At 60.0% G+C, this 57,671-nt stretch carries 50 protein-coding genes and 1 tRNA gene (2 of these 51 only partly in view); 35 read left to right on the top strand and 16 right to left on the bottom strand.

Going from position 1 to position 57,671, the window contains the following annotated elements:
- Positions 1-1,465, bottom strand: the 5' portion of a protein-coding gene (locus tag QQJ86_RS21845) for a 3-hydroxyacyl-CoA dehydrogenase NAD-binding domain-containing protein (RefSeq protein WP_284323080.1). Its footprint begins 599 nt before the window's first position; 1,465 of the gene's 2,064 nt are visible here — the first part of the coding sequence; its start codon is at positions 1,463-1,465; its stop codon lies off the left edge, out of view.
- 194 nt (positions 1,466-1,659) lie between these two features.
- Here QQJ86_RS21845 and QQJ86_RS21850 point away from each other — a divergent pair, with 194 nt between their 5' ends.
- From QQJ86_RS21850 to recO, 11 genes are all read left to right on the top strand, one after another.
- A complete protein-coding gene (locus QQJ86_RS21850) occupies positions 1,660-2,139 on the top strand; it encodes a hypothetical protein (protein WP_284323081.1) in 480 nt (159 codons plus the stop codon).
- 2 nt (positions 2,140-2,141) lie between these two features.
- Positions 2,142-4,745, top strand: a complete 2,604-nt coding sequence (locus QQJ86_RS21855; protein WP_284323082.1) for a putative bifunctional diguanylate cyclase/phosphodiesterase — start codon at positions 2,142-2,144, stop codon at positions 4,743-4,745.
- A 163-nt stretch (positions 4,746-4,908) separates the two neighbouring features.
- Complete coding sequence (gene rpoE, locus QQJ86_RS21860) at positions 4,909-5,505, top strand: RNA polymerase sigma factor RpoE (RefSeq protein ID WP_284323083.1); 597 nt, start codon at positions 4,909-4,911, stop codon at positions 5,503-5,505.
- Positions 5,502-6,161 (top strand): sigma-E factor negative regulatory protein, encoded by a 660-nt coding sequence (locus tag QQJ86_RS21865; RefSeq protein ID WP_284323084.1) that lies wholly within the window; start codon positions 5,502-5,504, stop codon positions 6,159-6,161. The genes rpoE and QQJ86_RS21865 overlap by 4 nt, the downstream gene beginning before the upstream one ends.
- A 151-nt stretch (positions 6,162-6,312) precedes the next feature.
- Positions 6,313-7,794, top strand: coding sequence for a DegQ family serine endoprotease (locus tag QQJ86_RS21870; protein ID WP_284323085.1), 1,482 nt, complete (start codon positions 6,313-6,315; stop codon positions 7,792-7,794).
- A gap of 181 nt (positions 7,795-7,975) precedes the next feature.
- Positions 7,976-9,766, top strand: coding sequence for a translation elongation factor 4 (lepA, locus tag QQJ86_RS21875; protein ID WP_284323086.1), 1,791 nt, complete (start codon positions 7,976-7,978; stop codon positions 9,764-9,766).
- A 12-nt stretch (positions 9,767-9,778) separates the two neighbouring features.
- Positions 9,779-10,678, top strand: a complete 900-nt coding sequence (gene lepB, locus QQJ86_RS21880) for a signal peptidase I (protein WP_284323087.1) — start codon at positions 9,779-9,781, stop codon at positions 10,676-10,678.
- Between the two features lie 128 nt (positions 10,679-10,806).
- A complete protein-coding gene (locus tag QQJ86_RS21885; RefSeq protein ID WP_284323088.1) occupies positions 10,807-11,193 on the top strand; it encodes a DUF4845 domain-containing protein in 387 nt (128 codons plus the stop codon).
- Between the two features lie 2 nt (positions 11,194-11,195).
- Positions 11,196-11,855, top strand: a complete 660-nt coding sequence (gene rnc / locus QQJ86_RS21890) for a ribonuclease III (RefSeq protein ID WP_284323089.1) — start codon at positions 11,196-11,198, stop codon at positions 11,853-11,855.
- A gap of 123 nt (positions 11,856-11,978) precedes the next feature.
- Positions 11,979-12,914, top strand: coding sequence for a GTPase Era (gene era, locus QQJ86_RS21895; protein WP_284323090.1), 936 nt, complete (start codon positions 11,979-11,981; stop codon positions 12,912-12,914).
- A gap of 68 nt (positions 12,915-12,982) precedes the next feature.
- Positions 12,983-13,693 (top strand): DNA repair protein RecO, encoded by a 711-nt coding sequence (gene recO, locus QQJ86_RS21900; RefSeq protein ID WP_284323091.1) that lies wholly within the window; start codon positions 12,983-12,985, stop codon positions 13,691-13,693.
- A 10-nt stretch (positions 13,694-13,703) separates the two neighbouring features.
- Here recO and QQJ86_RS21905 read toward each other — a convergent pair whose 3' ends face one another.
- Positions 13,704-14,441, bottom strand: a complete 738-nt coding sequence (locus tag QQJ86_RS21905; protein WP_284323092.1) for a response regulator — start codon at positions 14,439-14,441, stop codon at positions 13,704-13,706.
- 48 nt (positions 14,442-14,489) lie between these two features.
- On the opposite strand from QQJ86_RS21905, the gene QQJ86_RS21910 reads away from it, so the two are divergent.
- From QQJ86_RS21910 to QQJ86_RS21940, 7 genes are all read left to right on the top strand, one after another.
- Positions 14,490-16,505 (top strand): translocation/assembly module TamB domain-containing protein, encoded by a 2,016-nt coding sequence (locus QQJ86_RS21910; RefSeq protein WP_284323093.1) that lies wholly within the window; start codon positions 14,490-14,492, stop codon positions 16,503-16,505.
- A gap of 121 nt (positions 16,506-16,626) precedes the next feature.
- The gene (gene rlmD / locus QQJ86_RS21915; RefSeq protein WP_284323094.1) at positions 16,627-17,940 is read left to right on the top strand and encodes a 23S rRNA (uracil(1939)-C(5))-methyltransferase RlmD; all 1,314 of its coding nucleotides are present in this window, start codon (positions 16,627-16,629) and stop codon (positions 17,938-17,940) included.
- A 9-nt stretch (positions 17,941-17,949) separates the two neighbouring features.
- Positions 17,950-18,483, top strand: a complete 534-nt coding sequence (locus QQJ86_RS21920; protein ID WP_284323095.1) for a CYTH domain-containing protein — start codon at positions 17,950-17,952, stop codon at positions 18,481-18,483.
- Positions 18,483-19,484, top strand: a complete 1,002-nt coding sequence (gene nagZ, locus QQJ86_RS21925) for a beta-N-acetylhexosaminidase (protein WP_284323096.1) — start codon at positions 18,483-18,485, stop codon at positions 19,482-19,484. The genes QQJ86_RS21920 and nagZ overlap by 1 nt, the downstream gene beginning before the upstream one ends.
- Positions 19,485-19,495: 11 nt before the next feature.
- Positions 19,496-20,062, top strand: coding sequence for a hypoxanthine-guanine phosphoribosyltransferase (locus tag QQJ86_RS21930; RefSeq protein WP_284323097.1), 567 nt, complete (start codon positions 19,496-19,498; stop codon positions 20,060-20,062).
- 175 nt (positions 20,063-20,237) lie between these two features.
- Positions 20,238-20,987 (top strand): S-methyl-5'-thioinosine phosphorylase, encoded by a 750-nt coding sequence (locus tag QQJ86_RS21935; protein WP_284323098.1) that lies wholly within the window; start codon positions 20,238-20,240, stop codon positions 20,985-20,987.
- A 164-nt stretch (positions 20,988-21,151) separates the two neighbouring features.
- Complete coding sequence (locus QQJ86_RS21940) at positions 21,152-21,358, top strand: cold-shock protein (protein WP_284323099.1); 207 nt, start codon at positions 21,152-21,154, stop codon at positions 21,356-21,358.
- 202 nt (positions 21,359-21,560) lie between these two features.
- Here QQJ86_RS21940 and QQJ86_RS21945 read toward each other — a convergent pair whose 3' ends face one another.
- Positions 21,561-23,333, bottom strand: a complete 1,773-nt coding sequence (locus QQJ86_RS21945; protein ID WP_284323100.1) for an ABC transporter transmembrane domain-containing protein — start codon at positions 23,331-23,333, stop codon at positions 21,561-21,563.
- Between the two features lie 56 nt (positions 23,334-23,389).
- Entirely contained in the window at positions 23,390-23,986 is a 597-nt protein-coding gene (locus QQJ86_RS21950; RefSeq protein ID WP_284323101.1) for an IMPACT family protein, read from the bottom strand.
- 91 nt (positions 23,987-24,077) lie between these two features.
- Here QQJ86_RS21950 and QQJ86_RS21955 point away from each other — a divergent pair, with 91 nt between their 5' ends.
- Positions 24,078-24,836 carry a YdcF family protein gene (locus QQJ86_RS21955; protein ID WP_284323102.1) on the top strand — a complete coding sequence of 253 codons (759 nt, stop codon included), beginning with the start codon at positions 24,078-24,080 and terminating at the stop codon, positions 24,834-24,836.
- Between the two features lie 103 nt (positions 24,837-24,939).
- On the opposite strand, the gene QQJ86_RS21960 is transcribed toward QQJ86_RS21955, so the two are convergent.
- Positions 24,940-25,998: an NAD(P)-dependent alcohol dehydrogenase gene (locus QQJ86_RS21960; protein ID WP_284323103.1), complete on the bottom strand. Its 1,059-nt coding sequence runs from the start codon at positions 25,996-25,998 to the stop codon at positions 24,940-24,942.
- Between the two features lie 183 nt (positions 25,999-26,181).
- Here QQJ86_RS21960 and QQJ86_RS21965 point away from each other — a divergent pair, with 183 nt between their 5' ends.
- Complete coding sequence (locus QQJ86_RS21965) at positions 26,182-27,147, top strand: AraC family transcriptional regulator (protein ID WP_284323104.1); 966 nt, start codon at positions 26,182-26,184, stop codon at positions 27,145-27,147.
- A 111-nt stretch (positions 27,148-27,258) separates the two neighbouring features.
- Here the strand turns inward: QQJ86_RS21965 and QQJ86_RS21970 are convergent, their stop codons facing one another.
- The 4 genes from QQJ86_RS21970 to QQJ86_RS21985 all read right to left on the bottom strand — a co-directional run bounded on the left by QQJ86_RS21970 (position 27,259) and on the right by QQJ86_RS21985 (position 33,216).
- Complete coding sequence (locus QQJ86_RS21970) at positions 27,259-28,689, bottom strand: aldehyde dehydrogenase family protein (RefSeq protein WP_284323105.1); 1,431 nt, start codon at positions 28,687-28,689, stop codon at positions 27,259-27,261.
- 246 nt (positions 28,690-28,935) lie between these two features.
- Positions 28,936-30,612: an acetolactate synthase large subunit gene (locus QQJ86_RS21975; RefSeq protein ID WP_284323106.1), complete on the bottom strand. Its 1,677-nt coding sequence runs from the start codon at positions 30,610-30,612 to the stop codon at positions 28,936-28,938.
- Positions 30,613-30,872: 260 nt separating this feature from the next.
- Positions 30,873-32,240, bottom strand: a complete 1,368-nt coding sequence (gene xseA / locus QQJ86_RS21980; protein WP_284323107.1) for an exodeoxyribonuclease VII large subunit — start codon at positions 32,238-32,240, stop codon at positions 30,873-30,875.
- A gap of 229 nt (positions 32,241-32,469) precedes the next feature.
- Complete coding sequence (locus tag QQJ86_RS21985) at positions 32,470-33,216, bottom strand: hypothetical protein (protein ID WP_284323108.1); 747 nt, start codon at positions 33,214-33,216, stop codon at positions 32,470-32,472.
- A 385-nt stretch (positions 33,217-33,601) separates the two neighbouring features.
- On the opposite strand from QQJ86_RS21985, the gene QQJ86_RS21990 reads away from it, so the two are divergent.
- Together QQJ86_RS21990 and QQJ86_RS21995 are read left to right on the top strand one after the other, a co-directional pair.
- On the top strand, positions 33,602-35,569 hold the full coding sequence (locus tag QQJ86_RS21990) for an acetyl-CoA hydrolase/transferase C-terminal domain-containing protein (protein ID WP_284323109.1): 1,968 nt from the start codon (positions 33,602-33,604) through the stop codon (positions 35,567-35,569).
- A 268-nt stretch (positions 35,570-35,837) separates the two neighbouring features.
- Complete coding sequence (locus tag QQJ86_RS21995) at positions 35,838-36,647, top strand: HD-GYP domain-containing protein (protein WP_284323110.1); 810 nt, start codon at positions 35,838-35,840, stop codon at positions 36,645-36,647.
- Between the two features lie 168 nt (positions 36,648-36,815).
- Here the strand turns inward: QQJ86_RS21995 and aat are convergent, their stop codons facing one another.
- The 3 genes from aat to trxB form a co-directional block, all read right to left on the bottom strand.
- Entirely contained in the window at positions 36,816-37,559 is a 744-nt protein-coding gene (aat, locus tag QQJ86_RS22000) for a leucyl/phenylalanyl-tRNA--protein transferase (protein ID WP_284323111.1), read from the bottom strand.
- A gap of 278 nt (positions 37,560-37,837) precedes the next feature.
- Entirely contained in the window at positions 37,838-38,974 is a 1,137-nt protein-coding gene (locus QQJ86_RS22005; protein WP_284323112.1) for a GNAT family N-acetyltransferase, read from the bottom strand.
- 186 nt (positions 38,975-39,160) lie between these two features.
- Positions 39,161-40,120, bottom strand: coding sequence for a thioredoxin-disulfide reductase (trxB, locus tag QQJ86_RS22010; RefSeq protein ID WP_284323113.1), 960 nt, complete (start codon positions 40,118-40,120; stop codon positions 39,161-39,163).
- A gap of 234 nt (positions 40,121-40,354) precedes the next feature.
- Here trxB and QQJ86_RS22015 point away from each other — a divergent pair, with 234 nt between their 5' ends.
- The 3 genes from QQJ86_RS22015 to QQJ86_RS22025 all read left to right on the top strand — a co-directional run bounded on the left by QQJ86_RS22015 (position 40,355) and on the right by QQJ86_RS22025 (position 44,290).
- Positions 40,355-42,709 carry a DNA translocase FtsK gene (locus tag QQJ86_RS22015; RefSeq protein WP_423372989.1) on the top strand — a complete coding sequence of 785 codons (2,355 nt, stop codon included), beginning with the start codon at positions 40,355-40,357 and terminating at the stop codon, positions 42,707-42,709.
- Between the two features lie 233 nt (positions 42,710-42,942).
- Entirely contained in the window at positions 42,943-43,608 is a 666-nt protein-coding gene (gene lolA, locus QQJ86_RS22020) for an outer membrane lipoprotein periplasmic chaperone LolA (RefSeq protein WP_284323114.1), read from the top strand.
- A gap of 10 nt (positions 43,609-43,618) precedes the next feature.
- Complete coding sequence (locus tag QQJ86_RS22025; RefSeq protein ID WP_284323115.1) at positions 43,619-44,290, top strand: YoaK family protein; 672 nt, start codon at positions 43,619-43,621, stop codon at positions 44,288-44,290.
- A gap of 193 nt (positions 44,291-44,483) precedes the next feature.
- Here the strand turns inward: QQJ86_RS22025 and QQJ86_RS22030 are convergent, their stop codons facing one another.
- Together QQJ86_RS22030 and QQJ86_RS22035 are read right to left on the bottom strand one after the other, a co-directional pair.
- Entirely contained in the window at positions 44,484-45,215 is a 732-nt protein-coding gene (locus tag QQJ86_RS22030; RefSeq protein ID WP_284323116.1) for an acid phosphatase, read from the bottom strand.
- Positions 45,215-47,473, bottom strand: coding sequence for a TonB-dependent receptor (locus QQJ86_RS22035; protein ID WP_284323117.1), 2,259 nt, complete (start codon positions 47,471-47,473; stop codon positions 45,215-45,217). Before QQJ86_RS22035 ends, QQJ86_RS22030 begins: the two co-directional genes overlap by 1 nt.
- A 386-nt stretch (positions 47,474-47,859) precedes the next feature.
- On the opposite strand from QQJ86_RS22035, the gene QQJ86_RS22040 reads away from it, so the two are divergent.
- From QQJ86_RS22040 to QQJ86_RS22085, 10 genes are all read left to right on the top strand, one after another.
- The gene (locus tag QQJ86_RS22040) at positions 47,860-49,218 is read left to right on the top strand and encodes a replication-associated recombination protein A (RefSeq protein WP_423372792.1); all 1,359 of its coding nucleotides are present in this window, start codon (positions 47,860-47,862) and stop codon (positions 49,216-49,218) included.
- Between the two features lie 292 nt (positions 49,219-49,510).
- Positions 49,511-50,086 (top strand): hypothetical protein, encoded by a 576-nt coding sequence (locus QQJ86_RS22045; protein WP_284323118.1) that lies wholly within the window; start codon positions 49,511-49,513, stop codon positions 50,084-50,086.
- A gap of 89 nt (positions 50,087-50,175) precedes the next feature.
- Positions 50,176-51,456 carry a serine--tRNA ligase gene (serS, locus tag QQJ86_RS22050; RefSeq protein WP_284323119.1) on the top strand — a complete coding sequence of 427 codons (1,281 nt, stop codon included), beginning with the start codon at positions 50,176-50,178 and terminating at the stop codon, positions 51,454-51,456.
- Entirely contained in the window at positions 51,453-51,830 is a 378-nt protein-coding gene (locus tag QQJ86_RS22055) for an LrgA (protein ID WP_284323120.1), read from the top strand. Before serS ends, QQJ86_RS22055 begins: the two co-directional genes overlap by 4 nt.
- A 273-nt stretch (positions 51,831-52,103) precedes the next feature.
- Positions 52,104-52,193, top strand: a tRNA-Ser gene (locus QQJ86_RS22060).
- Between the two features lie 384 nt (positions 52,194-52,577).
- Positions 52,578-53,810: an AAA family ATPase gene (locus tag QQJ86_RS22065; protein ID WP_284323121.1), complete on the top strand. Its 1,233-nt coding sequence runs from the start codon at positions 52,578-52,580 to the stop codon at positions 53,808-53,810.
- Between the two features lie 2 nt (positions 53,811-53,812).
- Positions 53,813-54,490 (top strand): hypothetical protein, encoded by a 678-nt coding sequence (locus QQJ86_RS22070; protein WP_284323122.1) that lies wholly within the window; start codon positions 53,813-53,815, stop codon positions 54,488-54,490.
- A gap of 386 nt (positions 54,491-54,876) precedes the next feature.
- A complete protein-coding gene (locus QQJ86_RS22075; protein ID WP_284323123.1) occupies positions 54,877-55,305 on the top strand; it encodes an AHH domain-containing protein in 429 nt (142 codons plus the stop codon).
- Positions 55,306-55,346: 41 nt separating this feature from the next.
- Positions 55,347-55,868, top strand: a complete 522-nt coding sequence (locus QQJ86_RS22080) for a hypothetical protein (RefSeq protein WP_284323124.1) — start codon at positions 55,347-55,349, stop codon at positions 55,866-55,868.
- Between the two features lie 50 nt (positions 55,869-55,918).
- A complete protein-coding gene (locus QQJ86_RS22085; RefSeq protein ID WP_284323125.1) occupies positions 55,919-56,239 on the top strand; it encodes a hypothetical protein in 321 nt (106 codons plus the stop codon).
- A gap of 377 nt (positions 56,240-56,616) precedes the next feature.
- Here the strand turns inward: QQJ86_RS22085 and QQJ86_RS22090 are convergent, their stop codons facing one another.
- Both QQJ86_RS22090 and QQJ86_RS22095 read right to left on the bottom strand, forming a co-directional pair.
- Positions 56,617-57,135, bottom strand: coding sequence for a hypothetical protein (locus QQJ86_RS22090; protein WP_284323126.1), 519 nt, complete (start codon positions 57,133-57,135; stop codon positions 56,617-56,619).
- A gap of 171 nt (positions 57,136-57,306) precedes the next feature.
- Positions 57,307-57,671: the 3' portion of a hypothetical protein gene (locus tag QQJ86_RS22095; protein WP_284323127.1), read on the bottom strand. The gene runs 94 nt beyond the window's last position; the window shows 365 of its 459 coding nt (coding positions 95-459); its start codon lies beyond the right edge, outside the window — the gene reads right to left on this strand; the stop codon is at positions 57,307-57,309.

Below are 57,671 nucleotides of genomic sequence, written 5' to 3' on the forward strand. Positions count from 1 at the left end.
AGCCCGGCGTGCCTTTCACTGCTACCGGCAATTTGCCGATGGCCTTGCAGAAAGCCATCGCACGCTTTTCGATGGCCGGATCGAGCGCATCGTGGCGCACTACTTCCACGAGTGGCATTTGCGCTACGGGGTTGAAGAAATGCAGACCGAGGAAACGCTGCGGTGCCGTCAAGCGCTTGCGCAATTCGTCCAACGGAATGGATGAAGTATTGGTCGCTAGAACGCCATTGCTATGGCTCAGCTGCGGTTCGATCGTTGCGTACAGCGCTTCTTTTGCTTCGGGGTTTTCGAAGATTGCCTCGATCGCAAGATCAGCCTCTGCAACGCCAGTGCCTTCGACATCGGCGCGCAAGCGACGGCGGGTTTCTTCGACTTTTTCTGGCGCTTTCAGTTTTTTCTCGTACAGCGACTGTGCGCGGTCCAGCGCAGGCTGTATGAATTTCATCTCGCGATCTTGCAGCGTCACATCGAAACCCTTGAACGCTGCCCATGCGGCAATATCGCCGCCCATCACGCCGGCGCCGACCACATGGACGTGGCGAATGCCGGCATCGATGCCGCTACCTTGGCCTTTCAGGCGCTCTTGCAAGAAGAAGATGCGAATGAGGTTGCGCGCTGTGGATGTTTCCGCCAGCTTGGCCACCGAGCGCGCTTCGAGTTTCAGGCGTTGCTGGATATTGCTGCCGCCGCGCTTCCATACATCGATCAGCGCGAACGGTGCGGGGTAGTGTTCCTTGCGCACCTTGGCCGCGGTCTGCTTGATCACCATCGGCGCCAGAATTTGACGCGCCAGCCACGCGTTGGTTGCCCAGGCGGTGGCTCGCTGCGCGAACGGACGCGCATGAGGGTGGCGGAGAAGGGCGCGTGCCTCCGCCATCAATTCGTCCGGACGTGCCAGCCGATCGACCACGCCCAGACCCTTGGCCTTGCGGGCGGAAAGGGCCTTGCCCGTCAGCATCACAGGCAGTGCTTCCACAGCGCCGATCAAACGCGGCAGGCGGGCTGACCCACCCCAGCCCGGGTGGATGCCCAGCATGACCTCGGGCAGCCCGATCCGCGTTTTCTCATCGTCGACGGCAATGCGTTGCCGGCAGGCAAGAATCAGTTCGGTACCACCGCCCATGCAGGCGCCGTGAATAGCGGCAACCGTAGGGCAGGGCAGTCGTGCCAGTGCATCGAAAACGCGCTGGCCGTTTTCGATGTTTTCCAGCACCGTGCCTTGTTTGGCGTATTCAACGAATTCTTTGATGTCCGCACCGACCGCAAAGCCGTTCGCCTTGGCCGAATGGACAATCACCCCAGCGGGCTTCTCGATCGCCAGCCGTTCCACGATCTGCCCGAGCTCGTCCAGCAGCTCGCGGGAAATAGCGTTGACGCTGCTGTGAGCGCGATCCAGGGTAAGGGTAACGATGCCACTGTCATCCAGGCTCGTTTTCCAGTGATTGAAGCGCAATCCTTCGAACATGGGGCTTGGGGAGATGGCCGAGAGGCCCTCACCATACCGTCCCGCAGCGATGATTGCGAGACGTACCATTCGGGACGGTATGTATCGGTATGCCGCATGGATCACGCCTTCGCGTTCCGGCTATTGCGCTTCCCGCACGACCGCGTAACGTACGAGACGCGATCACTTCTCTTTTTGGCGGTATGACTTCCCTGATGGCCCCTGCGCCGCTTGCCGGCAGCGACATTTACGAGCGCATCCTGACTGCGCCCGGGGGATTGGTCGTGCTTGAGCACGTGGACAGCAATGCCGTGATCGAACAGTTTCGCGCCCTTGCTCGCCTCAACGGGCAATCGGTCTACCTGTGGCGACCGGAAAACGGCATGGAGAACCTGCGCGAGGCGCATGCCGTCATTCCTGGCTCGCAGCGCCTGGGCAATGCCTTGCGATATATCCAGCAAAGTATTCATTTCGGTGTCTACCTGCTTTCTCCGTTTCCCCTGCCGCTGGTGCCGACGGACAGTACCCTGCTGCGGCAGCTCGCACGTGCACCGGCCGGTCACGTGCGTCGGGTGGTGCTGCTGGACGCACCGGAAACATTAGTTTCGAGCATCGACGACGTCGCCGTGCGGTTGGGCAGCGCGGCGGATACGATCCAGCGCCCACGCCTGCGTGACGGACGATGGCTGCTGTGAGCGTGACGACCTTTCAAGCTGGCATCTTGCTGGTGGCTTCTCAGCGTGAGCTTCGTCGCGAACTGTTCGACGTGCTTGATCGCGAGGGTCACCCGACCATCCACTCCGCGCGCGACACCACTCATGCAGCCATCCTGCTGGAAGGGCGCGAACCGCTTGCGCTGATCGTGGTGGTTTTCGAGGGCGACGGGCGTGCCAGCTCCACCTTGTGCGAACAGTTGCGCTTGCTGCCTCCATGCGCGGACGTGCCCATCATTGCTGTGTTGGTCGATGACGCGACGATCAGGCCGACGCAATTGCCCTCCGCGATTGGAAGCTGGGTGTATGCATCGCAGATTGGCACGGAGCTGATCGCGCGCTGGCAACAACTGCATAGCGGAAAGCGCATGCCTGTTGCAGAGGCCACCACGAGCGCATCGCCGGTGGTTCCTTTGGTTGCGCCATCGGCATCTTCAGCGAGCGACTACCACTACCGCTTCGTGTTCGAAGAAAACGAAGGCGATTGGCTCATCGTTGATCCGGCCGCCGAGCGTGTAGTGGAAGCAAACCCTGCTTACATACGGCATAGCGGCCTGGCCAATAGCCTGCTGGTCGGTACGCCGTTGCCGGAAGTGCTGATCTTTGAATCGGTCAGCCTGGAAAAGGCACTTTTCGATGCGGATCGAAGCTGGCTCCCGTGCCGGCGCAAGTCGATCCGCGGCCACGATACTGGCGAAGCCAACGTGCGTCGCATGCGTCAAAACGGTCGCGACATGGCTGCGTTGCAGTTTCGCAGCGCCAGCGCCAGTGTGCGTCCAGGGGCCGCCTTGGCGGTATTGGCGCGCTTGTTCTCTGGCACTCACGATGAAGCGATCGTGCCGGAAACAGCGCGACTGCTGCTCGACGAAATGGACCTCGATTACATCGCAGTGTGGTCGGCGCGCCCGGAAGAAAGCAGCGTGCCGGTACAGATCGTGCAGCGCTGGCGAGGTGAGGAGCAAGTCTGGCCCGGTCCGCAATTGCAAAGTTCGTTGCGCCTGGTGCTCAGCGGTCGCGCGTTGATACATCCAAACGATGCCCGTCGTCTCGCCGATGTCGATCCGCTGATCGGTCTATTAGGTCTGCGCGGATTCGTCGGCTTGCCCTTGCTCGACGAACGGCGCAGCGTGCTAGGTGCCTTGCTGGCGGGCAGTCGTCATCCCTTCAGTGAACCCAGCATCGTGGAACCGGTGTTGCATTGCACGGCGGCGCATTTCGCGCATATGCTCGAATTGCGGCGCACGCGCGAGCAGGGGCGCGCCGAAGGCCTGCTGGACGCTCTCACCGGTCTACCCAATCGTCTGCTGTTCAATGATCGCCTCGATACGATCATTCGCGAGGCGAATCGCACCGGTGAAACGTTCGCGGTGCTGTTTGTGGACCTGGACCGCTTCAAGTTCATCAACGACACGCTCGGTCATGCCGTGGGCGACCAAGTGCTGGTTGCTGTGACGCAACGGTTGCGCAGCAGCGTGCGCGCTTCCGATACGGTGGCGCGTTATGCGGGTGACGAATTCACGATCGTGTTGCGTCACATAGTGAAGACCGATGACGTGTTGCGCGTGGCGGAAAAAATCGTGCAGCTGATGGATGCGCCACTGCATCTGGAAGACGGCCCGGAATTGCAAGTGACGGCATCCATCGGTGTCAGCTTCTTCCCGGAAGATGCGCTCGACGCCGAAACGCTGCTCAAACATGCGGACGAAGCGATGTATGCGGCCAAGAGCGCGGGCCGCAACAATTATCGCGTCTATGACGTCAGCCCAGCGCAGGAACAACAGAACGCTGCGCTGAAAGCACGGCTGCGTCATGCCGAAGGCAACGGAGAGTTGCGTGTTTTCTATCAGCCGCAAGTCAATGCGCAAACAGAGGACATCGTCGGCATGGAAGCGCTGCTGCGTTGGGAGCACCCGGAGCTGGGCAACATCGGCCCCGGTTTCTTCATTCCGCTGGCAGAGGAAACCGGGCTGATCGTATCGATCGGCGAATGGGTGCTGCGCACGGCCTGTAAACAAGCCAAAGAATGGGAAGATCGGTTCGGTCTGCGCCTGCGGCTGGGCGTGAATCTCTCCGCGGTACAGCTCATGCAGCCGGACTTGCCGGAGATAGTGGCTGCAGTACTGGAGGAAACGGAACTCGATCCCGGACTACTGGAACTGGAAGTCACCGAAAGCATCAGCATCAAAGCCGCGCCCAACCTGATGGAGAACATGCAGCGGCTGCACAAGCTGGGTTGCCACATCGCCATCGACGATTTCGGTACCGGCGCTGCTTCCCTGGATTATCTGCGCAAGCTGCCCGCCGATCGCATCAAGATCGATCAAAGCTTCGTGCGCAATATTGGTGTCGATCCGGACGATGAGGCGATCGTGCGCGCTACGATTGAAATGGCGCATCGTCTCAAGCGCGGGGTGGTGGCCGAAGGCGTGGAAATCGAGCAGCACCTGCAGTTCCTGCGCGCCAACCACTGCGATGAACTGCAAGGTTACTTGTTCTGCCGGCCCTTGCCGCACCCCACCTTCGAGCGCCTGCTGGGCGAACGTGAGCGGCTCTTGTCCGGACAGGGCCTGTCGGCTGTCACAGCGTAAAACTCTACGCTGGCTTGAGCCACGTACGGATGTCCCCAACTTTAGAATGCCGATAGACTCGACGTTCGCCTGCTGAACTTGCAGGCTCGCAGCCGGTCAGAGCAGCTCATCCATCCGACGGGGAAAGTCCCGGCATGGTCCAGTGACGAAGGAGACGGCCCGGATGGGCGACAACGAACTCGATAGTGCGCTGGTTGAGCGTGTACAAAACGGAGACAAGCGCGCCTTCGATCTGTTGGTGCGCAAATATCAGAACAAGGTCATCAGCCTCATTTCCCGCTACGTACACAACGCAGCCGAATGCGAGGACGTGGCCCAGGAGGCTTTCGTCAGGGCGTGGCGGGCGATCGGCTCGTTCCGCGGCGAGAGTGCTTTCTATACTTGGATGTACAAAATTGCCGTGAACACGGCCAAGAATCACTTGGTGGCCATGGGCCGGCGGCCGCCGACCGACGACATTGCGATCGAAGATGCGGTCTATGTGCCTGGTGCTGACCGCATGCAGGAAAGCGCCACCCCCGAACGCGAATTAATGCGACAAGAAATTGAACAAACGGTATTCGCCACTGTCCAAGCCTTGCCCGAGGAGCTGCGGACAGCCATCACCCTGCGTGAAGTGGAAGGCCTCAGCTACGAAGAGATTGCCGAGGCCATGGGCTGCCCGATCGGTACGGTGCGTTCGCGCATCTTCCGGGCACGTGAGGCGATCGATGAAAAGTTGCGGCCACTTCTCTCAGACCGCGAGGATCGAATGTCATGACTGAAGCCAATATGGAAAATCTTTCCGCAGCCATGGACGGTGAGTTGTCCAGGGAAGAACTGCGCTTCTTGTTGCGCAGGCTCGACCACGATGCGTCGCTGCAGCAGACCTGGGCGCGCTATCACGTGGCGGGCGATGGTCTTCGCCGTCAACTGCCGCTTGTGGCGAGCACCGGTTTCGCAAGTCGCGTGATGATCGCGATCGAAGGCGAACAGGTGACCGGCAAAGCCCCCAGGCGCGATTGGTTGCGGTTGTCATTGGGCGGTGCGATTGCTGCCAGCGTGGCAGTGGCAGCGCTGATGGTTTCGCAGCCGACTGCTCCCGATTCCGAACGTCCGGCCCGTCTTGCTGCTAACAGTGGCACGGCATCGCCGGGTGTTCGCACCAGCGCATCACTCGCCGCTGCCAATGCTGTGCATGCGAGCAACGATTCGCTGGCGGCCGTGCCGTCCTATTTGAGCCCTTATTCGGCCTCGGCATTGAGCCAGCGTGCTTCCGTAACGCTTGGCGAGCCGTCGGATAATCCGCTGTTCCAGCGCTATTCCAGCCAGACATACTCCATTCATGGCTACAAAGCGCTGAACAACCAAGACGGCAGCTACCTGCTGTTGATCGATACGCCACAGGCCCGGCCCGCGGCGCAAGGCGCCCGTTAAGTAGCAGTCTCCGGAAGCGGTGGGCTTGGCCCGCCGTTTCCTGCGCCAGCCGCCGAGGCTTCCCGCTTTCTTCATTATTGTCTCCCCTCTTTCGTTCCGACTTGCGAGTTCTGGCGCGTGAGATGGGGCGTCTAGAACTTGAGGAGGAGTCATGAGTCATTCCCGTCTCGTCAGGAGTCGTCTTTTCAGTGGCCTGCTCGGCTGCGCCTTAGGGGTGGGCGCTATGGCGCCCAGCGCCATGGCCTGGGCGCAGGCTGCTCCAACCGTTGGGGGGCTGCCGGATTTCACAGGCATCGTCGAAAAGAACGCTCCGGCCGTGGTGCACGTGGAAGCCAAGTATTCTGGTCGCACGCCGAAGAGTGCCGGTGGCGCACCCATGCAGGGAATCGATCCGGGACAAGCGGAAATCTTCCGCCGTTTCTTCGGCATGCCCATGATGCCGTCCCCGGAAGAACAGAAACATACGTCGCTGGGATCGGGTTTCATCATCTCCAGTGACGGCTACATCCTCACCAACAATCATGTAGTCGATCACGCGGACGTCGTGACCGTGCGCTTGCAGGATCGCCGTACGTTGACCGCAAAGGTGGTGGGTACTGATCCCACCTATGACATCGCGTTGCTGAAAGTCGATACGGGTGGCAGCCTGCCGACTGTGACTATCGGCGACTCTCGCTTGCTCAAGCCCGGCCAGTGGGTGCTTGCCATCGGTTCGCCATTCGGCTTTGACTACACCGTGACGCAGGGCATCGTGAGTGCAGTGGGTCGCAGCCTCGGTGCAGGCGATCAGCCCAGTACCTCGTTCATCCAGACCGATGTGCCGATCAACCGCGGCAATTCCGGCGGCCCGCTGTTCAACCTGCAAGGGCAGGTGGTGGGCGTGAATTCGCAGATCTATTCGGACACCGGCGGCTACCAGGGCGTTGCGTTCTCGATTCCGATCGATCTGGCGATGAGCGTGGTCGATCAGCTCAAAACCAGGGGCTATGTCACGCGCGGCATGCTGGGCGTGGAGATCAAGCCGGTCGATGAGGACATGGTGAAGGCCCTCAAACTCGATAGCGCGAAGGGCGCTATCGTGGTCAATGTGTCGCCGGACAGCGCCGCGCAGAAGGCGGGCCTGCAATCGGGTGACGTGATCCTTTCTTACAATGATCACGACATCGTTCAAGGAACCGACCTGCCGCCTTTGGTCTCGATGACCAAGCCGGGTTCGACTGTGCCGATCAAGATCCTGCGCGATGGCAAGGAAAAAACCGTCGAAGCTACCATCGGCACCATGCCGCGCGACCAGAACGGCCGCTCCGCACTGGGCAAGGCGGCGCCGAGCAGTGGTTCCGATGCATTTGGCTTGAGCGTGGAAAACGTGGACGCCGCTGCGCGCAGTCAGCTTGGACTGAAGGCAGGCGAGGGCGTGGCCATTGCGAACGTCACCGGCCCGGTGGCCGCCCAGGCCGGTTTGCAGCCGGGTGATGTGATTCTGATGGTCAACCAGAAGAAGGTAAGCAGCGTCGAAGCTTTCCGCGCCGCCACTGCCGGTGTGAAGCCGGGCGACACCGTGTTGCTGCTGGTGCGTCGGGGCGATGCCAACAATTTCATCGCGCTGACCGTTCCCAGCGAGAAGGATCAGTAATCAAGCCTCAAGAAGACCCGCCCGCGTGGCGGGTCTTCATTTATGGGGCCTAGGAGCCAGCCGCACCGCGATGTCATGGGCTGGCGTTCTCAAACCATGCGATAATGACCGGCTAATATCGCCATCCCGGCGATAGCCGGCCTTTCGCATCGCGCGAGGTCGTGAAGCTGACAGCGTGCCCATGGAACTGATCCGCAATTTCTCCATCATCGCCCACATCGATCACGGCAAATCGACACTTGCCGACCGCATCATTCAGATCTGCGGCGGACTTGCCGAGCGCGAGATGGAAGCCCAGGTGCTGGATAGCAACCCGATCGAACGCGAGCGCGGCATCACCATCAAGGCGCAGTCCGTGTCGTTGCCGTATAAGGCGCGGGACGGCAAGACCTACCAACTCAATTTCATCGACACCCCCGGCCATGTCGACTTCTCCTATGAAGTAAGCCGCTCGCTTGCTGCCTGCGAAGGCGCATTGCTGGTGGTGGATGCGGCACAGGGCGTGGAGGCGCAGTCGGTCGCCAATTGCTACACCGCAGTGGAGCAGGGGCTGGAAGTGGTGCCCGTACTCAATAAGATCGATCTACCCACCGCTGACCCTGAAAAAGTGAAGGGCGAGATCGAGGCCGTGATTGGCATCGATGCCACCGACGCCGTCGCCGTCAGCGCCAAGACCGGCCAGAACGTGGTGGAGGTGCTTGAGGCCATCGTCGCGCGCATTCCGCCGCCGAAGCCGCGCGATACCGATCGCCTGCAGGCATTGATCATCGACTCCTGGTTCGACAACTACCTCGGCGTGGTGTCGCTGGTCCGCGTCATGCAGGGCGAGATCAAGCCCGGTGACAAGCTGCTGGTGATGTCCACCGGCCGCGCGCACGAAGTAAGTGAAGTGGGCGTGTTCACGCCCAAGCGCAAGAAGCTGGATAAGCTCGCCGCTGGCGAAGTGGGCTGGATCACCGCCTCCATCAAGGACGTGCATGGTGCACCGGTGGGCGATACCTTGACCCTGGCCGGCAAACCCGCTTCGCATCCGCTGCCCGGCTTCCAGACCATGCAGCCGCGCGTGTTCGCGGGTCTGTTCCCGGTTGCCGCCGACGATTACCCCGCACTACGCGAAGCGTTGGACAAGCTGCGCCTCAACGATGCGGCGCTGTTCTTCGAGCCCGAAAGCTCCGAAGCGATGGGCTTCGGTTTCCGTTGCGGCTTCCTCGGCATGCTGCACATGGAAATCGTGCAGGAACGCCTGGAGCGCGAATACGACCTGAACCTCATCACCACCGCACCCACGGTGGTATACGAAGTGCTCAAGAGCGACGGCACGGTGCTCAAGCTCGACAATCCCGCACATCTGCCGCCTTCGACGCAGATTGAGGAAATCCGCGAACCGATCATTGTCGCGAACATCCTCACGCCGCCGGATTACATCGGTAACATCATCACGCTGTGCGAAGAGAAGCGCGGTGTGCAACGTTCCATCCAATATCTCGCCACACAGGTGCAGATCAGCTACGAGCTGCCACTGGCCGAAGTGGTGCTGGATTTCTTCGACAAGCTCAAGTCCGTGTCGCGCGGCTACGCGTCCATGGACTACCACCTGGAGCGTTTCGACGCCGGTCCGTTTGTGCGCACTGACGTGCTCATCAACGGCGATCGTGTGGACGCGCTCAGTCTGATCGTGCACCGCAGCCAGGCCGATCGCCGCGGCCGTGACCTGGTTGAGCGCATGAAGGATCTAATTCCGCGCCAGCAGTTCGATGTGGCGATCCAGGCTGCCGTGGGTGCGCAAGTCATTGCGCGTTCGACGGTGAAGGCACTGCGCAAGAACGTGCTCGCCAAGTGCTACGGTGGCGACGTCAGCCGTAAGAAGAAGCTGCTGGAAAAGCAGAAAGAAGGCAAAAAGCGCATGAAGCAGGTCGGTCGGGTCGAGATTCCGCAGGAAGCCTTCCTCGCCGTGCTCAAAGTGGACAAATAGCGGAGCCAACGCATGGATTTTGATTTTTCGGCCATTCTGCTCGCCCTCACCGTACTGTTCGGTGTGGTGTGGGGTCTCGATCGACTGCTTCTCTACAAGCGGCGCAAGGCGCGCTTCGACGCGGCAGGCGAGGAATATCGCGATCCAGCAGCCGTCGATTGGGCTCGCTCGCTGTTTCCCGTGATCTTCGTAGTGCTGCTGCTGCGTTCCTTCGTCGCCGAACCGTTCCGCATTCCCTCCGGTTCGATGATGCCGACGCTGGACGTGGGCGACTTCATCCTGGTCAATAAATTTGCCTACGGTCTGCGCCTGCCGGCTTTCAACAACAAAGTGGTCAGCTTCGGCGAGCCCAAGCGCGGTGACGTGGTGGTGTTTCGTTTTCCTGGCTACATCTGCCAGGACGACAGCGGCAAGACAGTGCGCAGCGGCGACATCACCTGTGCTGATCCGCATGCACCCGTCGCCAGCCAGAACTGGATCAAGCGCGTAGTCGGCCTGCCGGGTGACACCATCGAAGTGCATGACAGCCAGATCGCGATCAACGGCAAGCCGGTGGTCGATACCCAGATCGGCCCGTTCAAGGGCAACCCCCTGCGGCAGGAAGACAACGAACTGCTGTACTACAACGCCACGATCTGGAGCGAGCAACTTGGCCCCGTCAATCACCTGATTGCACGCATGCCGGGGCGTGGTCCGACGCCGCCGATTCCCAATAGCCGCGTGCCGTCGGTCGTTCCGGCGAACTGCTACATCGTGATGGGCGATGACCGCGAGAACAGCGAAGACAGTCGCTGGTGGAGCTGCATGCCGGAGGAAAACCTGGTTGGCAAGGCCTTCATGATCTGGTTCAGCTGGAAGGGTATGAGCACCGGCAACGTGGATTTCCATCGCATCGGTACGGTTATCCATTGATGCTGCGCATACGGTCGCTGGCGGAATCGTGAACGTGTCGCTGGCGATGCGTGCGCGGACCGGGCAAAGTACGCACATGGGGTTTAGCTTCGGAACAGGGGCCGCGCCAGCGGCATAGCGAGGGGACAATGAAATCGAAACAGTCGGGCATCACGTTGATTGGCTTTATCGTGGTGTTGGCCGTGGCCGGTTTCTTCGCCTTCATGGCGATGAAGTTAGTGCCGGCTTATACCGAATACGCGGGCGTGGTCAAAGCCATGAACCAGATCGCCACCCAAGGCGTAGAAGGCCAGACGCTGGATCAGGTTCGCCGCGATCTACTGTTCAAACTCGGCTTCCAATACGTGGACGACGCGACGATCAGCCCCAAGGACATCACCATGGGGCAAGGCCCCAAGGGCAACGAGCTGCGTGTCAGCTATGACAAAGACATACCTTTCATGTACAACATCGACTTCCTGATCCATTTCGAAAAGAGCGTGCCCGTGGCGGGTAATGTCGCTCCACCGCAATAACAGTGGAATTGCCTTATAACTTTCGCGATCCCTCGCTGGCCGCACTTGCTCTGACGCACCGCAGCGCGGGCAAACCCAACAATGAGCGCATGGAGTTTCTCGGCGACGCCCTGCTCGGGGCCATCGTCGCCGAGATGCTCTACGAGACGCACCCCAAAGCTGCCGAAGGCGAAATGTCCCGCCTGCGCGCGCAGTTGGTGAACGGGCAGGCGCTGGCCACGGTGGCGCGAGAACTCGAACTGGGTGATAGCCTGAAGCTCGGTTCCGGCGAGCTCAAGAGTGGCGGCTTCCGGCGCGATTCCATTCTGGCCGACGCGTTCGAAGCATTGGTGGCGGCGGTTTATCTGGACGGTGGTTTCGAGGCCTGCAGGACCGTGGTGCGTACCTTGTTCACCGACCGCGTCGCCGCCTTGCCGCACTCGTCCAAAGACGCAAAGACCCGGCTGCAGGAATGGTTGCAGGCACAAGGCCAGCCCTTACCACATTACGAGCTGGTGTCCACCGAAGGTGAGGAACACGCCCGCGTTTTCGAAGTGAACTGTGTGATTGCCGAGCCGATGGCCGTGACTGCCGCGGGCCGTGGCAGCAGCCGGCGGCTTGCCGAGCAGGATGCCGCCGAAGTGGTTTTGGCCCGCCTTGTCGGCGTCCAGGAAGGGTCGTGATTCACGCGACCTGGCCGCACCGTTTCAATACCTGACTTTTTTGCATGGCGATGCCACCCGAGGTGGCGTTCGCGAGCGAGCGGCGCCATGCTTATACCCGACTACGAAGAGTACCCTCGTACCATGAACGACGAACGCGACGACAACGTCGAGAACGAACTGCCGCATTCGGACTTCCGCTGCGGCTTCGTGGCACTGACCGGCCGGCCGAATGTCGGCAAGTCGACCTTGCTCAATGCATTGATCGGCTTTCGCCTGTCGATCGTCAGCCCGCGTCCGCAGACGACGCGCCATCGCATTCTCGGCATTGCTACCAGCGGAGCCGGGCAAGTTCTCTATGTGGATACGCCGGGTCTGCATCGCGGCGCTAAGCGGGCCATGAACCGCAGCCTCAACCGCGCCGTACATTCCGCATTGAGCGAAGTGGAACTGGCTGTGCAAGTGATTGAAGCCGGGCGTTGGACAGACGAAGACGAAGCGCTCTACGAGGCACTGGCCGAGCAACGCATTCCGCGTCTGCTGGTGATCAATAAAGTCGACCTCAGCAAAGACAAGGCGACGCTGTTGCCGTTCGTGGCCGAACTCTGCGAAAAGCACAGTTTCGAAGCCGTGCATTACGTCAGCGCACTGAAGAGCAAGGGCCTGGACGTGCTCGCGCAAGACATCCTGTCGCGCCTGCCAGTGCGCGCGCCGGTGTTCGGTGAAGACGAGATCACCGATCGCAGCGAACGATTTCTCGCTGCGGAGATGGTGCGCGAGCAACTGATGCTGCGCCTCAATCAGGAGCTGCCATATGCCACCACGGTGGAGATCGAGCAGTTCAATGATCGCCCCGACGGCGTAGCGGAAATCCATGCCGTGATCTGGGTGGAACGCGATGGCCAGAAAGCTATCGTCATCGGTCAAGGTGGCGAACAGCTCAAAGCCATCGGCAGCGCCGCGCGCCGTCATATGGAGCGGATGTTCGATCGCAAGGTCTTCCTGCGGCTGTGGGTGAAGGTGCGTGAGGGCTGGGCGGATGACGAATCGATGTTGAAGCAGTTTGGGTATACCGATTAGTGCGATTGATCCCATACCGACTCTCTTCTGTAACCAGGAGAGGGCGCTAATAGCACGCTCATAAACCCATGCTCATCGAGCAACAGCCCGCGTACGTCCTGCACTCGCGCCCCTACCGCGAAACCTCGCTGCTGCTCGAATGTCTGACACGCGATCACGGACGCCTGGGCGTCGTTGCGCGTGGCGTACGCAGCCAGCGAGGCCGATTGCAGCGCTCGCAATTGGAGCCATTCCAGCCGTTGGTGTTGGATCTGCAAATGCGTGGTGAATTGGCGACTTTGCGGATCGCTGAGTCCACGGCGGTACCGTTACGGCTGCAAGGCGATGCGGGCTTGGCAGGCTTGTATGTCAACGAACTGGTGGTGCGACTCACGGAACGTCAGGACCCGCATCCGGAGCTTTTCCACGCTTACGCGCAGACACTTGCGCGCCTGGCCGCGGGTGAATCCCTCGCGTGGCATTTACGACGTTTCGAACGCGATCTGTTAGCTGCACTTGGTTATGCCTTGCAGCTCGATGCAGATGCGGATACCGGCGAACCTTTGCAGCCGGAAGTGCTGTATGCGTATCGCCCGGAGCACGGTGCTGTGCGATGCAACCCCAACGAGCCGCATGCCTTGTGCGGCGATGATCTGCTTGCGCTGTGTGACGATCGCATGCCCGATGCACAAGGGCTGCATGCGTTGCGCGGCATGATGCGCGAACTGATCCGCTTTCATCTCGGTGGCGTTGAACTGCGTGCATGGCGCGTTTTGCGCGGAGCGCTTACGCGCCGTTAGCCGTATCGGTTCAGACCGGCGATAACGCTTCGATAGTCTGTTGTACCGAACGCCGAAAAGCTGCCAACGGCAACATCGCCCCGCGATGCTCCAGCTTCAAATGCTGTTGCAGCGAAACGATGTTTTCCGACAGCGAAGCCGCACCACAGAACCCGCACGATGAACGCAGCTTGTGCAAGCGCGCTTCCAGCGCCTTGGCATCTGTGTTCAGATCGTCCAGCTCTTCGCAGATGTTCATCAGTTCCTGCCGGAACAGGCCGCGTAGTGCCTGTACCACCGCCGGGGTGCCACTGGTGTTCAAGGCTAGACCGTCGTCCAGCACCGGCAGATTGCGGCGGCCGGATGTGGCCAAGGCGAGTATGTCGCGTAGATCCTGCAGCGTGCATGGCTTGGGCAGCACAGCGTGGAAACCAGCCGCGAGTAGTGTCTGCTGAGCCTCGGCATCCAATTCAGCGCTGCTGGCGACAGCTGGGCTACTTACCGAGCGCGCGTTCTGGTCGTTGCGAAGATAGGTCAGGATTTCGACCGCGCCACCGCCTGGCATCCGGCAATCCAGCACCAGCAAGTCGAAAGGTTCGTCGTGGGTCAGCGTCTGCGCTTCGCCGCCTGAGGTGGCGAGCGCAACGCGCGCGCCGAACTGGCGAAAAGCGTCGCCGAGAAAGCAGCGCGTAGGTGCATCGTCATCGGCCACCAGCACATAAGGCTCGGTAGCGGAAGTGGGCAAGGTGTTGTCTAGCGGGTACGGCATGGTCCTGTGTCCGTATCGTTCAGCTTAGTTTGGCAGAATGATCTCTCCATGTTGTCCTTCCGCCGCCCGCTCGTCGTCTGTGCTTTCTGGACCCTGCTGTGGGCCGCGCCCTCGTGGGCGAGTACTGTCGTGACTGCCAAGCGGATCGACGTGCCAGGGGTAACGCTGCAAGACGTGCGGGCGCAACTCGATCCTGGCGCCACCCAGGATACCGTGCAGATTACCCTGCGTGCAGGCAAGGCGGATATTCCCGGACTCGGCTGGCGCAAAGTCGGCATGACGGTCAGCGGCAACCTGCGCCGCGATGTCCAGCTGCGCTGGGTCTTCGATGGCACCGTGCAGCTCAGCGGCGCACCCGGTGGCGCGTTCGGCAACGGTACGATCAACTGGGTGGTCGATACGTCCGCCAACACGATGGAGGTCGATGCCAGTCAGGGGGCGGCGCACATCAGCGCTGCGTTTCCACTCGATCAGACAACCCATGCGCAGATCAATCTGCGTAACCTGCCAGCAGGTTGGCTGCAAGGCCTGCTGGCAACCGTCTGGCCTGCGCACGTGGCGGGTGGGAAACTCGATGCGGATCTCGCCCTGGATGTACGTGATCAGGGGTTTCAATCTTCCGGCGACATCACCTTTGCCGACCTCAAATACGCAACGCCCGCCGGCAACGTCGCCGGCCAGGGTCTGAATGGGCACGCGCGTTTCTCGCTGGACGCCACCGCGCGTCCGGCACAGTTGTCCTTGAATGGCAGCCTTCACGGCGGCGATCTGCAAATGGGGCCGGTGCTCGCGAAACTTCCATCGCACGAAGTGGTGCTGGATCTCGGCGCCAGCTCCGAGCGGGGCGGCCTCGCCATCAACCATCTGCGCATGGATGATGCGGATGCACTGCAACTGGAAGGCGCGCTGGCGATCGATGCCAAGGGCAATCTGCAGAAACTTCGGCTGGACCATTTCCAAGCCCATTTTCCCACCGCCTACGATCGCTATGGCCAGCCGTGGCTGGACAATCTGATCGAATCGCATCCGCAGATCACCGGGCAACTTGAAGGGCATGTCGACTATGCCGGCGAAAGCTTGAGAAGCTTGGCCTTCCATACAGATGGGCTGGATGTGACCGATGGCACGGGGCAGCTGCAGGCAAACGGGCTGCGCGGCGATCTTGATTGGGCGGCGCAAGGCGAAAAATCGCCCACGACGGTGGCCTGGAATCAATTGACCGTGCATCAGTTTGCATGGAGTGCCATGCAATCGCGCTGGCGCAGTCGCGACGGCATGCTCAGTCTGCAAGCGCCGCTGGAGCTGCCAGTGTGGAAAGGGCAAACCAGAGTGACCAAGTTCGAATGGCGGCCGGCCGCGGCAAAGGCCGAGCGCATTGATTTGGCGGCTAACGTGGAAGGGGTGGACTTGAGTGCCGTCAACCAGGCGCTCGGCTGGACACCGTTTCCAGGCACGCTGGACGGCACTATTTCCGCAGTACGTTGGATAGGCGATCGCTATGCGCTGCAGGGCGCATTGACCGCCAAGGCCTTCGGCGGCACCGCCGCCATCGATCACATCACCGTGCAGCAGCCCTTGAGTACCACACCTATGCTGGGTGGCGATCTAACCCTGCATCAGATCGACCTCGCGCCGTTGTCCGATACTTTCAATTTCGGTGCCATGAGCGGGCACATGGACGGCAGCATTGATGGGCTGCAACTCGTCGGCGGCACGGCGGTGGCTTTCAAGGCATCTCTACTGGCCCAAACTGGCGGGCGCATCAGTCTGCGCGCCGCCAACAACCTTTCTGTCGTTACCGGTGGCAGCCCCGCAAGCGGCCTGCAGGGCGCGGTGATGAAGCTGTTCAAGGCCGCCAGCTACAAGCGCATGGGCCTCGACGTCAGCCTGCAGAACGGTGTTTGCTCCTTGAGCGGACTGGATGGCGATGCCAACGGCTACTCGATCGTCGAAGGCTCCGGCTTGCCGTATATGCACGTCACCGGCACTCAGAACCGGATCGAATGGCCGCTGCTGGTCCGGCGCCTCAAGACGGCTACGCAGGGCGCTGTCGCCGACCGCTAAGAGCCCTGGGTCACGGCTGGTATCATTGGCGGCCAACCGGGCCGGTCTGGCCTATCCTTCCTTTTGTATGCGTTTACCCGGGTCGCCTGCGATCCAGGGATGCTGTTTTCCAAGAGTGCCGATGAAAGAATTCGAAGCCCCCATTACCGATCTGAGTCACGACGGCCGGGGCGTGGCCCGCATCGACGGCAAGACGGTGTTCGTCACCGGTGCTTTGCTCGGCGAGCAGGTGCGTCTGCGTATCCGCAAACGCCATCGCAACTTCGACGAAGCGGAAACCGTTGAAATCCTCACGCGGTCGCCGCACCGGGTTGAGCCGCGCTGCAGCCATTTCGGACAATGCGGCGGCTGTTCGCTGCAGCATCTGGATGCCGCCTCGCAGATCGAAGCAAAGCAGCGCGTCCTGGTCGACAACTTCGCGCGCATCGGCAAGGTGGAACCGGAAAGCTGGCTGCCGCCGCTCACCGACGAAGCCTGGGGCTATCGCCGCAAAGGTCGCCTGTCGGTGCGCGCGGTGGCGAAGAAGGGCCGTGTGCTGGTTGGTTTTCGCGAAGAGAGCAATCCGCGTTTCGTTGCCGACATCACGCATTGCGATGTCGTGCATCCGGCGCTCGGGCCGAAGATCGGTCTGCTGGGCGAGCTGGTAGGCAGCATGGATGCCGCGGCCGATATTGCGCAGATCGAATTCGCGGCTGGGGACGACACCATCGCGCTGGTGTTTCGTCATCTCAAGCCGCTGACCGAAGGCGATCGGGCCAAGTTGGTGGCATTTGCTCAGCAACATGGTTTTGCCATCTATCTGCAACCCGGTGGCGTCAGCAGCGTGCATCCGCTATGGCCGGAACATCCGCGCCTGGCTTTCCGCGTTCCTGCAGGTGAAGGCGTGGAGGATGTGGAACTCGAATTCCAGCCGTTGGATTTCGTGCAAATCAACGCCGGATTGAATCGCCGCATGATGCTGCGCACGATGGAATTGCTCGATCCGCAACCGCAGGATCGCGTGCTGGACCTGTTCTGCGGGCTTGGCAATTTCACGCTGCCATTGGCGCGTCGCGTGGCTGAAGTCACCGGTGTGGAAGGCGAGCATGGTTTGGTAGCACGCGCGGCGGACAATGCTTCGCGCAATGGCCTTGCCAACGCACGTTTCCAAGTCGCCAACTTGTTTGAGGATCAGCGCGGCACCGACTGGGCGCGCAAGCCTTGGGACAAGCTGCTGCTCGATCCGCCGCGTGCCGGTGCGGACAAGGTGCTGGAATATCTGCCGCACAAGGAAACGCGCCGTATCGTTTACGTTTCCTGTCATCCTGCTTCGTTGGCGCGCGATGCTGGCATCCTCGTCCATCAGCATGGCTTTCGCCTGAAGTCGGCCGGCGTGATGGACATGTTCCCGCACACTGCGCATGTGGAATCCATTGCGCTGTTCGAACGTAGGTAAGATGCTCGAATGGCTATCGAAATCGAACGCAAATTCCTGCTCGCCAATGACGACTGGCGCGCTGAAGTGACGTCCAGCATGCGCATCGCGCAAGGTTACCTGGTGGACGTGCGCGCACTGCGCGAAGGCACGGCGCGCGCGTCCGTGCGCGTGCGCATCAGCGGCGAGCGGGCCTGGCTCAACATCAAATCGGTAGAGCTTGGCGTGGCACGCGCCGAATACGAATTGCCGTTGGCGCTTGATGACGCGCAATCCATGCTGGCAACGCTGTGCAACGGTGCGCTTGAAAAAATTCGCCACCATGTCGAAATCGACGGTTGGTTGTTCGAGATCGACGAATTCCTCGGTGCCAACAGCGGCTTGTTTGTCGCGGAAGTGGAGTTGCCTGCAAAGGATGCATCATTTCCGCGCCCGGCTTGGTTGGGGCGCGAAGTGAGCCACCTGGCGCGCTACTACAACGTCAACCTGCTTGAGCATCCTTTCTCCGACTGGAGCGACGACGAGCGCATCGCCTCGGACGTCGTGGCAGGGGAGAGCGTTTGATGCTGCTGATCGGCATCGCCGGCACCGAGCTGCTGTCGCACGAACACGCGTGGCTCACTGCGCCCGGTGTGGCCGGCGTGATTCTGTTTGCGCGCAACTACAAAAGTCGCGAGCAATTGCTCGCATTGACCGAATCCATCCGTTCGATGGCGGGTGAAGATTTCCTGCTCGCAGTCGATCAGGAAGGCGGTCCTGTGCAACGCTTCCGCGAAGACTTCACGCGCTTGCCGGCGCTGGCGAAAATCGGTGTGGTTTACGACCGCGATCCGATCGAAGCCATCGAGCTCGCGCAGGAACACGCCTGGGTGATGGCGAGCGAGCTGCGCGCCAGCGGCGTTGATTTCAGTTTCGCTCCCGTGGCCGATCTGGCGCGCGGCAATGCTGCGATCGGTACGCGTGCGTTCCATGCCGATCCAGATATCGCCGGCGAGCTGATCCACGCCTATGTGCGCGGCATCCATCTGGGCGGTATGGCGGCGGTGCTCAAGCATTTCCCCGGTCATGGCTCGGTGGCCGTCGATACGCACAAGGCGCAGGCGATTGATCCGCGTTCGCTGGATGACATTCGCCGTGACGATCTGCGTCCATTCCTGGAAGGTTTCTCGGCCCATGCCGAGGCCGTGATGATGGCGCATGTGGTGTACCCGGCCGTGGACGATCAGCCTGCCGGCTATTCGCGCCGCTGGATCCAGGACATCTTGCGCAGCGAACTCGGCTTTCAAGGCGCGGTGATCAGCGACGACATCAGCATGGCGGCCGCCGGCGTGGCCGGCGGGGTGGCCGAACGCGTGCACGCGCATCTGCAAGCGGGCTGCGATCTGGTATTGGCCTGTTTCCCCGACGTCGTGGAAGAAGCCATCGCTGCCATGCCCACGCCTTCCGGAGCCAGCATGCAACGCATCGCCGCTTTGCGTGGCGCAGTCGGCTCGACCTGGGCCAGCCTGCTGGACAATCCGCAACGCGATCAATTCGTCGCGCGCGTTACCGCATTGGATCACTAAGGATTTTCGTCATGAGCACATCCTCATCCACCCAGGCCGTCCCTTCCCTGGCGGAAGCATTGACTCGCTCCGACATTCTGTTCAAGCGGGAAGACCTGGACACCGTCATCGCACACTTGGGGCGCGCCGTCGATGCAGCACTCGATGGCGAACGCGCCGTGTTTCTCACCGTGATGAACGGCGCGCTGATGTTCGGCGCACAGCTTGCTTTGTCGATTCGCACCGATCTTGAATTCGACTACGTGCACGCGACACGCTATCGCGGCGCAACCAGCGGCAAAGAGCTGCATTGGCTGCGCGCACCTTCCGCGTCCTTGCAGGGGCGCACCGTGTTGCTGGTGGATGACATTCTGGACGAAGGGCACACCCTCAAGGCGGTGCGCGACGACTGCCTGCTGCGTGGCGCCAAGCGCGTACTGGTCGCCACACTTTGCCGCAAACAGCACGGCCGTTGCGTGGAAGGCATTGAAAGCGATTTCAACGGCGTGGATCTTCCCGACCGTTACGTCTTCGGCTATGGCATGGACTATTACGAGCAAGGCCGTAATCTGCCTGCCATTTACGCGTTGAAAGAATAACCTCGTACTTTTTGGGGCCGTCATTCCCGCGAAAGCAGGTACGCGGGGAGGGCACATGGATGTGCCCGGCTTTGAGGAGCGAGGAATCCATTTTTCAATTACCACCAAAGAGCAACATGGATTCCCGCTTTCGCGGGAATGACGGCTCTGAGGTATTCGCTACAGGAAAAGCGTGATGTCACACCCCATCGACCTCGCCGTGATCGGCGGCAGTGGCTTGTATCAGTTTCCAGGTCTGGAAAATGCCACGCGTCAAAGCGTCGAAACGCCGTATGGCCCGGCGTCCGGCGACGTCGTGATAGGCGATTTCGCCGGCCGGCGCATCGCCTTTCTCGCCCGTCATGGCGAAAGCCACACCTTGCCCCCGCACCGGGTGAACTACCGTGCAAACGTGTGGGCTTTGCATCATCTCGGCGCGCGCCGGGTGATTGGGGTAAATGCCGTTGGCGGTATTCGGCACGACATGGGGCCGCGCGCCATCGTCGTACCGGATCAGATCATCGATTACACGCACGGGCGCTACACGAGTTTTTGCGACGTCGAAGGTGCCGAGGTCAAACACATCGATTTCAGCGAACCCTATACAGCTTCCTTGCGTATCGCCTTGATCAATGCGGGAAAAAAGGCGGGCGTAGCGGTGATAGATGGCGGCTGCTACGGCGCCACCCAGGGACCGCGACTGGAAACCCGTGCGGAAATCGCGCGCATGAAACGCGACGGCTGTGATCTGGTTGGCATGACCGGCATGCCCGAAGCCACATTGGCGCGCGAACTTGAACTGGAATACGCCTGCCTTGCATTGGTTGCCAACTTCGCCGCCGGTTGTGGCGACGAGGCTGAAATCAGCATCGAGGAAATCTTTGCGCACCTGGCGGCGGCGACTGCGGAGGTACCCCCCATCCTTGCGGAATTGCTCAAAAGCTAAGCAACGGGCTGGCCCGGAAATACCCTACCAATCGCACTGCATATTGCGCTTTATATAAAAACATGCAGATACTTTCTCTGTGCCAGGGGCGGCGGACCTAGGGGTAGAGGTGGTTCTCGCAGAGACTTGGTGCATCCAGTCCTTAGATTCAGAGGTTCACGCAAATGCGTTTCGGTACGGTCAAGTGGTTCAACGATGCCAAGGGTTTCGGCTTCATCGCGCCCGAGGACGGTGGGGAGGACGTGTTTGTCCACTTCTCAGCGATTAACTCCAAGGGCTTCCGCAGCCTGCAAGAAGGTCAGCGCGTGAAGTTCGAAGTCACCACGGGTCCGAAAGGTGCCCAGGCTTCCGGTGTTGAAATCGCAAGTTGAGCAAGCCATCGTTGTGACCGCGATTCAAAAAGAAAACCCCGCCTCGGCGGGGTTTTCTTTTTAGACGAGGAAAAATTTTAGATCGATGCAAAGGTGCGTAATCGTTATCGCCTTTTGCTTGCGTGGAGAATGCGATAACTGCCTAAGTAAGCCCCTCGCCCGGAGGGAGAGGGGCATGTTTTCAGAGCCTGATCACGACGAGTCACGCGACAAACTGCAGCCGCGCAAGCTCTGCGTAAAGACCGCCTTCCGCCAACAGACTTTCGTGCGTACCCTGCGCCACGATGCGTCCGCCATCCATCACCACAATGCGATCCGCGCGCTGCACGGTGGCAAGGCGATGGGCGATCACCAGGGTGGTACGGCCTTTCTCCAAACGCTCCAGTGCCTGCTGGATCGCCGCTTCCGATTGAGCGTCCAGTGACGACGTCGCTTCGTCCAAGAGCAACAACGGAGCGTTGCGCAAGATCGCGCGTGCAATGGCGATGCGCTGGCGTTGACCGCCAGAAAGGCGTACGCCACGCTCGCCCAGTTCCGCTTCGTAACCATCCGGCAGCATCTGGATGAAATCGTGCGCCTCGGCCGCGCGGGTGGCTGCACGTACTTCCTCGTCACTGGCGTCTTGGCGGCCGAAGCGAACGTTGTTGGCCGCGGTGCCGCCGAAGATCACCGTCTCCTGGGGTACCAGCGCAATCGCACCACGCAATTCGGGCAGCGTCATGGCGCGCAGATCGATGCCGTCGAAACGGATATGCCCTCGCTGGGGATCGTAGAAACGCAACAGCAAGGCGAACACCGTGCTCTTGCCCGCGCCCGAAGGCCCGACCAGCGCCACCGTTTCGCCTGGCCGGATATCCAGATTGAAACCATGCAGGGCCGGTGCATCCGGGCGGGTGGGGTAGTGGAATTCGACATCCTCAAAACGCAGCGCGCCGCGCACCGGTCGCGGCAAGGCTTGCGGATGCAGCGGATCGGCGATGCTGGCTTCCTCGCCGAACAACTCGCCGATGCGTTCCATCGCACCGGCCGCGCGCAGCACGTCGCCCCACACATCCGAAAGACCCATCATCGAGCCGCCGGAAAGCATGGCGTACACCACGAACTGCGCCAGCACACCGGCTTCCAGACTACCGGCCAGCACATCGCGTGCGCCCACCCATAGCACCAACGTGATCGCACCGAAGAACAGCACGATCACCGCTGCAGTAAGTATCGTGCGCATACCAATGCGGCTGCGCGCAGTAGCCAGCGCGCGTGCAATGGCGCTGCCGTAGCGATCGCTTTCGATGCCCTCGCGTGCATACGCTTTGACGGCCGGCGCCGCGTTGAGCGTTTCGTTGGCGACCGCTGCCGCGTCGGCAAGCCGGTCCTGGCTGGCGCGCGAAAGCTTTTGCACGCGGCGCCCGAAAATCAGTATCGGCAATACCACGGCGGGAATCACCAGTGCGGTCAATCCGGCCAGTCGCGGACTGGTCCAGATCATTGCGACGGTCGCACCCACCAACATCACTGCACTGCGCAACGCCACCGAGATGCCCGAACCCACCAACGCCTGCACCACTTCCGTGTCGGTGCCCAAGCGCGAAATCAGTTCACCCACCCGATTGCGTTCGAAAAAGCCGACATCCAGGCGAATCACGTGCGCATACAATTTCGAGCGCAGCGCGGCGAGCGTGCGCTCGCCCAGCAACGTAATGCAGTAGAAGCGCGCGGCGGTGGCAAACGCCATCACCAAGGCCACGGCAAACAGGCCCAGAAAGCTGCTGTTGATCGCCGTGGTGCTGGAGTTGCGAAAGCCGTGATCGATCATGTGCCGCACTGCCATCGGCAGTACCAGCGTGGCGCTGGAAGAAATGGCCAGAAACACCAGCCATCCCAGCGCCAACACGCGATGCGGCTTCATGAACGGCCATAGCAGCCGGAGGGAACCGATACGGCGAGGGGGCTTGGGATCGTTCGCAGAAGTCGTGCTCATGGAGCCTCGCCGCAGTCAGGACCGATTCGACATGGGGCTTTCGCCAGGCGATTCAATCATTCCAGCGAATATGCCTCACGGCGCCCGCGGCTGATATCCACGATGCGTGCCTTGGCTTCAGCCGCCCGATCGGCAGGAAGGCGCAGATGCAGCGTTACGCCTTCGGCATCGAAGGCCTCCTGTTCGACCTCTGCGCCGAGTTCCTTCAGCCTGGCCTTCATCAGGGTGAGCTCGGCGAAATCGCAATGAAGGCCCAGTCGAGCCATCGCCACGATGGGTGTGCGCTCGGCAAGGCGCAGGCACTCGGCGGCGGTACCGCCGTAGGCGCGCGCCAAGCCGCCAGCGCCGAGCTTGATACCGCCGAACCAGCGCGTAACCACCACCACGACACCGTCGATGCCCTGACCCTCAATGGCCTGCAGGATGGGCCGGCCGGCGGTGCCGCCGGGTTCCCCGTCGTCGTTGAAGCGATAATCCTGGCCGATGCGGTACGCCCAGCAGTTATGCGTGGCCGAGGCGTCGCTGACGTGCTGCACAAACGCCAATGCCTGCTGCGGGGTATCCACGGGCGCAGCCTGGGCGAGGAAGCGGCTTTTGCGAATATCTTCGCTGTGTTGGAAAGGGGCGGTCAGGGTGTGCAACATCGAGCTCATGCTGCAGAGGGTAGGCGAAATCGCTGACTGCAGTCATATCGTGTATGACGACTTACACTACGCTGCCCGCTTTTGATGGGAATGGATGCGCATGCTGCTTCTGTTGTTTCTGCTTTGCGTGATGGGCTATCTGGTCAGCCGTTTTCGCCGCGGCCGTGGCGGCTGGCTGTTTTATGGACTCGCGTTCGTTCTATTCGTGGCCAGCGCCTGTGGGCCGCTGCCAGCCTGGTTGCTCACCCACCTGCAGGCGCCTTATGCGACCCGGCCTGCAGTGACCTGGGCACCGCGCAACGCAATCGTGGTGCTGGGTGTGGGCACATCGCGCGTAGCATTCACCGGGCAGGTCAACCCCACGGTCTTCGCGGGAGGGCGGCTTGCGGAAGGTTATACGCTGTATCGCGCGTGCAAGCAGAGCGGTAACGATTGCAAAGTGATCGTCACTGGCGGTGATCCGTTCCGTAATGGTGTAACGGAAGCAGCTGCGTATGGCGACGTGTTGCTCGGCATGGGCGTGGAGCGTAACGACCTCATGCTCGAAACGCGCAGCATGAATACCTGGCAGAACGCGCAATTCGTGCAGCCCATGCTCACGGCGTACATGCCTCAGCGCGTGGTGCTGGTGACATCCGCCGTGCATATGCGCAGGGCGCAGAAGTATTTCGAGCACTTCGGTATCGATGCGCTACCGGTGCGTGCCGACTACGAGGACGCGCGACTGACGCTGTTCCCGATGGGTTGGAACATGTCGCTGACGGAAGCTGCGTTGCACGAATACGTGGGTGTGTTGACGTATTACATGTACAACGCGTTTGGCTGGAATGCGCCGCCGAGTCGATACGGCGCGCCTTGATTCGTAAGTTGGGGTGCAAACCCCAACATGGTGATGTTAGTTCTCGCGAGGTTGGCCCCTCACCCCAACCCTCTCCCCGAAGGGGAGAGGGGGAAAGGCAACATCACGCGCTCTTCAACGAAGCGATATCAATCACAAAGCGATAGCGCACATCGCTGCTGAGCATCCGCCCGTAAGCCGTGTTGATGTCCTGGATGTTGATCATCTCCACATCCGCACCAATGCCATGCTTCGCACAGAAATCCAGCATCTCCTGCGTTTCCGCTATGCCGCCGATCAACGAACCGGCCAGCGAGCGTCGGCCGAAGATCAATCCACCCGCATGCACCGGCGGGTTAACTGGTTCCACTAAGCCTACCAATACGTGTACGCCATCCAACTTCAGCGTGGCGAGGTAGGGATTGAGGTCGTGCTGATGCGGCACGGTATCCAGAATGAAATCGAAGTGGCCGGCGACGGCTTCCATCTGCTTCGGATCGGTGGACAGCACCACGTGATCGGCGCCCAGTCGGCGCGCTTCCTCTTCCTTGCCGGGCGAGCGGGTAAACAGCGTGACATCCGCGCCCAGCGCCTTGGCGAACTTTAGGCCCATGTGGCCCAGGCCACCGAGCCCGACGATAGCCACCTTGTGACCTTCGCCGATGTTCCAGTGGCGCAGCGGCGACCACGTGGTGATGCCGGCGCACAGCAGCGGCGCGGCAGCTTTCGGATCGACGCCATCGGGCACGCTTAGCACGAACGTGTCGGATACCACGATGCGCTCGGAGTAGCCGCCGTAGGTCGTGAGCCCGTCGCGTCGGTCGACGCTGTTGTAGGTGAAGGTGGGCATTTCGTTGCAGTACTGCTCCAGGCCTTGCGCACAGGCGTCACAGTGCTGGCAGGAGTCGACCATGCAACCTACACCCACCATGTCGCCGACCTTGAAGCGAGTCACCTCGGTGCCCACCGAAGCCACGCGGCCGATGATCTCGTGGCCGGGTACCAGCGGATACCGGCTGCCGCCCCATTCGTTGCGTGCTTGGTGGATGTCGGAATGGCAGACGCCGCAATACAGGATGTCGATCACCACATCGTCCGGTCGCGGGTCGCGGCGTTCGAACTGGTGCGGGGCGAGGGGCGTAGTAGCGGACTGCGCGGCGTAGCCGCGAATGCTGAGGGCCATGCGGTTCTCCAGAAGAAAGGGGGAGAGGAACATCGAGACGGCAAAGTATGCGCAGTGCAGCAAAAGTCCGGTAGCCGAATCCTGCTGGATGCTTGCACGATCCTGCAAAATACCTTGTCAGGTACTCGCCTTGATCTGTAGGAACAGGCAATCTTCAGTTGTTTTTGACAGCCGACTCTCCGCATGAACACTCAGCTCAAGCCGATCGGGATGCCCACCCGCCTCGAGCAAGATTACGAGGAATTGACAGCCATCGTTGAACGATACGCTCAGGCCGAAGGCGTTACTGCCACGGCGTGGCCGGCTTTGTCGTTCTTCAGGGCGGATGCCCCCAGCGATCGTACCTGCGCCATGTACGAGCCCTGCCTGGGCTTGCTGCTCCAAGGCAACAAGGACGTCCTGGTCGGGGAGGAGCGCTTCGAACAGGAATACGGTCATTACCTGATCAATTCCATCGATGTGCCGGTCACTGCCCAGGTGGTACGTGCCTCCCCGCAGGAGCCGTGCCTGTGCATCACCTTGCGGCTTGACCCCGTGCGCATCGGTGAGTGGCTGTCCGAGGTCAAGTTGTCCAAACCTCCCGTGGCCACGGCGCGCGGCTTGGCCTTGAGCACGGTCAATTCGGATGTACTCGACCCCTTGCTGCGCTTGGTGCGCCTGCTCGATTCGCCTGACGATCTGTTGTTGCTGGCGCCGCTGATCGAACGGGAACTGATCTACCGGCTGCTCACCGGTGAGCAGGGCGCACGTCTTGCGCAGATCGTGACCGCAGGCGGGCAGGGGCAACAGATTGCGCGGGCGATCCAATGGCTCCGCCAGCACTACAACAAGCCGCTGCGCATCGCCGAGCTGGCCAGCATGGTGAACATGAGCCCATCGTCGCTGCATCACCACTTCCGCCAGATCACGGCGATGAGTCCGCTGCAGTATCAGAAAGTGCTGCGCCTGCATGAAGCGCGGCGATTGTTGCTGACCGAAGGCTGCGACGTGGCGACGGCTGCGCATCGCGTTGGTTATGAAAGCCCTTCGCAGTTCAGTCGCGAATACAGCCGGCAGCACGGTGCGCCACCGTTGCGGGATGTGATTCGCTTGCGATCGATGGGGCCGCTGGAAACGGTGGCTTGCGTAGAGCTTGATGTCCCCGCATAACTCTCATCGCCGCCATTCCCGCGAAAGCGGGAATCCATTGTCGCCTTTCGCTGAAGAGCAAAATGGATCCCCGCTTTCGCGGGAATGACGGCCAGGAATATTGGGCGGGTTCTAGATCTCCCGCACCACCATCAACCGAATCTCACTCATATCCTCGATCGCATAACGCACACCTTCGCGTCCGACACCGGAAAGCTTCACGCCGCCATACGGCATGTTGTCCACGCGGAAACTCGGTACATCGTTGACGATCACGCCGCCTTGTTCCAGCTCGTTCCATGCGCGCATGGCATGGTCCAGGCGATCGGTGAAGATGCCAGCCTGTAGGCCGTAGTCCGAATCGTTGATCATCGCAAACGCATCATCAATGCGTTCGAACGGCACCAGCAACGCGAACGGACCGAAGGCTTCCATGCGGTTGGCCTTGGCGTCCTTGGGCACGTTCTCCATCAACGTGGCTTCCAGCATGTTGCCCTTGCGCTTGCCGCCGCACAGGATCTTGCCGCCGGCTTGCTGAGCTTCGTTGATCCAGCCTTCCAGGCGTTGCGCAGCGGCCTCGTCGATCATCGGGCCAAGGAACACGTTTTTGTCCTTCGGGTCGCCTGCCTTGAGCTGCTGCACGGCTTGCACCAGACGCTGCTTCAGTTCTTCATAAAGCGATACGTGCGCATAGATACGCTGCACGCTGATGCAGCTCTGTCCGGATTGATAGAACGCGCCGAAGACCAGGCGCTCGATCACGCGGTCCAGATGTGCATGCTGATCCGCGTCCACAATGCAGGCGGCGTTGCCGCCGAGTTCCAGTGTGACTTTCTTGCGACCGGCTCGTGCTTTTAGATCCCAGCCGATCTGTCCTCCGGTAAAGGAAAGCAGTTTCAGGCGCTCGTCTTCGACCAATGGCGTGGCGTGCTTGCCATCCAGCGTCAGCACGGAAAAAGCGCCTTTGGGCAAATCCGTTTCTGCCAACACCTGGCCGATGATCAACGCGCCGATTGGCGTTTTTTCCGAAGGCTTCAACACGAACGGGCAGCCCGCGGCGATCGCCGGCGCAACTTTGTGTGCCACCAGGTTCAACGGGAAATTGAACGGCGTGATGAACGACACAGGCCCCAGCGGCACACGCTGCGTAAAGCCGCGATAGCCATCCAATCGCGAAGCGAGTTCGAGATTGATGGTTTCGCCGTTCACCCGTACCGCTTCTTCTGCTGCGATGCGGAAGGTTTCGATCAGGCGCGTCACTTCGCCGGCTGCATCCTTGATCGGCTTGCCGGCTTCGATACACAGCGCCATGGCCAGTTCGTCGAAACGTTCCTGAAAACGCTTCACGCAATGCTGCAAAACCGCCTGGCGTGCCCACGGTTTGAAGTTCTTCATCGGGCCGGCGGCTTGCACGGCGGCGCGAATGGCTTCTTCGGTGGCTTGTTCGTCCGGCACGGCCACGCGTGTGGCGATTTCACCGCTGTACTTGTCGTACACCTCCATCAGATTGGAGGAGGTGCGCGGTTCGTTGGCCAGGTAATAGGGGTAGGTTTTGTCCAGCATGGTCACTCCTCTGGGATGCTCCGATCCATTCTGCGTAGGTGTCACCGGCCCTGTCTGTTCGCAGATCATAGGGCCATCGGCGAAGGCAGACTGGCCGTCTGTCGAGACGATGGACCGAAGAGATGCGGACAGACAGGGCCGGCCCGAAGGGTGATGTCCAGAAAGCCCGCATGCTGCGCCGCGCGGCTTGAACAGACGGCCAGTCTGCCCTACGCCGCGCAACGCACCCTGCGGGCTTTCTGGACATCATGCCACCTGCGCAGAATGGATCGGAGCATCCCCGACAGCCGCGCTCAGCTTGCGGATTTCTTCGTCGAGCACGCGGTGGTTGTCGGAATAGTCGATGGCAAGATCGATCAGGTGCACGCCGCCCTGATCGAAGGCGCGTTTCAGTGTGGGAAGAAATTCGTCCGCGCTTTCGGGGCGATGCCCGTGCGCGCCATGCGCTTCGGCGAAGCGCACGAAGTCGGGGTTGCCAAACTGCATGCCGTAATCGGTGTATCCCATCTCGGCCTGTTTCCAGCGGATCATGCCGTAGGCGTCGTCGCGCAGCAGCAGAATCACCAGATCAAGCTTGAGACGCACGGCTGTTTCCAGCTCCTGCGCATTCATCATGAAACCGCCGTCGCCACAGATCGCCAGCACCTTGCGATCCGGATACACCATCTTCGCGGCCATCGCCGACGGCAGGCCTGCGCCCATGGTGGCGAGCGCGTTGTCCAACAGGACTGTGTTGGGCTGGCGTGCCTTGTAGTAACGCGCGTACCACAGTTTGTACATGCCGTTGTCCAAGCACAGGATGCCGTCATCGGGCATGAAGCGACGCGTATCGGCAACGATGCGCACCGGATGCATCGGAAAGCGCGCTTCATCGACATATTGGCCGAGTTGTACCTGGAACGCTTCGCGTACTTTGTTGAAGTAACGGAAATCCCAATGCGCCTGCGGATTCAGCGCATCGGTCAACCGCTCTATCGTGTGTGCAATGTCGCCCACCACTTCGATCTGCGGGAAATACACCGTATCCACTTCTGCCGACGAAAAGTTGATGTGAATGACGGTACGCCGTCCGCGCTGCATGAAGAACGGCGGCTTTTCCACCACGTCGTGGCCGACGTTGATGATCACGTCGGCCGCATCGATCGCGCGATGCACGAAATCGCCATCGGAAAGCGCGGCATTGCCAAGCCACAGCGGATGATCCTCGTCCACCACGCCTTTGCCCATCTGCGTGGTGAAAAAGGGCATGCCGAGCTTGTCGATGAAGGCGCGCAACGCGACCGCCGTGCGTTGGCGATTGGCAGCGGCGCCGATCATCAGGATCGGATGCTTCGCATTGCTGATCGCTTCGGCTGCTTGCACCAGCGCTGCATCGTCGGGCGAGGGTCGGCGCGCGTATTCGGTGGGCAGCAGGATGTATTCGTCGACCTTGTCGCGTGCGATGTCTTCGGGTAGTTCCAGGTGCACCGCGCCGGGGCGCTCTTCCTCCGCGCGGCGAAACGCTTCGCGGATGCGCGCAGGAATCGTCGCCGCGGACACGATCTGCCGCGTGTACTTGGTCAGCGGCTGCATCATGTCCACCACGTCGACCAACTGGAACAATCCCTGCTTGTGCATGCGGATAGGCTTCTGGCCGGTGATCATCAGCATCGGCATGGCGCCAAGCTGGGCATAGGCCGCAGCCGTCACCAGGTTGGTGGCGCCCGGCCCCAGCGTGGATAGCGCCACACCCGCCTCACCGGTAAGCCGCCCCCACGTCGCGGCCATGAAGCCCGCGGCCTGCTCGTGACGCGTCAGGATCAGCTTGATGGACGATTCGCGCAGCGCCTCGACCAGATCGAGGTTTTCCTCGCCTGGCACACCGAAGATGCTGCGCACGCCTTCGGCTTCCAAAGCTTTAACGAACAGGGATGCAGCCTTCATGTGCATCGTCTCCATGGAGATAACGGATGCTATATGTACTCCAATGTTCGATTCGTGAGGTGATGCGTTTGATTCGTGGGAAGAATGGATGCCGGCAATGCGCTCTATTCTCTGCCACAGATCTACAAAATTTCCTTACACCCGTCGCCCCGGCGAAGGCCGGGGCCTAGTGACTTGATATAAGGGCAAAGTCGCTGGGTCCCGGCCTTCGCCGGGGCGACGAGTTGAGATTTCTTCAGAAGTTGAACGTGGGCTCAGCCTCAATCCTTGCTTACGCGCAGCGATAGCTCACCGTCAACAAGGCGAGCTTTCAACGGCGTATCCATCGCCACATTCTGCGCTGACCGCAACACCTTGCCATCCGCATCAAACAAGATCGCATAGCCGCGTTCTAGCGTAGCCAGCGGACTCACCGCATGCATTGCGCGAGCGGTCTGCTGCAAATTCAGGCGCTCACGTTCCAGCTTATGCTCGATCATGTGACGCATATGCAACGCATGCTGTTCAAGTCGTTGCTTCAGCAGTGCTAGCCGCTGGCGTGGGTGCTGTGCCAGCAAGCGCGTATATACGCGCTCGAGGCGCACCGTTTTACGTGTTAAATGTGCTTCCCGGCAAGCGAGCAGGCGTCGATGCAATTGCAGCAGGCGATCGCGATCGCGCGCCAGCCGTGCTTGTGGCCGTTGCGCTTGCAAGCGCACCAGCAGATGGTCGATACGCTGGATACGCGCATGCAGCCGACGTTCGTGGATGGCAACGATGCGGCGATTCAATTGCTCCAGATGCCGCCGCAGCGCGAGGATATCTGGTACCAGCAGCTCGGCTGCCGCAGACGGCGTGGGTGCACGCAAGTCGGCGACGAAATCGGAAATGCTGAAATCAATCTCGTGCCCCACCGCGCTGACCACCGGCACGGTGCTGGCGTGAATGGCGCGTGCGACCTGTTCGTCGTTGAACGCCCAGAGGTCTTCCAGCGAACCGCCGCCGCGCGTGAGCAACAACACGTCATAGCGGCCGCTGGCAGATGCCTTGCGCAACATCGACACGATGGCGGGTGGCGCTTCGCGGCCTTGCACGGGTACGGGCAATACTTCCACGTCGACCAGCGGCCAGCGGCGCGACATCACGCTCAACACATCGCGAACGGCGGCGCCGGTAGCCGAAGTGATCACGCCGATGCGGCGCGCGAAACGGGGCAGGGGGCGCTTGCGATCCTGAGCAAACAAACCTTCGGCATCCAACTGCGCCTTCAGTCGTTCAAACTCGCGCTGCAGCGCGCCTTCACCGGCCGGTTCCATGTGCTCAACTACGAGCTGGAATTCGCCGCGCGGTTCGTACAGGCCGACGCGCGCACGCGCCAGCACGTGCATGCCATCGGAAGGCTTGAAACGCAGCCACGCGCTCTTCGGCTTGAACATCGCGCAGCGCACCTGCGCCGCGCTGTCTTTCAAAGTGAAGTACAGATGGCCGGACGCCGGCCGCGCTACGTTCGACAGCTCGCCTTCGATCCATACGAGCGGGAGCGCATCTTCCAGCAGGCCGCGCACCAGTCGGTTGAGCGTACTGGGCGTGAGAATGTGCCGAGGCGGCTGGCCGCCCGCACCTTCGCTGAAGTCGTCGGGCGAATGCATGGAGGCGGGAGACTAGCACGAAAGGCTTGGAGAACATCGCATTGGCGTGCGATGTGCAGGCAATGCGTCATTCATCTTCGCCAAGTGGTTGATGCGCAATGCCGAAGACGCTGAGGCACGCATGGAGCAGGCTGGGAAAGCGCGTCATGCGCCACGGCGCCGAGCGCTGCACTGACCAGGGTTGCTCTCGGCGCAGGTCAATGCAGGGAGAAAAATGTCGGCTAGATGCTTACGACCCGCTGCAAACCTTCAGCGGGACGGTGATCACAGGAATGATCTGACTCAAGTCGAGGGTGATGGATGCACCGCAGGCGATGTTTGTGATGAGGCCGAGCACGGAGGCTGAGGCAGTGGCGGTTGGGCTATTGATCGAGACGATCGGGCTCGGTGAGAGCATTGCGCTGATTGATCCGGAATTTGTAACTATCTGCGCAGTACCGATGCCGAGTACGTTGGTCTTGATGGTGCATGTACCGTCCGGGATGTTGAGCACAAGCGGCGATAAAGTCAGCGAGAAGGCGCCGCCTTGGCAACTGGCCGTTGTAGTTGAAAGGCCGGAGGCATAGGTGAGGGTGCCGTCGCCTTGGGTGGCGCTTATCGTTCCACTGTTGGTATCGATGGTAAGAACGGTGGCGCTTAGGTTTCCTGGAATGTTGCCATTTGCGAGCGAAAGGTTGCCAGAGCAGTTCGCCTGGGCGATGGTCAGCACGCCGTTGTTGTTACTGATCAACTCTGGCGATTGGCAAGTTAATGTTCCGGTAATGTCGGGTGGAAGGGCGCCATTGCAGGTAACGGCGTAACCGGCGCCGCTTGCGCCTACTTGGCACTGCAGTGCAACGGGCGATGCCGCTGCAGTGCGGAACGGGATGGAACTCAGAAGTATGGCCGATGCCATCATGGCTGCGACAACCAGCACACTACGAGTTCTGGCCGAGCTCAATTTGAAGATGGATATACGCTTGAGGCGCAGCTTCATATGTACCTCCTCAATAGGACTACGACTGCGTTAGATGGCCGAGCATAATCGGCGGGTTAACACGCTTCGTAAGACCGCTGGATTATCCCTGGGCGAGTCGAGCGGACTGGCGGATCGCATACGTCGATAGCGTTGTCCTGTCTGCTCGGGCGAAACGTAACCAGGGCTGATTCAACATCCCGTGTATCTGCTGCGAAGAAGAGCAAGACGCAATCCGTCCCCGTTTTTACAGCTGTCGCCTCCTACGTATGGCCGTCACTCCAGCTTTCGCGAAAAGGCGGCCGCTGACGGGAATCACATGTGATCGGTCTCGCGCATCGCATGCAAGCGTCGCACATGTCGCCTACCCACTTCCCTGTTCCATGCTTTCTGGCATCATCGCCCCATGTTGCCAGAGCAGCGTTTTACGGACACTGATGCCTGTGCGCAGCTGATTGTCGAGCGGCTGGGAGCCGACCTGCGCGCAGCGGCGCCATTGGGTCTCGGCAAGCCGCACGGATTGCTCAATGCCCTGTACGGCCTGATGCAGGCCGACACCTGGCGATCGATGACCTTGTACACCGCCTTGTCGCTTACTCGGCCGCGGTCAAAGAGCGGCATGGAAGCACGTTTCCTCGATCCGTTCGTGGAAAGGCATTTCGGCGCTGATTACGTCGATCCGCAATACGCGCTCGATCAGATGCAGAACAAGCTACCCCCGAATGTCGCGGTGCACGAGTTCTATATGCAATCGGGCGCCTTGCTGCATTCGAGCAGCGCGCAGCGCAATTACATCAGCCAAAACTATACGCACGTGGCGCGCGATCTGGTCGTGCAGGACATCAACCTGCTGGTGCAACTTGTCTCGCGCCGCGAAACACCCTCCGGCGTGCGGTATAGCCTGTCGTGCAATCCGGATCTCACGCTGGATTTTCTTGATCGCGTCAAAGCAGCCGGCAAAGCGCGTCCGTTGTGCGTGGCAGTGGTGCATCCTGGTTTGCCATACATCGGGGGCGATGCGGAAGTACCGCAGGATTTCTTCGACGTCGAACTTGCACCGGCATTGTCTCCGCCGCTGTTTGCGCTACCCCGGCTGCCGGTGGATACCATGGAATACGCGCTCGGCCTTCATGCTAGTGCGCTGGTGAAAGACGGTGGTTGCCTACAGATCGGCATCGGTGCTTTATCCGATGCGCTGGTCAAAGGTCTGTTGCTGCGCCATCAGGACAACGTGGCTTGGCGCAAGATTTTGGTGGCGCTCGATCCGCGTGGCGCAACGCACACACTCGGCGGGCGCATCGGTGGCCTGAGCAACTTCAAGACCGGTTTGTACGGCTGCAGCGAAATGATCATGGACGGTCTGATGCAGCTGGCCAAGGCCGGTGTTCTCAAGCGCCGCAGTTGGGACAACCTCGCGTTGGAGCGCGCCGCCGCCGCAGGACGTCTGCCGGATGACGTACCTGGCGGACATTACCTGCGCGGCGCCTTCTTCCTCGGCTCGCGCGAACTGTATGACTGGCTGGAAACCACCGCGGACAGCGATCCGGATGCGATCGACATGTGCCCGGTTTCCAACGTCAACCAGCTCTATGGCGATCATCAGGCGTTGGCTACTTTGCAACGTCGTGGTGCGCGCTTCTTCAACACCTGCATGATGTCGACGCTGCTCGGTGCTGCCGTTTCAGACACGCTGGAAGACGGGCATGTCGTGAGTGGTGTCGGCGGGCAATACAACTTCGTCGCCATGGCGCACGAATTGCCGGATGGGCGATCCGTGCTGCTGCAACGTGCGACCCGCCAGGGCAAGAATGGCGTGGAGACCAATATCCGCTGGCAGTACGGACAAATCACCATTCCCCGCCACCTGCGGGACATTGTGGTGAGCGAGTACGGTGTGGCCGATTTGCGCGGCAAAAGCGACAGCGAATGCGTCGAAGCGATGCTGGCGATCAGCGATGCGCGGTTCATCGATGCGCTGGCGGCAGAGGCCAAATCGCATGGCAAACTCGCTGCGGATTTCAAGATTCCGGAAGTTTGGCGCAAGCATCGCCCTGACATGTTGCACGAAGCATTGGACAAACCGATGCGCAAAGGACTGCTGCCCAAGTTTCCGTTCGGCAGCGATTTCACCGAGGTGGAACAGCGCCTGCTGCCTGCGCTGGAATGGCTGCAATCGTCCAGCACCAGTTGGAAAGGCAGGTGGCGATTGTTCAAAGCGTTGTGGAAGCCGGGCGAAGCCACCGTGGAAGAAGCGGCTGCGCTGGAGCGAATGGCGTTGTCCGCAGCGACCGGGCTGAGCGAACGGCTGCAACGCCGTTTGTTGCAAGCCGCATTGCGGCGACACTCGGTTGGGGGGCAAACCCCAATATCGTGATCGACATGCATGGCCATGTTGGGATTTGCACCGCAACCCACGATCAAAGGTGCACGCGGTGAATTGCGCAAAGCCGCACACCATGTTTCACTCGGCGGATGGCAGAATGCTTGTTCGATAGCGCCACAGGGGGAAACAAGGTCGTGGCCTTGGCATCAGTTCGTGACAGTGTTTGCGCTTATGCGATGACGGGGTACCGCATGCGGGTCGCAGGGACCTATCAACCGATCTTCGCTTGCGAGGGTTGCTTGCAGAGCGTGCGTTGACCGTGAAAAAACTCAGCCCGCAACTGCGCACAGCCGGCACCTATGTGCTGATCTCGGCGATATACATATGGGTGTCCGGACACCTGCTGGGCAGTCTGGTACACGATCCGCACCGCATCGTTTTGTATCAGATTTTGAAAGGCTGGCTGTTCGTCCTGGGTACCGGGCTGCTGTTGTACTGGATGATCGGTCGTACGGTACACCGCTTGGCAGAGGCCAATCAGCGATTGCTCGACAGCCATGAGCAGGCGTTGCGCGTGCTGGTAGGCGCGATGGACATCCGGCACAAGGAGACCCGCGATCACTCCGAACGCGTGGTGCGCATGGCGCTGGGACTCGCACGCATGGCTGGGCTGGAAGGCGATGCCTTGCGCGATATCAAGTTCGGCGCACTGCTGCATGACATCGGCAAGTTGGCCTTGCCGGACGCGATCCTGATCAAGCCGGGCAAACTGGACGAGGATGAAACGCTGCTGATGCGCACGCATCCTCGTCTGGGATACGACATGTTGCAACGGATCGATTTTCTGCACAGCGCCAGTGCCATTCCGTACAGCCATCACGAACGCTGGGACGGCAGCGGTTATCCGCAAGGACTGAAAGGCGAGACGATCCCCGTCGCGGCGCGCATCTTCAGTGTGGTGGACGTGTGGGATGCGTTGAGCTTTCCGCGTGTCTATAAGCCCGCATGGCCGGAAACGGAGGTGTTGCACTATCTGCGTGAAGCCGCGGGCGGGCAGCTCGATCCGCATTTGGTGCAGTTGTTTTTGGACAATTACGCAGAATTGAAAGGGCTTGCACTGAATCCGTAGGTTGGGGTGCAAACCCCAACGGTCATGCAGCATCGTGGCACGCGCCATGATGAACGTTCTTGAAGGGTCGTCATTCCCGCGAAAGCGGGAATCCATTTTCACGGATGCATCAAAGCAAGATGGATTCCCGCTTTCGCGGGAATGACGGCCGTGAGGATTACATGAGGATTATGGGCCGAAGCCGCCGCTTTCCAGAACACGTTGTGCCGGAACGATCGGAATATCCTTCCAACACCGCGCATCAAGTGGCTCAGCAACAAGCACCGAAACCTGCCGCAAAAACACCTCGCGCGGTATTTCCACCGCACCCAGGCCCAGCAAATGCGGATTGCTCACTTGCGCATCGATCAGCGGGCACTCCCAATCACGCAATAGCGCGGCAAGTGCACAGAGCGCAAGCTTCGATCCACCGCTTTCGGCGCTGAACATCGATTCCCCGCAAAACAACCTGCCGGTGGATACGCCATAGATACCTCCAATCAGGCGTTCCTGGTCCCACACTTCCACGCTATGCGCAAAGCCCATGTCGTGCAGTCTGCTGTATGCCTCGATCATGTCTTTGCTGATCCACGTTCCGAACTGGCCCGGGCGTGGCGCGGCACAAGCGTGCATCACCTGCCGGAACGCGCGATCAACGCTGATCTGCCAGGCCTTGTCTTTCAGCGCCCTGCGCAAGCTGCGATTCGGGCGCAGGTCGTCGGTGAGAAACACACAGCGCGGATCGGGGGACCACCACAGGATCGGCTCACCGTCGTTGAACCAGGGAAAGATGCCGTGTGCATACGCGTTGAGCAGCCGCTGCGGCGAGAGATCGCCGCCAAATGCCAGCAATCCATTCGGTTCGACGAGTGCGTGGCGCGGATCGGGAAAGCGGTCCGGAAGGTGATCGTCGAGCCGGTGGAGGCGGATCATAAGGGGCGCTCTGACTGATTCTGCGTGGGCGTCACCGGCCCTGTCTGTTCGCAGACCACAGGGCCGTCGGCGAGGGCAGACTGGCCGTCTGTTGAGACGACGGACCGAAGGGATGCGGACAGACAGGGCCGGCCCCACATTTTGATTTTAAACGACGGGGTGATGTCGAGAAGGCTCGCAGGCTGTGCCGCGCGACTTGAAAAGACGGCCAGTCTTCCCTGCGTCGCGCAACACACCCTGCGAGCCTTCTGGACATCATGCCACCTACGCAGAATCAGTCAGAGCGCCCCTTTGGCGTAAGGGGTGTGATCGAGCAGATCGTCAGCATAAGCGTCCATGCTCTCGCGTTCGTGCGCAAGCGCGCGCCGCACCGCGCTACGAAAGCCCTCATGCAGCAAGTAATGGCGCGAATGCGTACGTACCGGCAAAAAACCGCGCGCCAGCTTATGTTCGCCCTGTGCGCCGGGTTCGAAACGCTGCAGGCCATGCGTGATGGCGTATTCGATGCCCTGGTAGTAGCACAGCTCGAAATGCAGATTCGGCACATCCACGCTTGCACCCCAGTAGCGGCCGTACAAGGTGGTGGCGCTGCGCAGCATCAATGCCATGGCGACGATGTCATCGTTTTGCCACGCCAGCGCGAGTTGCACTGCGTTGCCCAATTCCTTCCGCAAGTATTGGAAGAACGCTTCGGTCAGCGCGGCGTGGTTGCCCTTGGCATCGAACGTGGATGCGTACAGTGCATGCACACGCCGCCAGTGGCGCATGTTCAACTCCGCGCCTCCGACCATCTCGATGCGCAAACCATGCGCGGCTACGTGCTTGCGTTCGTGCCGAATGTTTTTGCGCTTCTTGTGATTAAGCGCGGCAAGAAACGCCTCGAAATCGGCATACCCCTGGTTGTGCCAGTGGAATTGCACATCGCTGCGCGCCATCCAGTCGGAATCGAATGCAGGTAGATCTTCTTCGGCAAGGAAGTTTGCGTGCACGGATGAAAGTTGGAGCCGCTGCGCTTGTTGCTGCATGGCGTCTACCAACACTTCGCGCAATTCGGGATGAGCGCCAACGAGCAAACGCGACCCGGTGATGGGCGAATAGGGCACGGCATTGAGCAGCTTGGGGTAATACTGACCACCCGCCCGTTCCCACGCACTGGCCCAGCTCCAGTCGAACACGAATTCGCCGTGCGAATTACCTTTCAAATACAGCGGTGCGGCGGCGACCAGCGTGCCGTTGCGATAAAGGCCGAGGTGATGGGGTTGCCAGCCCCAATCCGGGCGGATGCAGCCGGTGCGTTCCAGGCCTGCGAGAAAGGCGTGCGAGAGAAACGGGTTGTCGTCGGGGCGCAATGCGTCCCAAGCCGAGGCGGGGATATCGTCGATGCTGTCGTGGAAGCGGGCTTCGAGAGAGGCCAAAGTGATATCAACTCAAGAAGAACTTGCTAAGTGAGCCCCTCTCCCCTCGGGAGAGGGTGCCGACAGGTGGGTGAGGGTTCGGGCGGAGCGTAATGTTGAGTTTTTACACAAGTATTTGCATCGCGTGCTGATCGTACCCTCACCCCAACCCCTCTCCCGAAGGGAGAGGGGCTTTGATATTGCGCATCAACCCTTCGCGTGCTGATCCAACCACCGCTCCGCATCCAGCGCGGCCATGCAGCCAAAACCAGCCGATGTCACAGCCTGCCGATACACATGATCCGCCACGTCGCCCGAAGCAAACACGCCAGGCACCGACGTCATCGTCGCCATGCCTTCCAACCCGCTGCGGATCTTGATGTAGCCGTCGTGCATGTCGAGCTGGCCTTCGAAGATGCCAGTGTTCGGTGTGTGGCCGATCGCCACAAAGAAACCCGTGGCAGCGATATCGCGTGTGACACCACTGTTGATGTCCTTCACACGCACACCGGTCACGCCGGTGTTGTCGCCCAGCACTTCGTCGATGGTGTGGGTCCACACCAGTTCGATCTTGCCGTGGGCGGCTTTCTCGAACAGTTTGTCCTGCATGATTTTTTCGGCGCGCAGCTTGTCGCGGCGATGCACCAGATACACCTTGCGGCAGATGTTGGCCAGGTATAGCGCTTCTTCCACGGCGGTGTTGCCGCCACCGACCACCACCACGTCCTGGTCGCGGAAGAAGAAGCCGTCGCAGGTGGCGCAGGCCGAAACGCCTTTGCCTTTGTAGTGCTCCTCGCTGGAAATCCCCAAGTACTTGGCAGTAGCACCGGTGGCGATGATCAGCGCGTCGCAGGTGTATTCGCCCGAATCACCCTTCAGGCGAAATGGACGCTGCTTGAGATCGGCGGTGTGGATGTGATCGAACACCATCTCGGTTTCGAAGCGCTCGGCGTGTTCGGCCATGCGCTGCATCAGTTCAGGACCTTGCACACCCTTGACGTCGCCAGGCCAATTGTCGACCTCGGTGGTGGTCATCAACTGTCCACCCTGCTGCAGGCCGGTGACCATGGTCGGCTTGAGGTTGGCGCGCGCGGCGTACACCGCGGCGGTGTAACCGGCAGGACCGGAGCCGAGGATCAGCAGGCGGCTATGCTTGGGGGTGGTCATTGCTATAATCCTTAAGGGTTTGCTGGCGATTTATCAGGGCGGTTCTCAATTGTGGAAAGGCCTTCACGGGCCCCTCCAAGGAGTCCGCAAGGATGGGGAAGTCGCAGGGGCTATTCAAGGTTGACTTGCACTGCCCGTTTCTGAACCTGACCTGTGGACGGTGGTGTCTGCGCTGTCGCTATCAGGTCTACACCGCTTGTTACACTGCAACGCGCATTGAGTTATTCGTTCGACATTCCTAAAAGGAAACACACCCCGGTGGCAGCGCGTAGCGCAAATGTACGAAAAGCAAAGGAAAAGACTGGCCTTAGCGAGGAAGTGAAGCGCCGCCTGCGTGAAGCGGGCGCGCTGCTACTGCTGCCGTTGGCGCTGTACCTGCTGGTATGCCTCTTCAGTTACGACGCGGCCGATCCAGGCTGGTCGCACGCTGACACCAGCGGCCATGTGCACAACCTCGGCGGCACCGTCGGCGCCTATTTCGCGGACTTGTTGCGCTATCTGTTCGGTAGCGTGGCGTATTGCTTCCCCTTGTTGCTGCTGTTCCTCGGCGTGCAGGTGCTGCGCAACCACGGCGTGCGCAGCGTGCAGCCGTGGGAGCCTTCCCTGCGCCTGATCGGCTCGGTGTTCTTCTTCATCACCGCGCCAGGGCTGTGCTGGATCATTTTCCGGGACAGCACAATGGCCCCGGAAGGGCCGGGCGGTGTGATCGGTCGCGGAATCGGCCACGGCCTGCTTAGTGCTTTTGGCGAGAAGGGTGCTCCGCTGTTTCTGCTGGCGATCTTCCTCGTCGCGATCACCTTCGCTACCGGGCTGTCCTGGTTCAAGCTGATGGATCTGATCGGGCAGAGCGTGTTGAAGCTCGCCAGCTGGTTCGGCGGCAAGCTCCGTGAGGCGCCGGAAGTGATCGCCGCGCACCAGGCACGCGTTGAGCGTGAAGTGGTGAAGAAGACCGAAGCGATCAAGCAGGCCAAGCGCGAACCCGTACGCATCGAGGCACCCGCCGCACCGGTGGTGAAGAGCGAGCGCGCCCGCGTGGAAACGCAGATCCCGCTGTTCGTCGGCGCGGCGCAGCCGGGCGAACTGCCGCCGCTGTCGCTGCTGGACGAAGCGCCGGAACAGGGTCCGGGTTATTCGGAAGAAACGCTCGAAGTTCTGTCGCGTCAGGTCGAGCTGAAACTGAAAGACTTCAAGATCGAAGCCAAGGTGGTGGGTGTCTATCCCGGCCCCGTGATCACCCGCTTCGAACTGGAGCCTGCAGCAGGCGTGCGCGGCAGCCAGGTGTCGAGCCTGGACAAGGACATCGCACGCGGCCTGTCCGTGGTCAGCGTGCGCGTGGTCGACGTGATTCCCGGCAAGAACGTGATCGGCCTGGAAATTCCGAACGCCAAGAAGCAGATCGTTTATCTCTCTGAGATCCTGCGCTCCGACAAATACGACCAGCAGAAATCGCCGCTCACGCTGGCGCTTGGCAAGGACATCGGCGGCCGTGCGATGGTGGCCGATCTCGCCAAGATGCCGCATCTGCTGGTGGCGGGTACCACCGGTTCCGGTAAGTCCGTCGCGGTGAATGCGATGGTGCTGAGCCTGCTGTACAAGGCCAGTGCCAAAGACGTGCGCATGATCATGATCGACCCGAAGATGCTGGAACTCTCGGTGTACGAGGGCATCCCGCATCTGCTCGCGCCGGTCGTGACGGACATGAAGGAAGCCGCCAACGCGCTGCGCTGGTGCGTGGCCGAAATGGAACGCCGCTACAAGCTGATGGCAGCAGTGGGCGTGCGCAACCTCGCCGGCTTCAACAAGAAGGTGAAGGACGCCGAGAACGCCGGCCAGCCGTTGCTGGATCCGTTGTTCCGCCCGAATCCGGACATGCCCAACCAGGTGGCCGAGCCGCTGGAAACGCTGCCATATATCGTCGTGATCATCGACGAATTTGCCGACATGATGATGATCGTCGGCAAGAAGGTGGAGGAACTCATCGCCCGCCTCGCACAGAAGGCGCGTGCAGCGGGCGTGCACCTGATCCTGGCCACGCAGCGTCCGTCGGTGGACGTGATCACCGGCTTGATCAAGGCGAACATCCCGACGCGTATCGCGTTCCAGGTGTCGAGCAAGATCGACTCGCGCACCATTCTGGATCAGTCTGGCGCGGAAACCTTGCTCGGTCACGGTGACATGCTCTACCTACCGCCCGGCACCGCTACGCCCGATCGCGTGCACGGCGCCTTCGTCGACGACCACGAAGTGCACAACGTGGTCAACTGGCTCAGGGCGCAAGGCGCACCGCAATACATCGAAGGCGTGCTTGAAGAAGTGCAGGCCACCAGCGATGGCAAGTTCATCAACGAATCCGGCCTGCCGCAGGACGGCGAAGAGGGTGGTGATGCCGAGGCACAGCTGTACGACAAAGCCGTGCGCATCGTCACTGAAACGCGCCGTGCATCGATCTCCGGTGTGCAGCGCCATCTGCGCATCGGCTACAACCGCGCTGCGCGTTTGATCGAGCAGATGGAGCAGGAAGGCGTGGTAAGCGCGCCGTTGCACAACGGCAACCGCGAAGTGCTGGCGCCGCCGCCGCCGAAGCACTGAGGCTCGCTAGCCCCCTCCCTCTACGGGAGAGGGGTTGGGGTGAGGGTACGATCGAAGCGTGATTCTGGAGTCTTTCGTGAGGGGTCGTTATCGCGCTCCGCCCGGACCCTCACCCGCCTCTCGGCACCCTCTCCCGGAGGGAGAGGGACTCACTAAGGAAGGTTTCGTCACATCTGCCATTAAGCCTCTTCGCCGCACACTCGCGACATCCGATACATCAGGAACGGGAATCCATGAAACGCCTCCGCTTCGTTGCTTTCTTTGCCTTGCTTGTCTTGCTCGCAAGCAGCATCGTCCAAGCCGCCACCGGCCCAGCCCGCACTCGCCTCGACGCCTTCGCCCAAGGCCTGCACGCCCTCTCCGGTAACTTCAGCCAAACCCTCACCGACCCAAACGGCAAAACCAGCAAGACCAGCAACGGCACGCTGGTGCTGGAAGCGCCGCATCAGTTCCGCTGGGACACGCTGGCGCCGTACAAGCAGACCATCGTCGCCGACGGCAGTCGCGTGTGGCTGTACGACCCGGATCTGGAACAGGTCACCGTGCGTCGTCAGGACACCGAAGAAGCACATAGCCCGCTGACTGTGCTGACCGATCTCTCGCAGCTGGATAAGGAATTCCACGTGGTCGAACAGGGTGAGCACGACGGCCTGGTGTGGCTGCGCCTCACCTCCAATGGGAAAGAACCGCAATTCAGCTACGCCGACCTCGGCTTCGATGCTAACGGCCTGGCGCGCATGCAGTTCAAGGATCAGCTCGGCGCCACCACTGACATTCGCTTCTCCAACTGGAAGCGCAATCCGGCAATCCCGCCGCAGGATTTCAACTTCACACCGCCGAAAGGCGCAGATGTGATCGGCGATCTACCGGAACTCACCACGCAGCCGCTGAAGAACTAAAGCGCGCAACGTGATCCGCCAACTGCCGCGTTGGGCATGGATCGGCGGCGGCCTGCTCGCGCTGGCTGCCGGATGCATCAACGCGGTCGGTTATCTGTGTTTTCGTCATCAGCCGGTGACGCACCTCACCGGCACCAGCACCGTGCTTGGTATCTCGATCGCGCACGGCGATGCGTCGGAAGCCTTGCATTGGGCGACGACCATTGCGGCGTTCCTGATCGGCGCGATGATCAGCGGCTTCATCGTGGAGCAACGCACGCTGCAGCTCGGTCGCCGTTACGGCGTAGTGCTGATGATCGAATCGGCGCTGCTGTTTTCCGCCATGCCCTTGATTCACGGCGGTAGCGATTTGGGCCTCTATCTGGCATCAGCCGCGTGTGGTTTGCAGAACGCGATGGTGAGCACGTATAGCGGCGCGACGCTGCGCACCACGCATCTGTCGGGCATCTTCACGGATCTGGGCATGTATCTCGGCCAACGCTTGCGTGGCTTGAAGGTGGATATGCTTCGCATCCACGTCTGCCTGCTAGTAGCAGGCAATTTCATTCTCGGTGCCACGCTGGGGGCACTGGGTTTTACGTATATCCAGGAACGGGTGTTGCTCGTGCCTGCAGCGCTCACTGGCGTGGTCGGCCTGGGCTATGCGATTTACCGCCATTTTTCCGTGCGGCAGCAGGCTTAGGTTGGGGTGTAAACCCCAACGCTGCTTCGAAACATCCTGAGTGAATCCCTCTCCCGCCGGGAGAGGGTGCCGAGAGGCGGGTGAGGGTTCGGGCGAAGCGTGATAGTAATCTCTCGCGCAAGTCGTTGTGATCGCGCGCTGATCGTACCCTCACCCCAACCCCTCTCCCGAAGGGAGAGGGGCACCTTCTTTCCTACGGATTTTGCAGCACTGGCGCCGCTACCACCGGCTTGGCATTGGGTGTAGCCGACAACCCCAACACGCGCCGCAACTCATCACGTGCAGCGTTGTAATCACTTTGCCACTGCGGATCACGAAGAATCTGCGCCGCAATCACCGTGCCCGCCAACTTGCCAGCTTCCAAATCCGTCGGAAAATGCGCACCCATCACGATGCGATGCTGCGCATAGAGATCGGCACGCGCAAAAATCTCCACACGCTTTTCCGGCAGCATGTTGGCCAACAGCACAGCTGCGCTGTAGCCGAACGTGGCGTGTCCGCTGGGATAGCTCCAATCGTCCGGTTTTTCCTTGGATAAGGGATGCACTTGGTCCGATACCACCGAGGGGCGCGGTCTTTTCCAATACAGCTTGGCGGTTTTCACCGAAGCCTTGTCGAGCGTGGCAACGCGCTCGAAGAAGGCAGCAGTTTTCGGCAGAGCAGCCGGCTGCATGGATGAGCCAAGCACATCAGCAAAGCGGAACACGGAACGCTCCGTGTCCGCTTTGGCCGCCGCCATGTCCTGCGTGCTGCGTGATGCTTGCGTGACCAGCACGATGTTCAGATCGTGCTGAGCCGCAGCCGAACCTGCTGCCGGCGGAGGCGGCAGCAGGTTCGACACTTCAACAACGGCGGGGATGCCGTTGTCGGCCAGTGCGGGCTGGCCGATCAGAAGCAGAGGCAACAACAGCGCGAAACGTTTCATCAGAACAGATCCGCCGAAACGGTGAAGTTGAAGTTGCGGGCCGGGATGGTGAAGTACAGTGGTGTGCCAGCACCACCGGTGGTACCCGCCAACGCGTTGATGGTCGTGTTGTTGAACAGGTTGTTGATCTGCACGCCGATCTTGAAGTCCTTTACATCGGTGATATGCGGATCGAACGTATAGCTGGCGGCAAAGTTGGTCACCGCATAGCCACCGATCGGCGTGTCATCTTCCGCGTTGGCCGTGTAATAGGTTTTGCCGACGAATTTGTCGACCAGCGATGCGTAGATGGGGCCGTTGTTGTAAATGAAGCCCAGCGCAGCAGTCTTGTGCGGTGTATTCGCGTTCCACGCACCATCGGTGGTCTGCATCGCACGGTTGAGCGAGCCATTGGCGTAAACGCTGAAACCAGCGCCCAGCATGTAGGTGCCTTCGAGCTCGATGCCTTTGTAGTGCACACCGCCACCGTTGTAGAACTCGCTGATACCACCGACCTTATGGCTCTGGACGAAGTTGTTGAAGTTGATCTTGTAGATGTCACCCGACAGCGTCAGGCGATCACTGCTCCAGGTCGTGCCGAGCTGGATGTTGGTGGTCTTTTCCGGTGCCACTGCGCTATCGGAAACCGCGGGATTGGGCACATAAAGCAGATTGAGGTTGGGCGCCAGGTAGCCCTTGGCCCACTGGGCGTAGGCGGTCCAGTTCGAGCTGAACGCATAATGGAACGCTGCCGATGGCAGAGTGGCGTTCCAGTCCTTGGAATAAGTCAGCGGGGTTCCCGTCTTCTGGTTCACCGGAGCGTCGATACTGCGCTTGAAGTTGTTGTACTTCACGCCACCCACGAAATAGGCGTTGTCAGTGATGTTCCACTGGTATTCGACAAACGGCTGGATCGTGACCAGCGAGTCATTCATTCGGCGATCCGCCGAAGCCAACTGCAGCGTCGACGCACCCGGATTCACCACGGGATTCAGCTCATTGAGCGTGTCGTCGAATTCATAGAGCCAGCGGATGTCGTCCTGATGGTCGTACCACACGCCGGTGCGTAGTTCACCCGGACCGATTTCCTTGCCCAGGCGGAAGATGTCGCCCCACGAACGGTTCGTGTTGCGCATGTGCTGGCCGGGTACGTCAGTGAGGCTATAGGCGGTGCCGTTGGGCGTTTCGCCATTCGGATCTTCACCGTTGAAGCCGAAGTGGTTATAGCCGTAGGTGTAAGTCTTGTTGTCGATCGTCCAGCCCGAGAACTCCGAATGCAGGCCGATATAGGCCATGTTCGTGTTGATCTTGTCCTCGTTGTAGCGGTAGTAGGCCTGGCTGGTCGGGTCGTTGTTCAACGCGTAATTGATACCGTACTGTGCGATCTGCGCCTTGGTGGCGCCGAACGGCACGTACTGGTTGAGCTTGTTCCACATGGCGGCGAAAGTCAGCGTGGTGTTTTCGCCCAGCGGTTGCACAACCTTGGCGAACACGCTCTGGCGGCGCTGACCGGCATAGGTGAGATAGCCGTCCGACTCGCCGTTCTGCAAATTGATCACCGCGCTGGTGCCGCTGCTAGTGAATTTGCCCGTATCGATGCGTGCACCTTCCACGGCGGTATCCCAGCTGCCAAAGCTGATGTACGGGTTGATGTTGAACTGATCCTTCGGATTGATCGACTCCACCCCGATGGTGCCGCCGAACGTGGCATTACCCAGCGTGCTGGCCGTACCGGGGCCGCGATCGACCACCACGCTGCTGGTTTCCTGATTGGTGAAGTACGAGGTGGAATGGTGCGTGAAGTCGTTGGAGTCCATCCACGGAATGCCATCGAACGTCACGTTGTACTGACCATCCTGGAAGCCGCGAATGGAAACCACCGCCGCTTCCATCAAGCCGGCGCCGTTCGGCGTCACGGTGTAAACGCTGGGCGCGATGGCGGCAACGTCGGTGTAATCGCCGGTGGGTGGGATGTTTTCCTGGATGAACTTGCTGCCGATGATCGATTGCGGCTGTGTGGCAATCGTCGAACCTTGAGTCGGGGCAATGGCGCTTACCGCCGTGTTAGCCGTTACCTGCATGCCGGCCAGGGTTTTGGCATTTTTCGAAGACGTAGTGTCGTCCGTATTCGTATTATCGACGGCGCTGGGACCGCTAACTGCGGTATTGCCGTTATTCGCCACATCCTGGGCGTGGACGGGGGCGGCGATGCTCAGCGCAACACCCAGTGCAAGATAAATCGGCGAGCGGCGGTACAGCGCATGTGTCGATGGCGTCATTGTTTTTTTCCGGTATCGGCTGGGTGAACAAAGTCCGACACCGTAAAGACGCTCTATGACATTTCAGTAACAATTACATTAAATTGACGCATTGGATAATGCGAAAGTAAATACGCTAAGGTTGATCTAAGCTTTGCATTATTCGTGTAATAAAGAGGGCTTCTGAATTAGGCGAAATTAAGCCTGATCTAAGCTATGCCCCATTAGCGCAATAAATGATTTTGAGATAATAATCGGCCAGCTCTCCGAACAGCAAGGGATGTTCCGAAGAAATCGTCGCCCCGGCGAAGGCCGGGGCCCAGTGACTTCCTTAGCGCCTCAAAACGCTGGGTGATCTCCTTCGGAGCCGTCCTTCGGACGTTCTCCGCGGGAGGACATTGCACCGAATGTCCTATCATCCCCCGATGGATCCACGCGACGTACACAGCACCCCGCAACTGTTCGGCAACGACGCGGAAGAACTCAAGCCCCTGGCCGAGCGCATGCGTCCGCGCACCCTCGACGAAATCGTCGGCCAGCAACGCCTGCTTGCGCCGGGCAAGGCACTGCGGCGTGCACTGGAAGCCGGCCGTGTGCACTCGATGGTGCTATGGGGGCCTCCGGGCTGCGGCAAGACCACGCTGGCGCTATTGGTGGCGCGCTACGCCGATGCAGACTTCCGCGCCATTTCCGCCGTGCTTTCCGGCCTGCCGGATGTACGCAAATCGCTGGCCGAAGCCGAAGTCAATTTTGCGCAGGGCAGACGCACGGTGTTGTTCGTCGACGAAGTGCACCGCTTCAACAAAGCGCAGCAGGACGCGTTCCTGCCACACATCGAGCGCGGCGTGATCATCTTCGTCGGCGCTACCACCGAAAACCCATCGTTCGAGTTGAACTCCGCATTGCTTTCGCGCTGTCGCGTGCATGTGCTGGATGCTGTTTCGGTAGACGACATCGTCGCCGCCTTGCAACGCGCACTTGCAGATACCGAACGCGGCTTAGGCGCCTTACAACTCGAAGTCGCCGATTCCGCCTTGCGCCTGATCGCCCAAGCCGCCGATGGCGACGTGCGCCGTGCGCTCACACTGCTGGAAATCGCCGCGGAACTGGCCGATGGCCATATGATCGACGAAACCACACTCGAACAAGTGCTGGCCGATCGCACACGTCGCTTCGACAAAGGCGGCGAGCAGTTCTACGACCAAATCTCCGCACTGCATAAATCCGTGCGCTCCTCCGACCCCGACGCTGCCGTGTACTGGCTGACGCGCATGCTCGACGGCGGCTGCGATCCACTCTATCTCGCACGCCGCATGACACGCATGGCGGTGGAAGACGTCGGCCTAGCCGAACCACGTGCGTGGCGCATGGCATTGGATGCGTGGGACACCTACGAACGCCTCGGCAGCCCCGAAGGCGAACTAGGCCTGGCACAACTCGCCATCTGGCTGGCAATTGCGCCCAAGAGCAACGCCGCATACATGGCCTACAACAAAGCGCGCGAAGTGGTCGGCCAAACCGGCACACTGGAAGTGCCCATGCATCTGCGTAATGCACCCACGCGGTTGATGAAAGGCATGGGCTACGGCAAGGGCTATCAATACGACCACGACGCTGAAGGCGGTATCGCACTCGATCAACAATGTTTGCCGGATGCGTTGGCCGGCACCGAGTTCTACGAACCGGTGGAGCGTGGCTTGGAATTGAAGCTGCGCGAAAAGCTGTTGGCGTTGCGCGAGGCGAGGAAACAAGCGCGCAGAAAGTAGCGCCCTTTCTCCCTCTCCCCTTCGGGGAGAGGGTTGGGGTGAGGGGACAACCTCGCGACAATACCTGTCATCACCTCACCGTCATTCCGGCGAAGGCCGGAATCCACAAAGCACTCCTAACTTTTTATGTTGAGTGCTACGCACATCATGTTCGTACCGGATTCCGGCCTTCGCCGGAATGACGGTGAGGCAGTGCCCGCCATCATCGTGGACGGAGCATCCCAGCCATTTGCACTCCACCCAAACACCGCCTAGATTCCCCTTCACCATCCTCAAAGGGGAGGGCACCACCATGCGCATCCTCATCGCAGCCATTCTCGGCGGCATCGTGATGTTCATCTGGGGCGCGATCGCCCACATGTTCCTAGGACTGGGCAACCCCGGCATCCACCAACCTGCAAACGAAGACATCGTGCTAAGCACCTTGCACGAAGGCCTGGGCACCACACCCGGCGTCTACATCCTGCCCAGCTTCGACCCCAAGCAATGGAACAACCCGGTTGCGCGTGAGGCCTATGCGAAAAAGTCGAGCACCTCGCCCTATGCATGGGTGGTCTACCTGCCGCAAGGCGACGACATGACCGACATGCACCGCCAACTTCCGCGCCAATGGGCCTCGGATACCCTGGCTTCACTGATGTTGGCCTTCGTCATGGGGCTGGCCGCCTTCAGCTTTAGCCAGCGCTTGAGGATAGCGGTGGCGGCAGCCCTGTTCGCTTGGCTCAGCACCCTGGTGCCCTATTGGAACTGGTACCGCTTTCCCGATGCGTTGACCTGGGCCGCGCTGTTCACGCAACTGATCGGCTGGTTGCTGGCCGGCGCCGTCATGGCCTGGTGGATCGGGCGCGGGGAGCGCAAGCCTGCCTGAGCCGATAGCCGGCAAGAGGCCGCCGCGTTGCGACCGCGGCGGCCCGACAGCGATAATCCCGAGTTCTTGCCACACTCCCGGATCCGAACATGCTGGACCCTGCACTGCTGCGTACGCGCCTGGCCGAAACCGCCGCGCGCCTGAAGGAAACCCGAGGCTACACGCTCGACGTGATCGCCGTGGAGGCGCTGGAAAGCCAACGCAAGCAGCTCTCCACCGAGACGCAGGAACTGCAAAACCTGCGCAACACCCGCTCCAAAGCCATCGGCCAGGCCAAAGCCAGGGGTGAAGACGTCGCACCGCTGATGGCCGAAGTCGCCGGCATCGGCGACAAGCTCAAAGCCAACGAACACGCCCTGGCCGACGTGCAAGCCAAGCTGGCGGACATCGCACTGGGCATTCCCAACGTGCCGCACGAATCCGTGCCGCTGGGCAGCGACGAAAACCACAACCAGGAAATCATTCGCTGGGGCACGCCCCGTGGTTTCGATTTCGCGGTGAAAGACCACGTCGATCTCGGCGAACGCCACGGCTGGCTGGATGGCGAAACCGGCGCCAAGCTTTCCGGCGCACGCTTCACCGTCATGCGCGGCCAACTCGCGCAGCTGCATCGCGCACTCGCGCAATTCATGCTCGACCTGCACACCCGCGAACATGCGTACTTGGAATGCAACGTGCCGCTGCTGGTGAACGCCGACACCATGCAAGGCACCGGTCAGTTGCCCAAGTTCGAAGAAGACCTGTTCGCCACGCAAGTAGGTGAGACCAAGCGCTACCTGATTCCCACGGCGGAAGTGTCACTGACCAACCTCGTGCGCGACACCATTCAAGACGCCGATGCACTGCCACTGCGCCTTACCGCACACACACCGTGCTTCCGCGCGGAAGCCGGCAGCTACGGTCGCGACGTGCGCGGCATGATCCGCCAGCACCAATTCGAAAAGGTGGAAATGGTGCAGATCGCGCGTGCCGAGCATTCCTACGCGCAACTCGAAGAAATGGTCGGCCACGCCGAAAAAGTGCTGCAGAAACTGGAACTTCCGTATCGCAAAGTGCTGCTATGCACCGGCGACATGGGCTTCAGCGCCGCCAAGACCTACGACCTGGAAGTGTGGCTACCCAGCCAAAACACCTACCGCGAAATCTCCAGCTGCTCCAACTGCACCGATTTCCAGTCGCGCCGCATGCAAGCCCGCGTACGCAACCCGGAAACCAACAAGCCGGAACTGGTGCACACCCTCAACGGCTCCGGCCTCGCCATCGGTCGTACCCTGATCGCCGTGATGGAGAACTACCAGAACGCCGACGGCTCCATCACCGTGCCCGAAGCACTGCGCCCCTACATGGCAGGCGCGGAGAAAATTGCGTGACCACACCGGCGAGCCGCTCATGGGACAAGGTGGAGTTCTACTCCAGCTACTTCCTTATGATCGTGCTCGCCTCTGTGATCGGCACGCGCTTGAGTTTTGCCAGCGTGTGGCAGATCCCTACGGTCGATCTGGTTTTCAGCATCATCGCCCTCGTGTTGGTGCTGGCCAGTTTCTGGATCGCCCGTAAGCGCCGCAGCTGGCGTTTGTGGATCATCGCCTTCGCAACAGCCACGCAGCTATTGCCGATGGTGTTGCGCTATCCCGCCACGTTGTTTCCGCTGCTAGGTGCGTTGATTCCGGTTGGGATCATGGTTTGGGCGCTGGTGTCGCTGTCGAAGAAGGGGCGACATGGCCCGCAAGCACGCGATTCCTGATAGGATTGGCGGCCTTACAAACGAGTCTGCACACACAGATTCGTCACCCCGGCGAAGGCCGGGGCCCAGCGACTTCTTAAGTGTCTGAGACACTGGACTCGCTACAAAACACAGAGAGATGGCTGAGTGGCTTAAGGCAGCAGTCTTGACGCGAAGGCAGGAAGCCGAAGCGAACATCGGCGAAGCCGATGGCCCCGAAGGGGCGGAGGGCAGGATGCCCGGAGTCAAACTGCCGTAGAGGTGCGCAACGCGCACTTGCTTGGAAAGTACAACGGAGAGATGGCCGAGTGGTTTAAGGCAGCAGTCTTGAAAACTGCCGTAGGTGTAAGCCTACCGTGGGTTCGAATCCCACTCTCTCCGCCACCCAATAAAAAAGCGCCCCATGTGGGCGCTTTTTTATTGGGTGGCGGAGAGAGTGGCTTTGATGAGAACCCATACGGTTCGACAAATTTGTCTGGAACAAATTTGGACAGCCGAAGGCTGGTCTTGGAGCTTCTTACGCAGTGGAGTTCGATCCACAGATGGATCGAACAACACCGCATTCCCGACTAGGTTGCTGGTTTTGAGCCAGAAACGAGGGTGCCCAATCAGCTCCGTTGTTGCAATGCCTAGTTCTATGTATACCTAAAACTGGCTAACGGACGCGTCACTGTGAAAGTTGCCGACCATTTCGAGGGTAAAGCAATGAAAGTCTCCAAGGATACGTAATAATGGCGGCTAATCGAAACTAGCGGTATGGGACTTGGTATGGCACTGATCGAAGGCTTTCGCGTGCGTAATTACCGGGCATTGCTCGATGTGACATTGGGCAAGCTCTCCACCGACCAGAAAGGTGCGCCCTTGACGCCGTTTACAGTCGTGATCGGTAAGAACGGCGTCGGCAAGAGCACTTTGTTCGATGCATTTGGCTTTGTCGCCGATTGTCTGAACACTGATGTGGAAGCGGCCTGTGACGCAAAGCAGCGCGGCGGTTTCGAACGCATGCGTTCGCTGGGCACTAATGATCCGATTCAGTTCGATATCTACTATCGAGAAGCGCCCGGGGAGCGCCCCATCACTTACGAATTGGCTATCAATTTGGATGATAGCGGCCGACCTTTCGTAGAGTCTGAGGTTTTGAAGCAGCGCCGAAAAGGGCAGAAACATGGGCGCCCTTATCCATTTCTGCGCCTTCACAGAGGGACTGGAAAGGTATGGGCTGGTGAAGATGCTGTTGAGGTAGAAGGTGGCGAGGAGGATCGTTCGCAGACGCCTGTAGAGCTTACCGATCTTCGACAGCTGGGTATCGCAACACTGGGGACACTAAAGGAGCATCCACGCATAGAGCGCTTTCGCAATTTTCTTAAAGGCTGGTATCTATCGTACTTTCACCCAGATGCTGCTCGTTCCATCCCCTCGGCTGGCGCGCAACGGCATCTAAACGTGCATGGAGATAACATCGGTAATGTCGTGCAATACATGGAGCGGGAACACAAGGATCGTTTCAACATGATCTTGCAGCGCATCGCCTCCAAGATCCCCGGCGTGCAAAGTATCAATACAACAGTGACACAAGACAAGCGTGTGCTTTTGCAGTTCAATGACGGAGCATTTAAAGATCCTTTTTACGCTTCGCAGATGTCCGATGGCACCCTTAAGATCTTTGCTTATCTGCTCTTGATGGAAGACCCCGACCCTCCGCCCTTCATTTGCATCGAGGAGCCGGAGAACGGGTTGTATCACCGTCTGCTCGATTCGTTGGCAAGCGAACTACGAACTCATGCCACGGGTAAGAAGAATGCTCCCCAGATTTTTGTGACTACACACCAACCGTATTTTGTAGACGCGCTAGCACCGAATGAGGTTTGGATTCTGGAGAAGGGCGGCGACGGCTTCTCGACAATCCACCGCGTGTCGGACATCGAACTGGTGCGAAATCTGGTGGATGAAGGACTGCCGTTGGGTGGACTTTGGTACAGCAACTACCTTGATGCGAGGTAAGCATGCACATCGAGGTTCTCGTGGAAGACGCATCTGGCGCTAAGTTGATTGAGTCGCTTCTTCCCAAAGTAATCGGGTCATTTGGCGAGCCTCATACTTGGCGTATTCACGCCTATAAAGGCATTGGGCGTTTGCCGGAAGGATTGTCGAACAGGGCCGATCCAGCAAAACGGGCATTGTTGGATCAATTGCCAAGATTGCTTGTCGGCTACGGAAAAACTCCCGGCATAGACGCGGTCCTAGTTGTGCTGGACACAGATCAGCGTGATTGCAAGGCATTCCTTCAAGAACTTAAGGATGTATTCGGTCGCTGTGATCCCGCGCCGGTCACCATGTTCCGCTTAGCAATCGAAGAAATTGAAGCGTGGCTTCTTGGGGATCGGCAGGCATTGTTGACTGCATACCCTAAGGCCAAGCGCGACGTGCTCGATCGGTATAAGCAAGACGCGGTTTGTGGGACGTGGGAGTTGTTGGCCGATGTGCTTTACCCAGGAGGGAGTGCGGCTGTAAAGAATGTGGGCTGGCCTCTGCCTGGTCAAATCAAGCACGAATGGGCTGAACGAGTCGGACCAAATATGAATATTGATAACAATCTATCTCCTAGTTTTGCCAAATTTCGGGATGGGCTGCGGCGTCTGGTCGCTTTAGCAATAAACGGGACTGGTAGGGCCGGTAAGTAAACGCGACGGAGATAGTTAATCCCCACTGCCGTGGTTGACCGAGTGCAGGCAAGGACCGGCAGATGGGCGGTAGGTTATTGCTCACGGGCGGGCTGTAACAGATCAGGGAAATCGGCGCGTCACCGGCTCGCGCCGATCGGCTTCAGGAGACTACATGGCCGGTCATCTGCAAGGACGAAATGAAGATGACTTCATCGCAGACACCAACGACAAACGCTGGCAATCAGCCCTCGTCAATCACGACGCGAACAAGGGTTCAGGCTAGCAAACGCGTCAAGGGAAGTCTCTCTTACGAGCTTGAAAACCGGCTGAGCCAGCAAGAAGAACGAGAGCGTGTTTGCTACTCGAACGGCTACACCCTTCCGCCACGAGTCAAAGAGCAGTTCATGGCTGCCTTGCTGGCGGACGTGGTAAGTCGGCGCAATTCCGCGCACTCCAAACTTCTCCGCGAGAATATGACAGAAGCCGGTGATGCTCGCCCCGAGGCGACCGTCAAGGCGAACGTGGCTACCCACCATATCGTCCCCAGCCGTGACGAGGAGGCGGCAGGTTCTCGAGACCTGCTCTTTGGCTGGGGAATCGGCATCAACGACGCAGACAATGGGGTGTATCTGCCGCGTTATCGAAAGTCGGAGGTACCTAGTCTGCCGAACGCGGTCAAGCATTCGGAACTGCACACCACGGTCTATCACTACCAAGTCTTTCGTCGCCTGGACCGCGCAGCACAGATCAATGCGACAGATGACAAGATCGGCCGCACGGCATTGAAGACTATGAAGCAAGAGCTGGTCGCTGGCGTCTTTCCCTATAAGTGAGAGGTTTTGTGATGAATGTTTGGGAGATCATCCATCCTCGGATGAACGATGTCGCTCCGCTGGTCAGAACCGCGGAAGACATGCAAAACCCTCAATTCCAAAAACAATTTGGGGGAGACGGTTCGACGCTTCAGTGGACCAGGCGGCCGAAGCTCACCGTGAAAGTGGAGAAGGGCAAGAAGAAACAGAAGCCAAGGGCGGATGTCAGCCCGTTCACGGCACCGGGTATCGTGTTCAACGGCAAGGTGCGCGACGCATTGGGCGGCTTCTTGCGGAAGTTTGGTCAAATCTTGGAGATTGATGTGGATGGCGACGTTGAGTATTACTACAACGTCACGCACGTCGTGCGGTGTGTAGATGAAAGCCGCTCTGAGAAATATCCGGAGGGCACCATTGCGAAAGCAGTGTTTGATGGCTCGGAGCTTCCGGCTGAACCCGTGGTCTTCATTGATCCGCTCATGCGCGGTTCGATCTATCTGAACGATGAGGCTAAGGCGGAATTGGAGTTGTTGATGAAGAAGTCCGACATCACTGGCATCGGCTTTGAGAAAGTGGGCGGCTAAGCAGGCTTGGCTGCGAGACGGTCGCTCAGATGATCAAAAGACAAGTGCTCATGCCAGCCGAGCTAGTCCACGAGATAGCTGGAATTGTTCACAAGGAAGGCTACACATCGTTGATGGATGCATTCCCCAGCGAGCATGTTCAGCCTCCTATCTTTCTCAGCGAAGGAGAAGCGAGTGACCTTGTCGACCTTGTGGTTATCGAAAAGAAGAAGGCTAGGCTAAGATTACCTTATCACGATGATACACATCCGAAATACGACGAAAAGCACGAAGAAGAGTTTGATGACATGCAGATGGGCATATATCAAAAGACCATCTATTACGTCGAGTCGGCCTTCAAAAAAGGAAGCTTTGATCACTTGCTGAAGTGACGGTCGTCGAGACGAAAGAATCTGGGGGTGATAGAGGTTTGTTAGCTGGCTACGACATCTTATCCGGACACGTTCCGTATTCTTCGGTTGGGGATTGGGCTCCAAATCGTTGCGCTATTCAAAATCGGAGGGACGTCGTGACCTCGTCATTCTTTACAGTGCAGACTGGCACGCCATGATCGTTGAACTTGACCGGCGGATCGCGACCGATCTGACGCCTGCATCGGCGCTTAAGTGACCTGATCGACATATCAATTGAGGCCGAGTTATCTGGGCCGCCGTTGGCGAATGCGTCCGGCAAGTCTCACTGAAGCTGGCTATGTAAAAAAGGAGGGGGGAGGCTGAGCTATCCCCTCGTTTTTTTCTCGTTTCGCCGATCAAATCGGAACCCTTGCCCAGCCTGCGGACGGGTAGCGGACGGTTCCTGTGCCGGCCGCGAAGCTAAGGACACCCGCACCGGTTTTGATGCTGAAGTATTGCCATTCGCCGCTTTGATATTTGACGGTGTGCACGATGTCGAATCCGGAGTTGTTGACGGGCTCGGATTCGTCACCGTCCACTTGGCGCTTCTTGAAGACTTGCGTGTAGACGCATCGGTATTCTGTCCCGTCCATCTTCATTTTGTTGAAGGCGATCGCACTGGTGGACAGGATATGCATGTCAACGCGATGCTCATCATTGCCGAGCTGTGCGGGTAGCCAGTCCGAGACGATGCTTTCAGCAACCTGGAATACTTCCAGGTTGCTCCTGTCTTCATCCAGGTCGATGAACTCCTTGAGTTCCCAGCCATTGACTGTGCCATTAGCCGTATTTTCAACAACAACACCAATCGTCGCCGATGGTGGCTGCGGACCACTTGGTGGGATGCTGATGGTTATGCCATTGGGTCCGGCCATATTCGTCACCTCTGTTTTTCTTTTCTCCTCCGGCAAGCTGGAAGAGGCGGTGGGGAAGTGGGCTTGCGGTGAGTTCAAGTTGTGTGGCAAGCGCGTGCAACACCACTCTGACTATTCCCTGTAAGCAGAGCAGGGAACTGTGTATGGCGCAACCAGCGCTACACAGGCCTATTAGACATACGGAACGTCCATCCAACCGCTGCCCTGCGCGTTGTATTGGATGGTGTTGTTGTTCCACCTTGCACTGAGATTGCCGTCCGGCAATTGCACCCAGGTAAGGATGTCCAGGTTCTGCATCAGCGCGGTGAAAAAGTCTTGCACTTGCACCGATTGGTTGTTTTGCCAGAAATCTATGCGCCCCAGGCAAGCGCGAAAATTTCCCTGTGCCTGCATGATGGCGTTGATCTGCCCGGCGACGTTGGAGTCCGGATCGTAGACGGGCGTGCCGTCCTGACTGACCACGGATAAGTGGATCGCCCGAACTGCTTGAGGATCATCCGGATTTTGTTCCACCAACGCGATGCAACTGGTCATGC

Source organism: Dyella acidisoli (genome assembly GCF_030160295.1).
In the GTDB taxonomy this organism is placed as follows: Bacteria; Pseudomonadota; Gammaproteobacteria; order Xanthomonadales; family Rhodanobacteraceae; genus Dyella_B; species Dyella_B acidisoli.

Excerpts from the sequence above, each read along its gene's own strand:
- QQJ86_RS21850 (WP_284323081.1), top strand. The coding sequence starts at position 1,660 with ATGGCCCCTGCGCCGCTTGCCGGCAGCGACATTTACGAGCGCATCCTG.
- rpoE (WP_284323083.1), top strand. The coding sequence starts at position 4,909 with ATGGGCGACAACGAACTCGATAGTGCGCTGGTTGAGCGTGTACAAAAC.
- QQJ86_RS21865 (WP_284323084.1), top strand. The coding sequence starts at position 5,502 with ATGACTGAAGCCAATATGGAAAATCTTTCCGCAGCCATGGACGGTGAG.
- QQJ86_RS21870 (WP_284323085.1), top strand. The coding sequence starts at position 6,313 with ATGAGTCATTCCCGTCTCGTCAGGAGTCGTCTTTTCAGTGGCCTGCTC.
- lepA (WP_284323086.1), top strand. The coding sequence starts at position 7,976 with ATGGAACTGATCCGCAATTTCTCCATCATCGCCCACATCGATCACGGC.
- lepB (WP_284323087.1), top strand. The coding sequence starts at position 9,779 with ATGGATTTTGATTTTTCGGCCATTCTGCTCGCCCTCACCGTACTGTTC.
- QQJ86_RS21885 (WP_284323088.1), top strand. The coding sequence starts at position 10,807 with ATGAAATCGAAACAGTCGGGCATCACGTTGATTGGCTTTATCGTGGTG.
- era (WP_284323090.1), top strand. The coding sequence starts at position 11,979 with ATGAACGACGAACGCGACGACAACGTCGAGAACGAACTGCCGCATTCG.
- recO (WP_284323091.1), top strand. The coding sequence starts at position 12,983 with ATGCTCATCGAGCAACAGCCCGCGTACGTCCTGCACTCGCGCCCCTAC.
- QQJ86_RS21905 (WP_284323092.1), bottom strand. The coding sequence starts at position 14,441 with ATGCCGTACCCGCTAGACAACACCTTGCCCACTTCCGCTACCGAGCCT.
- QQJ86_RS21910 (WP_284323093.1), top strand. The coding sequence starts at position 14,490 with ATGTTGTCCTTCCGCCGCCCGCTCGTCGTCTGTGCTTTCTGGACCCTG.
- rlmD (WP_284323094.1), top strand. The coding sequence starts at position 16,627 with ATGAAAGAATTCGAAGCCCCCATTACCGATCTGAGTCACGACGGCCGG.
- QQJ86_RS21920 (WP_284323095.1), top strand. The coding sequence starts at position 17,950 with ATGGCTATCGAAATCGAACGCAAATTCCTGCTCGCCAATGACGACTGG.
- nagZ (WP_284323096.1), top strand. The coding sequence starts at position 18,483 with ATGCTGCTGATCGGCATCGCCGGCACCGAGCTGCTGTCGCACGAACAC.
- QQJ86_RS21930 (WP_284323097.1), top strand. The coding sequence starts at position 19,496 with ATGAGCACATCCTCATCCACCCAGGCCGTCCCTTCCCTGGCGGAAGCA.
- QQJ86_RS21935 (WP_284323098.1), top strand. The coding sequence starts at position 20,238 with ATGTCACACCCCATCGACCTCGCCGTGATCGGCGGCAGTGGCTTGTAT.
- QQJ86_RS21940 (WP_284323099.1), top strand. The coding sequence starts at position 21,152 with ATGCGTTTCGGTACGGTCAAGTGGTTCAACGATGCCAAGGGTTTCGGC.
- QQJ86_RS21945 (WP_284323100.1), bottom strand. The coding sequence starts at position 23,333 with ATGAGCACGACTTCTGCGAACGATCCCAAGCCCCCTCGCCGTATCGGT.
- QQJ86_RS21950 (WP_284323101.1), bottom strand. The coding sequence starts at position 23,986 with ATGAGCTCGATGTTGCACACCCTGACCGCCCCTTTCCAACACAGCGAA.
- QQJ86_RS21955 (WP_284323102.1), top strand. The coding sequence starts at position 24,078 with ATGCTGCTTCTGTTGTTTCTGCTTTGCGTGATGGGCTATCTGGTCAGC.
- QQJ86_RS21960 (WP_284323103.1), bottom strand. The coding sequence starts at position 25,998 with ATGGCCCTCAGCATTCGCGGCTACGCCGCGCAGTCCGCTACTACGCCC.
- QQJ86_RS21965 (WP_284323104.1), top strand. The coding sequence starts at position 26,182 with ATGAACACTCAGCTCAAGCCGATCGGGATGCCCACCCGCCTCGAGCAA.
- QQJ86_RS21970 (WP_284323105.1), bottom strand. The coding sequence starts at position 28,689 with ATGCTGGACAAAACCTACCCCTATTACCTGGCCAACGAACCGCGCACC.
- QQJ86_RS21975 (WP_284323106.1), bottom strand. The coding sequence starts at position 30,612 with ATGAAGGCTGCATCCCTGTTCGTTAAAGCTTTGGAAGCCGAAGGCGTG.
- xseA (WP_284323107.1), bottom strand. The coding sequence starts at position 32,240 with ATGCATTCGCCCGACGACTTCAGCGAAGGTGCGGGCGGCCAGCCGCCT.
- QQJ86_RS21985 (WP_284323108.1), bottom strand. The coding sequence starts at position 33,216 with ATGAAGCTGCGCCTCAAGCGTATATCCATCTTCAAATTGAGCTCGGCC.
- QQJ86_RS21990 (WP_284323109.1), top strand. The coding sequence starts at position 33,602 with ATGTTGCCAGAGCAGCGTTTTACGGACACTGATGCCTGTGCGCAGCTG.
- aat (WP_284323111.1), bottom strand. The coding sequence starts at position 37,559 with ATGATCCGCCTCCACCGGCTCGACGATCACCTTCCGGACCGCTTTCCC.
- trxB (WP_284323113.1), bottom strand. The coding sequence starts at position 40,120 with ATGACCACCCCCAAGCATAGCCGCCTGCTGATCCTCGGCTCCGGTCCT.
- lolA (WP_284323114.1), top strand. The coding sequence starts at position 42,943 with ATGAAACGCCTCCGCTTCGTTGCTTTCTTTGCCTTGCTTGTCTTGCTC.
- QQJ86_RS22030 (WP_284323116.1), bottom strand. The coding sequence starts at position 45,215 with ATGAAACGTTTCGCGCTGTTGTTGCCTCTGCTTCTGATCGGCCAGCCC.
- QQJ86_RS22035 (WP_284323117.1), bottom strand. The coding sequence starts at position 47,473 with ATGACGCCATCGACACATGCGCTGTACCGCCGCTCGCCGATTTATCTT.
- QQJ86_RS22040 (WP_423372792.1), top strand. The coding sequence starts at position 47,860 with ATGTCCTATCATCCCCCGATGGATCCACGCGACGTACACAGCACCCCG.
- QQJ86_RS22045 (WP_284323118.1), top strand. The coding sequence starts at position 49,511 with ATGCGCATCCTCATCGCAGCCATTCTCGGCGGCATCGTGATGTTCATC.
- serS (WP_284323119.1), top strand. The coding sequence starts at position 50,176 with ATGCTGGACCCTGCACTGCTGCGTACGCGCCTGGCCGAAACCGCCGCG.
- QQJ86_RS22065 (WP_284323121.1), top strand. The coding sequence starts at position 52,578 with ATGGCACTGATCGAAGGCTTTCGCGTGCGTAATTACCGGGCATTGCTC.
- QQJ86_RS22070 (WP_284323122.1), top strand. The coding sequence starts at position 53,813 with ATGCACATCGAGGTTCTCGTGGAAGACGCATCTGGCGCTAAGTTGATT.
- QQJ86_RS22075 (WP_284323123.1), top strand. The coding sequence starts at position 54,877 with ATGGCTGCCTTGCTGGCGGACGTGGTAAGTCGGCGCAATTCCGCGCAC.
- QQJ86_RS22080 (WP_284323124.1), top strand. The coding sequence starts at position 55,347 with ATGAACGATGTCGCTCCGCTGGTCAGAACCGCGGAAGACATGCAAAAC.
- QQJ86_RS22085 (WP_284323125.1), top strand. The coding sequence starts at position 55,919 with ATGCCAGCCGAGCTAGTCCACGAGATAGCTGGAATTGTTCACAAGGAA.
- QQJ86_RS22090 (WP_284323126.1), bottom strand. The coding sequence starts at position 57,135 with ATGGCCGGACCCAATGGCATAACCATCAGCATCCCACCAAGTGGTCCG.